The sequence below is a fragment of the Gemella cuniculi DSM 15828 genome, assembly GCF_000425665.1.
In the GTDB taxonomy this organism is placed as follows: Bacteria; Bacillota; Bacilli; order Staphylococcales; family Gemellaceae; genus Gemella; species Gemella cuniculi.
This window is the reverse complement of sequence record NZ_AUDW01000027.1, coordinates 1-42,307: the sequence shown is the minus strand read 5'-3', so window position 1 is coordinate 42,307 and position 42,307 is coordinate 1. Positions and strand designations below refer to the sequence as shown.

Annotated in this window: 32 protein-coding genes; 19 read left to right on the top strand and 13 right to left on the bottom strand. The window is 28.0% G+C overall.

Annotation, left to right across the window (positions count from 1 at the left end):
* The 3 genes from H612_RS10480 to H612_RS10055 form a co-directional block, all read right to left on the bottom strand.
* On the bottom strand, positions 1 to 163 hold a 163-nt coding region (locus tag H612_RS10480), incomplete at its 3' end, for a helix-turn-helix domain-containing protein (protein WP_156882775.1).
* Positions 164 to 278: 115 nt separating this feature from the next.
* The gene (gene serS, locus H612_RS0104005; RefSeq protein ID WP_027130283.1) at positions 279 to 1,559 is read right to left on the bottom strand and encodes a serine--tRNA ligase; all 1,281 of its coding nucleotides are present in this window, start codon (positions 1,557 to 1,559) and stop codon (positions 279 to 281) included.
* 318 nt (positions 1,560 to 1,877) lie between these two features.
* Positions 1,878 to 7,181 carry a pneumococcal-type histidine triad protein gene (locus H612_RS10055; RefSeq protein WP_051210134.1) on the bottom strand — a complete coding sequence of 1,768 codons (5,304 nt, stop codon included), beginning with the start codon at positions 7,179 to 7,181 and terminating at the stop codon, positions 1,878 to 1,880.
* Between the two features lie 250 nt (positions 7,182 to 7,431).
* On the opposite strand from H612_RS10055, the gene H612_RS0103995 reads away from it, so the two are divergent.
* The 6 genes from H612_RS0103995 (at position 7,432) to H612_RS10170 (ending at position 14,205) form a co-directional block, all read left to right on the top strand.
* Positions 7,432 to 8,271, top strand: coding sequence for a sulfurtransferase (locus tag H612_RS0103995; RefSeq protein WP_027130282.1), 840 nt, complete (start codon positions 7,432 to 7,434; stop codon positions 8,269 to 8,271).
* A gap of 131 nt (positions 8,272 to 8,402) precedes the next feature.
* Complete coding sequence (locus H612_RS0103990; protein WP_027130281.1) at positions 8,403 to 9,773, top strand: sodium:solute symporter family transporter; 1,371 nt, start codon at positions 8,403 to 8,405, stop codon at positions 9,771 to 9,773.
* A gap of 1 nt (position 9,774) precedes the next feature.
* Positions 9,775 to 10,689: a hypothetical protein gene (locus H612_RS0103985; RefSeq protein ID WP_027130280.1), complete on the top strand. Its 915-nt coding sequence runs from the start codon at positions 9,775 to 9,777 to the stop codon at positions 10,687 to 10,689.
* Between the two features lie 45 nt (positions 10,690 to 10,734).
* The gene (locus tag H612_RS0103980) at positions 10,735 to 11,286 is read left to right on the top strand and encodes a GNAT family N-acetyltransferase (RefSeq protein ID WP_027130279.1); all 552 of its coding nucleotides are present in this window, start codon (positions 10,735 to 10,737) and stop codon (positions 11,284 to 11,286) included.
* Between the two features lie 455 nt (positions 11,287 to 11,741).
* Positions 11,742 to 13,550 (top strand): oligoendopeptidase F, encoded by a 1,809-nt coding sequence (gene pepF, locus H612_RS0103975; RefSeq protein WP_027130278.1) that lies wholly within the window; start codon positions 11,742 to 11,744, stop codon positions 13,548 to 13,550.
* A gap of 277 nt (positions 13,551 to 13,827) precedes the next feature.
* Positions 13,828 to 14,205 carry a hypothetical protein gene (locus H612_RS10170; RefSeq protein WP_027130277.1) on the top strand — a complete coding sequence of 126 codons (378 nt, stop codon included), beginning with the start codon at positions 13,828 to 13,830 and terminating at the stop codon, positions 14,203 to 14,205.
* Between the two features lie 193 nt (positions 14,206 to 14,398).
* Here the strand turns inward: H612_RS10170 and H612_RS0103965 are convergent, their stop codons facing one another.
* Positions 14,399 to 15,229 (bottom strand): metallophosphoesterase, encoded by an 831-nt coding sequence (locus H612_RS0103965; protein ID WP_027130276.1) that lies wholly within the window; start codon positions 15,227 to 15,229, stop codon positions 14,399 to 14,401.
* Positions 15,230 to 15,467: 238 nt separating this feature from the next.
* Between H612_RS0103965 and H612_RS0103960 the strand changes: the two genes are divergently transcribed.
* The 9 genes from H612_RS0103960 (at position 15,468) to H612_RS10370 (ending at position 31,262) form a co-directional block, all read left to right on the top strand.
* Entirely contained in the window at positions 15,468 to 19,133 is a 3,666-nt protein-coding gene (locus H612_RS0103960; RefSeq protein WP_027130275.1) for a UvrD-helicase domain-containing protein, read from the top strand.
* A gap of 160 nt (positions 19,134 to 19,293) precedes the next feature.
* Positions 19,294 to 20,109, top strand: a complete 816-nt coding sequence (locus tag H612_RS0103955) for a 6-phosphogluconolactonase (RefSeq protein ID WP_027130274.1) — start codon at positions 19,294 to 19,296, stop codon at positions 20,107 to 20,109.
* Positions 20,110 to 20,113: 4 nt separating this feature from the next.
* The gene (locus tag H612_RS0103950) at positions 20,114 to 21,442 is read left to right on the top strand and encodes a hypothetical protein (RefSeq protein WP_027130273.1); all 1,329 of its coding nucleotides are present in this window, start codon (positions 20,114 to 20,116) and stop codon (positions 21,440 to 21,442) included.
* 23 nt (positions 21,443 to 21,465) lie between these two features.
* Complete coding sequence (locus H612_RS0103945; protein WP_245570449.1) at positions 21,466 to 22,338, top strand: DMT family transporter; 873 nt, start codon at positions 21,466 to 21,468, stop codon at positions 22,336 to 22,338.
* A gap of 87 nt (positions 22,339 to 22,425) precedes the next feature.
* Positions 22,426 to 23,694: a transcription termination factor Rho gene (gene rho / locus H612_RS0103940; protein ID WP_035500290.1), complete on the top strand. Its 1,269-nt coding sequence runs from the start codon at positions 22,426 to 22,428 to the stop codon at positions 23,692 to 23,694.
* 68 nt (positions 23,695 to 23,762) lie between these two features.
* Positions 23,763 to 24,407, top strand: a complete 645-nt coding sequence (locus H612_RS0103935) for a VTT domain-containing protein (RefSeq protein ID WP_027130270.1) — start codon at positions 23,763 to 23,765, stop codon at positions 24,405 to 24,407.
* A gap of 102 nt (positions 24,408 to 24,509) precedes the next feature.
* Positions 24,510 to 29,666, top strand: coding sequence for a DUF4011 domain-containing protein (locus H612_RS0103930; protein ID WP_027130269.1), 5,157 nt, complete (start codon positions 24,510 to 24,512; stop codon positions 29,664 to 29,666).
* A 236-nt stretch (positions 29,667 to 29,902) separates the two neighbouring features.
* Positions 29,903 to 30,862: a Gfo/Idh/MocA family protein gene (locus tag H612_RS0103925; RefSeq protein ID WP_027130268.1), complete on the top strand. Its 960-nt coding sequence runs from the start codon at positions 29,903 to 29,905 to the stop codon at positions 30,860 to 30,862.
* Positions 30,863 to 31,139: 277 nt separating this feature from the next.
* Entirely contained in the window at positions 31,140 to 31,262 is a 123-nt protein-coding gene (locus tag H612_RS10370; RefSeq protein ID WP_281170289.1) for a hypothetical protein, read from the top strand.
* 267 nt (positions 31,263 to 31,529) lie between these two features.
* Here H612_RS10370 and H612_RS0103905 read toward each other — a convergent pair whose 3' ends face one another.
* From H612_RS0103905 to H612_RS0103880, 6 genes are all read right to left on the bottom strand, one after another.
* Positions 31,530 to 31,919 carry a hypothetical protein gene (locus tag H612_RS0103905; RefSeq protein WP_027130267.1) on the bottom strand — a complete coding sequence of 130 codons (390 nt, stop codon included), beginning with the start codon at positions 31,917 to 31,919 and terminating at the stop codon, positions 31,530 to 31,532.
* A 2-nt stretch (positions 31,920 to 31,921) separates the two neighbouring features.
* A complete protein-coding gene (locus tag H612_RS0103900) occupies positions 31,922 to 32,521 on the bottom strand; it encodes a response regulator transcription factor (RefSeq protein ID WP_027130266.1) in 600 nt (199 codons plus the stop codon).
* A gap of 12 nt (positions 32,522 to 32,533) precedes the next feature.
* Positions 32,534 to 33,625 carry a sensor histidine kinase gene (locus H612_RS0103895; protein WP_027130265.1) on the bottom strand — a complete coding sequence of 364 codons (1,092 nt, stop codon included), beginning with the start codon at positions 33,623 to 33,625 and terminating at the stop codon, positions 32,534 to 32,536.
* A 75-nt stretch (positions 33,626 to 33,700) separates the two neighbouring features.
* Positions 33,701 to 34,441, bottom strand: a complete 741-nt coding sequence (locus H612_RS0103890) for an ABC transporter permease (RefSeq protein ID WP_027130264.1) — start codon at positions 34,439 to 34,441, stop codon at positions 33,701 to 33,703.
* A gap of 15 nt (positions 34,442 to 34,456) precedes the next feature.
* Positions 34,457 to 35,344 carry an ABC transporter ATP-binding protein gene (locus tag H612_RS0103885; protein ID WP_027130263.1) on the bottom strand — a complete coding sequence of 296 codons (888 nt, stop codon included), beginning with the start codon at positions 35,342 to 35,344 and terminating at the stop codon, positions 34,457 to 34,459.
* 375 nt (positions 35,345 to 35,719) lie between these two features.
* Positions 35,720 to 36,319, bottom strand: a complete 600-nt coding sequence (locus H612_RS0103880; RefSeq protein WP_027130262.1) for an NAD(P)H-binding protein — start codon at positions 36,317 to 36,319, stop codon at positions 35,720 to 35,722.
* A 142-nt stretch (positions 36,320 to 36,461) separates the two neighbouring features.
* On the opposite strand from H612_RS0103880, the gene H612_RS0103875 reads away from it, so the two are divergent.
* The 4 genes from H612_RS0103875 to pflA all read left to right on the top strand — a co-directional run bounded on the left by H612_RS0103875 (position 36,462) and on the right by pflA (position 41,415).
* On the top strand, positions 36,462 to 37,310 hold the full coding sequence (locus tag H612_RS0103875) for a patatin-like phospholipase family protein (RefSeq protein ID WP_027130261.1): 849 nt from the start codon (positions 36,462 to 36,464) through the stop codon (positions 37,308 to 37,310).
* A 26-nt stretch (positions 37,311 to 37,336) separates the two neighbouring features.
* A complete protein-coding gene (gene msrB / locus H612_RS0103870) occupies positions 37,337 to 37,819 on the top strand; it encodes a peptide-methionine (R)-S-oxide reductase MsrB (protein ID WP_027130260.1) in 483 nt (160 codons plus the stop codon).
* A gap of 435 nt (positions 37,820 to 38,254) precedes the next feature.
* The gene (pflB, locus tag H612_RS0103865; RefSeq protein ID WP_027130259.1) at positions 38,255 to 40,495 is read left to right on the top strand and encodes a formate C-acetyltransferase; all 2,241 of its coding nucleotides are present in this window, start codon (positions 38,255 to 38,257) and stop codon (positions 40,493 to 40,495) included.
* A 122-nt stretch (positions 40,496 to 40,617) separates the two neighbouring features.
* Positions 40,618 to 41,415, top strand: coding sequence for a pyruvate formate-lyase-activating protein (gene pflA / locus H612_RS0103860; protein ID WP_051210133.1), 798 nt, complete (start codon positions 40,618 to 40,620; stop codon positions 41,413 to 41,415).
* 68 nt (positions 41,416 to 41,483) lie between these two features.
* Here pflA and H612_RS09905 read toward each other — a convergent pair whose 3' ends face one another.
* The 3 genes from H612_RS09905 to H612_RS10365 all read right to left on the bottom strand — a co-directional run bounded on the left by H612_RS09905 (position 41,484) and on the right by H612_RS10365 (position 42,305).
* The gene (locus H612_RS09905) at positions 41,484 to 41,657 is read right to left on the bottom strand and encodes a transposase (protein ID WP_245570448.1); all 174 of its coding nucleotides are present in this window, start codon (positions 41,655 to 41,657) and stop codon (positions 41,484 to 41,486) included.
* Between the two features lie 37 nt (positions 41,658 to 41,694).
* The gene (locus H612_RS09900) at positions 41,695 to 41,841 is read right to left on the bottom strand and encodes a hypothetical protein (protein ID WP_156882787.1); all 147 of its coding nucleotides are present in this window, start codon (positions 41,839 to 41,841) and stop codon (positions 41,695 to 41,697) included.
* Positions 41,842 to 42,164: 323 nt separating this feature from the next.
* Positions 42,165 to 42,305: a TipC family immunity protein gene (locus tag H612_RS10365; protein ID WP_281170290.1), complete on the bottom strand. Its 141-nt coding sequence runs from the start codon at positions 42,303 to 42,305 to the stop codon at positions 42,165 to 42,167.
* Positions 42,306 to 42,307 lie beyond the last annotated feature (2 nt).

Below are 42,307 nucleotides of genomic sequence, written 5' to 3'. Positions count from 1 at the left end.
CTTCTTCTGAAGTATAAGTTCCATCTTTACATCTCTTTATTTCTCGTGATATTGTTGATACATTTACTCCTATTTTCTTAGCTATTTTTCTCATAGAATAGCCTTCTTCAAGTAATATTTCTATATTATTTCTTTGTTTTATGGTAAGATATTTATAACTCATATATGAACCTCCGTGATGTTTTTGTCGTTATTAACATTTTACACGATTGTTCTTTATGAGTCTTTTTTTATGTCTTACTGTTGCACTTTATTTTACAACTTATCATTATTAAACTTTAATATCTTTCTATTCTTTCAATATTTCTCATATATGGACGAAGTACTTCAGGAACAGTAATAGATCCGTCTTCGTTTTGATAATTTTCTATAATTGCTGCAAGACAACGCCCAACCGCAAGTCCAGAACCATTTAAAGTATGGATAAATTCAATTTTTCCAGTATCCTCACGTTTGAAGCGCATATTAGCACGTCTAGCTTGGAAGTCTGTACAGTTAGAGCAAGAGCTGATTTCTTTATAAGCATTATAACTTGGTAACCAAACTTCAATATCATAAGTTTTAGCACTAGAGAATCCAGTATCACCTGAACACAAAGTAATGACACGATAAGGTAAATTCAATTTTTTAAGAATACTTTCGGCGTGCCCAGTCATAATCTCAAGTTGCTCATAAGAATTTTCAGGTTTAGCAAAACGAACCATTTCTACTTTATTGAATTGGTGTAGTCTGATTAAACCACGCGTATCACGCCCAGCACTTCCTGCTTCGGATCTAAAGCAAATACTAAATGCAGTAACGCCTTTTGGAAGCATGTCTTCGCTCAAAATTTCATTGTTATAGTAATTAGTTAATGGTACTTCAGCAGTAGGAATAAGTGTTAATCCTTCAGATTCTACAGTGTACACATCTTCAACAAATTTTGGGAATTGACCTGTACCAAATAGTGCAGTTCTATTAACAAGCTGAGGAACCATAAATTCTTCATAACCATGTTCAACGACATGTGTATCAATCATAAAATTAATTAATGCACGTTCCAACATAGCACCAGCTTTTTTGTAAAAAACAAATCTGCTGCCAGATATTTTAGCAGCACGTTCAAAGTCAGCAATATCTAATTCTTCAACTAAATCCCAATGTGCCTTAGGCTCGAAATTAAACTCTCTGATTTGTCCAATACGGCGGACTTCAATGTTTTCATCTTCATCCTCTCCAATAGGAGTTTCATCAGAAATTAAGTTAGGGATGCGAATAATTTTTTCATGAATTTCTTCTGAAATTTGTTTGACTTCAATATCAAGACTGGTAATTTCATCAGACACTTTTTTCATCTCAGTGATAACATCTGTTGCATCTTCACGTTTTCTTTTTAATATAGCTATTTCTTCACTTTTTTTATTACGAAGTGCTTTTAAATCTTCTACTTTAACTAGTAATGAACGACGTTTTTTATCAAGATCAATAAGTAAATCGACAACATCAGTTTCTAAATTTCGTGCTGCTAATTTTTGTTTTACCATTTCTGGATTTGCTCTAAATAATTTAATATCTAACATATAAATTCTCCTTATTTATAAAATTTATTAAACTCAATTATGTAAAAACTTTAATTGAGTTTTAAAATAAAAATCCCTTACGTTCACAAAACGTAAGGGACGACTAGTATCGTGGTTCCACCCAAATTCAATCCACCGGATTCTTTAAAAATAAATTTGATTTAACTTTATAGTAGAATTTTAAAATGAACTTTAGGTGTTTTCACCAACCACACCTTCTCTGAAAAACTCTTAGATTAAAATATGTCTATAATCAAATTTTAATATTTATTTAAGATAATTTTACTTTATTTATAAGTGTTTTGTCAAGTGAATTTTCTATTTTAATTGAGTTTTTTCAAAAGTTTCTAATGCTTTAAAATAACCTTCAGTGGCGGTTAAGTGCCAAGGTAAATTAAATTCTCTAAAATGTTTTAACCAAGCAAGAGTGCGACGAAGTTTTCCAGGTTTATTTTGAAAAATAGAACGAGCTTTATTTTCAAGTTCTGTTATTTTATTGTTAACTATGGCTTCATCTACTTCACCGGAAATCTTCGGAATTTCTATGTATGGAATTTTGTTTTGTAGATACAATCTCCAACCTGGACTTTTGATTGGATAGTAGTGATTGTGATCACCATGATTTACAATCATTTGTCCATCTTGAATTTGTATGTTATCCGCTGATAATCCCATACTTTTTGCTAATGTTTCTAATTCACTTTCGAAATCTTCCTCTAAATCATTTGACATGTTTGGAACAACAATTTCGTTTAAAGCTAATTTTTTTTCTGTACCATTATATTTGAATACTAAGTAGTTATTTTCAACTTTTATATCATTAGTTTGTAGTCCGTAGAATAGAGCGATATAATTTTTTTTGTTGTTGATTTCTGCTTTGGTAAGATTATTGGAATTATTTTCTTGTTCTTTTTGTTTTAAAAATTGTTTAGCTTTTTCTAACTGTTCTTTAGTTAAACTATCTTTTCTAACATAATGATTGTGGTCACCATGCTTAACTACATATCCATTTTCATCTTCAGAAATAATGTTTTCTACATTAAATTCAAAATTATCTTCTGTTTTATTAGAGTTATTTTCTTCAACATTGTTATCTGAATTGCTAGGATTGTTTTCTTGTTCTTTAAGTGCAGTTTCTAGTTTTTCTTTTATGGCGTTTAGTTCTCTATTTGCAGTAATTAATTTGTTTTTAGATTTATCAACGCTGTATTCGATATCAAGGGAAACAACCCTTGCTTCTTGTTTTAATTTAGCTGCAACATTAGAATTTAGTTTCTTTTCATTTTTAAGTTTTTCTATTTGATCCTGAAGTTTTTGTGCTTCATCAGTAAGATATTTTTGTGTTAATTCATAATTGTCTTTTATAGAACCACCATCTACTTTTTCAAAGTTTTTGGATATACCATCAGGGATATTTTTTCCATTAGGAATATTTAGTTCTGTAGAAGAAAGATTATTCCTACTAATATCTAAATATTCAAGAGTTTTATTTTTTTCATTAAGTTTTAGGCTTGAGATATAGTTATTAGCTATGCTTAAATACTTAAGGGTGCTAAAATTATTAATTCCATCTAATGAGGTTATTTTATTATCACTTAAGTTAAGGTTTATTAATGAATTTTGTTTTGCTTTAGGTAGATTAGAAATATTATTTTTACTAGCATCAAGATTTTCTAATTGACTTATTTTGTCTATACCTTCAAGATTTTCTAGTTTATTATTTTTTATTTCTAAAGATTTAAGAGAATTATTTTCAATATTAAGATTTTCAATTAAGTTATTATTAACTTGTAATGTTTCTAATTTATTAGTATCATTTAAATGTTTTAGTGTATTAATTTTATTGTCATTAGCTACGAGAGTTTTAAGATTCGGTAAATTTTTGATTACTGATAAATCTCTAATATTACTATTGTTCACAGTAAGTTCTTCTAAAGATTCCACATTTAGTGTAGATAATTCAAGATTAGAATTGTTTGATAAAAATAGGCGTGTTAAATCTTTTTTACCATTGAGTGCATCTAATTTTGTTAATTTATTATTTTCTAAACTTACAGCTTTGAGTTTTGATAGATTTTTTAGTGCTGAAATATCACTGATATTATTGTTATCTAAGTTAAGAGATTCTAAGTTAGATAAATTTTTTAATGATTCGATATTTTCAATATTATTACCAGCAGCTGCAACAACTTTTAAATTTGGATAGTCTTTTAAGAATGTAATATCATTAACATCATTTTGTGAAAAATCTATACCTTCTAAAGTAGGGATATTTTTTAAGAATGAGTAGTCTTTTATACCAGTTTTAGTTAAATATAATTGTTTTAATTTTTTAAATTTATAAACTGGAGTAATATCATCAATAGGAGTAAAACCTACACCTAAAATTTCAATATTTGGCATAAGTTCAAGACCTTTACGTTTAAGTGGATCTTTATTTTGCCCAATATTCAAATATTTAACAGTTGCTAACCATTGTTTCATTTTTTCTGTATCAGTTTCATTTTCAGGAAAGCTTGTATCAGCTGTTGCATGCTGAATATCGTGGATAATATCATCATCAAAACCTAATTTTTTAAGAGTTTCAGCACCACTATTAGCATGTGGATCTTCTATAGGTTTATTTAAATCTATATCATCAAGTAAAATACTATGTGTATGATCACCATGTGGATATAAAAGGGCTTTTCCTTTTTCGGTATCAATGACTTGAATAGTGTTTTTATCAATGCCTAAACTTTTAGCTAGATATTCTATTTTTTTCTGAATAATGTCTTCTTCGGTATTAGAATTATTATTTGTTAAATCAAAATTATCAGGATATTTTGCTGTAGAAAATTCTAAGTTGGGAAGGAAATCTTTTACTTCATTAACGAAACTTTCAGCAGCCAAACGAATAGATTTTCCGTTTTCATCTTTATTGTTTAACTTGTTGTAATTTTCTCCAAATGTTGCTTTTCTTTCTTTTCCATGAAGTAGGGAATAGTGGAGAATATTTTTCGCATTTATAAGTCTACCAACTAATTCTTCTACTTTTGATTCGGAAATTTGTGCTTCACTTTCATAGATAGTTTTAATAAGATAAGCTAATTCTTCTCTTAGGTTGTTATCAATTTTATCACTGTCAATATTTTCTAAGAAGTAATTAATATAACTTAATGCGGTTGGCCCAGCTTGAGAATCAAATTTTGAAATTTCATTGAAAAGATGCTCAATTTTTGTAAATGTATTTGTATCATGATTTGAGCTTGCGTTATTTAATTCATCAATTAAATTAGATTTTGATAATCCAAAACGTTCAATATTGTTATTTTTCACCTTAGTAAGCAGTTCATTATATTTTTTTATAAATTCTTCATCGGTAGAGTTGTTGTTAGTATTATCGATGTGAATATATTTTTTATCAAAATTTTCTAGCATAGTAAGGTAACCTTTTGTTGAGTTAGTTGGTAATTCATCAACACTAGCTTTTAATTGTTTTAAAGCACGATTAATACGATTTATTTGTTTTTTATTATCTTTATTAATAGTCTCATTATCAGAAATTAATTTATCGATTTTATCAAACACTGTCTGTTTATCAAAATCTCCGTTAACGAATGGTCCGATAATATTAGGAATCTTATTTTTAAAATAAGCCTCAGCACCGCCAGATTTTATTTTAACGTAATGATTATGCGAACCATGTGGAATGACAAATTTATTATCTTCTACTTTTATTTTATCAGGATCTATTCCTGTACGTTCAGAAAGAGCAAGTAATTCTTGTTCGAAGTCAACTTCTGGATCTCCTGTAACTTCTGGAATTTTGAATTTATTTCTAGGAATTAAATAAGGATGAATGTGAGTAGGGTCATATTCATGTGATGGTTCGTTAAAGATAAAGAAGTCTCTAGTAACCTTGACTGCCTCTTTTGGGACACCATAAACATCAGCAATATAATCTATTTGTTTTTGAATTTCTTCATTTAGAATATTACTATCATCTCCAGGATGAATTTCACTTAGTAGTATAGTGTGAGTATGATCACCATGTGGATATACTAGTGCTTTACCATCTTTTGTTTCGATAATTTTAATTAATTTTTTATCGATATTAAGTAGTTTGGCTAAGTAATTTATTTTTTCTTGTATTTCATTATCAATATTATTTTCAGACGGTGTTTCTTTGTTAATATTTTTTAGTAAAACAATAGTGTCATTATATTTAATAGCACTACCATCATTGGTAATAACAAAACTAAATTTATCTTTTGGTAGATTTAATTTTTTAGAAAGATAATCAATTTTAGAAAGAACTTCGTTTTCTAATTTAGAATATTCTTCTTTTGCTGCAGCTAAATGTTGAAATGGGATAAGATTTTCAAACTTGCTATTAACTAGTTGATAGTAAAATATAAAGTGTGTATGTCCATTGTGTGTAACTAATAATCCAGAAGAAGTAGTGGAAGTTATACTATTTGAATCAAGAATAAAATCGTCACTAGTCTTATAGTGAACACCAGAAAACTTCAAGATACCTGAATATTTATTAGCAGATGAATTATTATTGTTATTTTCTTTTTCAGGTATAGAAGGTTTTAAATCTGGGACACTTGGAATAGGATTATTATTATTTTGTTGTTGTCTAGAGTTATTATTTTTTGTTTTCGGAATGTAGTGATAATGATCGCCATGACGAACTGTATATCCATTTTCATCTTCAGCAACTATATCTTTTGGATCAAAAACATACCCATCATTATCAGAAGAGTGACTGTTATTTTGATTGTTTACAAGTGGTTTGCTTTGATAACTATTATTTTGGCTGTTGTTAGAAAGTAAATACTCCCATTTTGTACCACGAAGAGCACTAAATGGAATAATATGATTATGACTGCCATGTTTAACAATAAAACCAAAGCTATTTCTACCAATAATGTCACTTTCTCCTTTGAAAATATAGCCATCACTAGTAGGATGAGTTATACCTGCAGTAGAGCTTGATAAAACATTATTTACACCATTAGCACGAGCTTGTGCAAGTTCTGCAGCACTTAAGTCACTTTTTTTAATATAATGGTAGTGATCACCATGACGAACTACATAACCATCCGCAGTTTCACTTACGATATCTTTTGGATTGAATTTATAGTTATCTTCTTTTTCACTGGAAGAGTGCGAATGATGATGAGATGAAGAAGAAATATTTTTTGCAGTTTCTTCATCAACAATATTTGTTTGCTCAATCCCTTCTTTAGGATAGTAGTAGAATTTTCCATTTATTTTTATAACATAACCTTGTGCAAGTTCATATTGGATATCTTCATCTTTCAATTTATAATTTTTATCTTTATAAACAAGTTTATCTAAAATTTTTGCATTGTAAGGAACCAAACCTTTTTCAAAATGACTGTGATCGCCATGCATAGCAACATAGCCATCTTCAGTAATTTCTGTAACTACAGTATCATTAATTTTATCCGCATAAGCTATTTTTTTCACTTGCGAAATATTTTGAAGAGTGGGTGTAACATTATTATTTGTTGAATATTTTCCGTATTGATAACCGCCATAACATGCAAGAGTAACTGCCAAGGTACCACAAGTTCCCAAAACTAAGTTTTTTTTATTTTTGTTCATATATTTCTCCTTAATTTTTTATTTCAAAAGCATTCCGATTTATTTTAACACATTATTTATTTTTTGTAAATAGTATTTATTACGATTTGATGATTGATCAATAATTTGATGAAATAAATTTATTTTGAGAAGTGTTTTACTACAAAATATATGTTATTTAAATAGAAATTATATATTAAAAATATGATTTTTATTTTTAAATATGTTATAATAATCCTTATGATTAAAACTTAAGAAAGGAGGAAAATTTATGACGAATTTTAATTTTGAAAAACTAGTGGATGTAGAATATTTATTGGAGAATAGAGATAACAAAAATATTGTTGTGATTGACGCACGTGGAGGAATGTTAGAAGAAAATTCTTTAATGTATGATAGAGCGATAGTTGTTGATTGGACAGATATAAGTTTATTAGGGGAATTCGGTGGTGAAGAATTGGGTAAACTTCTTAGTAGAAAAAACTACAGAGAAATTTTTAAAATTTTAGGTATAGAAAGTAATTCTGAAGTTTTAGTTTATGGTTTTACTATGCCAGATCGTGGCTTTGGTGATGAAGGACGTTTGATCTATACTTTTGACTATGTGGGATTTGATAATATAAAAATTATTGATGGTGGTTTTGAAAAAATAGAAAAACTAGGATTCAATAAAAATTATAATCCTTCAATTGATAGAGTAAATGTTTCTTCTGTAGAAAGAGAAGCGGCAACTGATAATTCTAAGTCTATATTTACAGAAGAATTGCTGACATTATTAGATGATGATAATGTTCAAATCTTAGATACTAGATTAGAAGTCGAATATAATGGGCGAGTTATCTACGGAGAAAATAAGGCAGGGCATATCCCAAACGCTATATCTTTACCATTTAATTCACTAGTAAATCAAGACGGTTTTATAAAATCAAGGCCAGAATTAGAAAATTATTTTAAAGAAAAGGGTCTTAATAAAGAAAAAATACAAATTACGTATTGTACAACTGGGGTTCGTGCATCTTATGTAGCGGTAATATTGGAAGAATTAGGATATAAAGTAAGGAATTATGAACCATCATTTGCAAGATATGCTAGTTTTGGTGAAGTGGAATAAAGAAAATAAAGTAATAGCAATATTTATAGAAGAAAAAATTTTTTCTTCTATAAATATTTGTAATCAATTAGTTTGTATAATATCAGATGTATTAATAAAAATAAAAAAATTAAATAAAAGGAGATCAATTAATGGAAGGAATAACAGGGTATTTATTTTGGGGATTTTTAGTAGTTTATGGATTTATTATGTTTATGTTGTCCCCAAAGAAAGTTAATGAAGCAGGATTTTTTAAAGGTGATAGTAATAAAGGAGAAAAGCCAACTGAAATGATGTTGATGCTGAGTATTTTTATAAGTTGGATTTTTGCGAAATCTGTTACTAATGCTGCAAATCTTGGGGCACAATATGGATTTGTTGGAGGATTAGCATATGCTACATATTGGTTATGTATTCCAATTTGTGGACTTGCTATTTATCGCTTAAGAAGAAAGTATCAAGCTAAAGGATTAGTTAGTTTTTTAAATTCTAATTATGGAAAAGCTGCTTCAGTTGCTTTTTCTGCAGCAATTTTAATTCGTCTTTTTAACGAAGTTTGGAGTAATACATCAGTAGTTGGTGGGTATTATGGAAAATCAGGAAGTAAAGAATTTATTATTTCAGCAATTTTATTTACAGCTATTACGTTAGGTTACACTGTATTAGGTGGACTTAGAAGTTCCATTGTTACTGATGTCATACAAGCGATAATTTTTATTTTCTTCGTAGGTTGGGTAGTGACTTTAATCTTACCACAACATAGTATTTCTGATTTTGTAACATCAGGTTCTTGGGCTATGAATGCAGGTGTTGATATGTTATTAGTTACTATTTTACAATTATTTAGTTACCCATTTCACGATCCAGTATTAACAGATAGAGGATTTATTGCGAATGAAAAAACTATGTTACGTGCATTTTTTGTTTCAGGAATTTTAGGATTTATTTCTATTCTAGTGTTTAGTTTTATTGGTATTCACGCAAAATTAATTGGAATGGAAGTAAGCAGTAATGTTCCTGCTGCACTTGGAAAAACTTTAGGTATTGCAGGATATTTTGCAATGATAGTGGTTATGGTTTCAGCTGCTGGTTCTACACTTGATTCAACATTTGCAAGTTTAGGTAAATTGACTGCTAAAGATTTACCCGAAATGGCAGGAAAACCTTTGAAAAATCCAAAACTAATTGCGATTGTATTTATGATTGTGTTCGCTATTGTAGGTAATCTTCCTATGATTATGGGAACCGATATTTTAAAAGCAACAACTATTAGTGGTACAATGGTAATTGGATTAGCACCAATATTTTTACTTCATGGTTTTGTTAAACCGACTAAACTAGGTTTTCACTTAAGTTTTTGGATTGGGATTGTTTTAGGGGTTTTATTAACAATTAATTTAATTCCAGCTAGTTGGGCAATAGGTAATGGTAAGAGTGCTTTACTTCTAGGTGTAAACTTATACGGATTAATTTTATGTACACTAGGATATGTTATTCCAGGAGTATTTGCTAAAGGAAAATAGTATGGAAGAAAAAGGTAGAAATTGTTCAATAGATTATATTTTGAAAAAAGACTGGTTAGAAAAAGTAAAAAAAATTGATAAAGAAGTTGTGTACATAGTTGGCGGACTTTATGGAAATAGATTTGCTCTTGATATAATTAATAATTTTTCTAAAAAAGAAAATGCACAGATCATTTTTAATGGGGATATGCATTGGTTTGATGTTCAGAAAGATGACTTTTTAAAAATAGAGAATTTATCAAAAAATTCGATAAAATTATTAGGAAATGTTGAGTATGAATTAATTAGTAAAAATAATTTTTTAGGTTGTGGTTGTAATTATCCTAAAAATGTAGATAGTGGAGTAGTAGAGCGTTCAAATATTATTCATAATATGATGAAAAATAATCTGACAGAAGATAGTGTTTTGAAAGAAATAAAAAAACGTTCAAAAACTATGGTTATAGATTTATTTGGCAAAAAGGTTGCCATAACTCATGGCGATGAAAAGAGTATGTCAGGTTGGGAATGTTCACATGATAATTTAAAAAATAAAACTCGACAAAATGAATTAGATAGTTGGTTTGTTAAAAATAATGTGGATATACTAGCTACAACACATACATGTTTGCCTGCACTCTATAATAATGGAAAAAATATAGTTGTCAATAATGGAGCGGCAGGAATGGCAAATCTTAAAGGTACTACTTATGGATTGATAACTAGAATTGCAAAATCACAGCATAAAGAAGCAATTATTTCCGAAAAGATAGCAGATATTTATGTAGAACTTGTTAAAATTGATTTTTCTATTGATGATTTTTTAGAGTGGTTTGAAATTTGTTGGGACGAAAATTCACCAGCAAGCATATCTTATAAAAATAGAATTTTAAATGGAACTACTTTAGAACGAGATGAAATAAAAGTATCAATTTAGAAACTTAAAACAAAATTAATATTTATTAAAGTTACGAGAGGCATTATGATTAGAAAAGCAACAATAAATGACAAGAAAATTCTAGAAGGTCTAGGAGAATTTATAGAATCATTGGAACTAGATATATTGAAAGAAGTATCTAAAGATGAATTCTATAAAATTTTAACTTATGTTTTTGAATCAACTGAAGATAGATTTAGTTATAAATATTGTACAGTTTATGAAGAAAATAATAATATACTAGGATTTTCTTTTGGCTATCATTATGACAAATTAGATGAAATGCAAAGTTTTTGGTTTGAAAATGTAATAAGGAAATTTGGTTTAAAACCCGATACAATAATTTTTGATTATGATGAAATGTTAGAAAATGAATATTATTTAGACACATTGTATGTTTTTTCAGAAAATCGAGGAAAAGGAATAGGAAATAAACTTTTAACTGAATTTGTAGATTTAGAGTATAAGTTAAAAAGTTTAAATGTTGCTCAATCTAATCATGGTGCAAGAAAACTTTATGAGAACTATGGCTTTAAAAAAGATTGTGAAATATATATTGGACATGAAAACTACGACCATATGATTTTAAAAAAATAAAATATAACAATTTTATCAAGAATATGTTAAAAGAACTAACCACTAAGAGCGTAAATAAGTTTTTAATGGTTAGTTTTTTTATGTTGTTTTTGTTCTAAATAAAGTTAAATAATAATATTACTATTTAACCAAGGACTTATATTTTATTTATAATAGATTCTTTTGCTTAAAGATAGTCCAGCTAATTTAGCTAAGGAAAATTCGGAAATATAAAATTAGAGAAAAAAGTTATGCCTTGTTATTATTAATTTTTACATTCTACAAATTATTTATAAATGTAGTTATAGAGGAAATATAGTCAGAATTTTCATGGGATTTCATACAAAATTCTTTAAACATATGCTATAATTATAAATAAGTAATTAGGAATTTTCTGATTATAAACTCTTAAAGTTTTAACAAAGGAGAATTTTCTAAATTACTTTGAAATTTTGATTTATATAAGGAGAAATAGTATGGCAGAATTATTAAGGAAAGATCAAAAACTAGAGAATACCTGGGATTTAGAATCTATCTTTCCCACTAGCGAAGATTTTTGGAAACAGTTTAGAGAAGTAGAAAATTTTATTCCTGAAATTAAAAATTATCAAGGGAAAGTAAAAGAAGGAGCAGCTGCACTATTGGAGATTTTTAAAACATCTGAAAAGTGGATGTTAAAAATTGAAGAGTTATTGATTTACGCTCATTTAAAAAAAGATCAAGATAGTACAGATGCAACCAGTGTGGAATTGTATGCAAAAACTATGGGCTTATATTCTAAATACGGAGCAGAGTGGGCATTTTTAACTCCAGAGCTTCTTTCAGTTGACGAAAAGATCATTGATGGATATTTAGAAGAATTGGAAGAACTTAAACTTTATAAATTTGAAATGGAGAAATTAAATAAAAAACGTCCACACACACTAGCTCCTGAACAAGAAAAATTAATAGCGATGGCTGGTGATGCACTTCGTTCAAGTGACGAAACTTTTGCTGCATTGAATAATACAGATGTGATATTTAATGATGTTTATGATAAAGATGGCAATAAACATACTTTAACACATGGAACTTATGGAACATATATGGAGAGTACGGATAGAATTCTTAGAAAAAATACTTTCTTTTCTTTGTATGAATATTTTGAAAAACATATTAATACTTTAGCATCTACTTTAGCAGGTAATTTAGAAGTTAAAAAGTATTATGCGGATACTCACAAATATTCTTCAACAAGAAACCACGCCTTATCTTCAAATTTAATACCAGAAGAAGTTTATGATAATTTAGTAGAGGTAGTAAATAAAAAAATTCCAGCTTTGCATAAATATTATGAACTACATAAAAAAGCAAAAGGTTTCGAAGAGTTTAGATTATATGATAGAGCGGTATCTATGGTTGATGGAGAACCCATTAAATTTACTTTTGAGGAAGCACGTGATATAGTTTTGGAAGCTGTAAAACCAATGGGTGAAGATTATGTGAATAATATGAAAAAGGCATTTGAAGAACGTTGGATTGATATTTATCCAAATAAAGGTAAGCGTTCAGGAGCTTATTCATGGGGAGGATATACAACAAAACCATTTATTTTACTAAATTTTGATGGTACTTTAAACGATGTGTATACTCTAATTCATGAATTAGGGCATTCAATGCATTCATATTATACACGTAAAAATCAACCAGAAGTTTATGGGAATTATTCGATTTTTGTTGCAGAGGTTGCATCAACTTGTAATGAGGCTTTGTTGACAGAATATTTATACAATAAATTTGAAAAAGAAGGTAATAAGGAAGGAATGCTAAGAGTTCTTAATGAAGCACTACATGGTTTTGTTGGAACAGTTTACCGACAAACTCAATTTGCAGAATTTGAACATTTGATTAATGTACATTTGCAAAATGGAGGAGCAATTACAGCAGATTTCTTAAATACAGAATACTTAAATCTTGTTAAAAAATATTATGGAGATGTATTTACTTATGATGAAGAAATTAAATATGAATGGTCAAGAGTACCACATTTCTATTATAATTATTATGTGTATCAGTATGCAACCGGATATTCAGCAGCACAAGCATTATCAAGATTAATATTAGAAAATAGCCAAAATGCAAAAATATATATTGATGAATTTTTATCGAAAGGAAATTCAGATTATCCAATTAATGTCCTAAAAAATGCTGGAGTCGATATGTCAAAACCAGAAGCTGTAGAATTAGCATTAAAAGGTTTTGAGGAAAAAATAGAAAAATTTGAAAAATTGTATTTTGAAAAATAGTTGGTATGAATAATTTATAATTGCTTAAAAAATAAATGAAAAACTTCAAACGAGAACTAAGTGATAAATTTTTACTTAGTTCTCGTTTTGTAATAAAAAAAATAAATGTTAACGCTTAAAAATATCCCCCTTAATATTTGATAAAAAAATAAAGAATAATCTTTAAAGAAATAAAAAAATATTATAAAAAATATCTTTATTTTTTTGTTTTTTCTCTTGACATTATTAGCATATCTATATATAATGTAATTATATTACAGGGAAGGAGGCGAATATGATGAAAAAATTATTAACAGTTTTAGCAGCAGCAGGTATTGTCGCTACATTAGCAACTCCAGTAGCTAGCGCGTTCAAAGATGTACCAAACGATATGTACACTCAAACAGATGCTAACGGAAAAGCAACAGATGCTCCAAATGGTGCAGATTTATACTACAACCAACAAGGTTTAGCTAATAAAGATGAAAATCCAAAAGCTGATCCTAAAAAATTCCCGTTATACGAACAACGTGATATCAATGGAAATCTTGTTTCACCAGCTGAAGCTACAAAACCAGCAGCTAAACCAGCTGAAGCTACAAAACCAGCGGCTAAACCAGCAGCAACTCAAAAAGCTGTGAAAAAAGCATTACCAAAAACAAGTGCAGTAAAATAATACTGATAACAACGTTTAAGACCATGAAGAACCTTATGTTTTTGTGGTCTTTTTTATTTATTGTTAAAAATAATTTTGGTTGTATAGTAAATTTAGGTACATAGGAAAAATTTATGCACCTAAACTTTATTGTAGAATTAAAATTTAAAAAATAATTATATAAGTAATGGAGATAAAAAGTTAAAAAAACATTTTATTTTTTATTCAAAGTTACTAAAACTAACTCTATTTGATTGTTAAACCTTATAGGAAAAGAACTATTACCAAGGCCTTGAGAAACAACGAGAGTGGTTTTATTTTGTATATAAGTTCCTTTTATATATTTCGGAAAGAAGCCTTGACTTGGGGAAAATATTCCTCCAATAAAAGGAAGCTGCCATTGTCCTCCGTGTGCATGTCCAGAAAAAACTAAGTTATAATTTGTTTTTGCATAAAGATCAATTTTTTCAGGACGATGAGAAAGAAGGATATTAAATTCATTTTTAGAGTACAAACTAGAAAGCATATTTTTAAAATTTTCTCTATGATTAAGTTCATCTTCTTTGAAAAAATTATAATCTTCGATTCCCACTAAACAGATTTTTTCATCTCCTTTTGTTAAATAAGTTTTTGTATTATTTAGGTTAGTAATATTTAGTCTCTTTAATATTTTTTTTAGCTCATCGTATTCTTTTAAAAGTCTTAATTCATGATTACCTGATACAAAATAACAAGGAGTGATGCTTGATAATTGAGAAAGAATATTATAAACAATATCCATATCATTATTATAATTATCAAGGATATCCCCAGTTATAACAATAATATCTGGGGAAAATTTTCGAAGTTTTTCTAAGAAAAATAAATCGCTAATTCCAATCTTTGCACAATGAATGTCACTAACATGTGCTATTCTGAAATTTTTGAAATTTTTTGGTAGATTATTGAAAGTTAAATCTAAGTGAGTTGTTTTTAATTTTTTATTTTGTTTTATTAAAGTACCAGCAGCTATGATAGGTGCTAGTGTTAAAAGTTTGTATTTCATTTGGTTCACCTTTGCTTGATTTAATATAATTTTATTTAAATATCCTTACTCTCATATTGTACAGTAGAGAATAAGGAAAAATTTAAAGATTCAGACTTTTTAAAATTAAAATAATAATACTAATAAAAAAGTATTGTAGATATCATTTTAACTTTATCGTAATAAAAATATTATACCATAGTGCCCACTTTATGTTAAAATAAAAGATGGTTAATTTTATTTATGAGGATAAAAATTTATGATTAAAATAGAAAAAATGGATGATTTTACATTAAATAGGAAATATCCACCAACTCCACCACAATGGCAGGCAATATCTTTAACAGGAACTGATGTATTAGTGGCAGCGGCAGCGGGAAGTGGGAAAACGGAAGTCCTATCTGAAAGGATAGCTCGGAAAATTGCATTAGAAAGATGGGATATTGATAAAGTTTTAGTTTTAACGTTTACGACAGCTGCAGCTAAAAATATGTTGGTGAGGATTGAGAATAAAATAAGTGAAAGACTTTTATATACAAATTCAGAAGAAGATAGAAGATATTTAAGAAAACAACGTATGCTTATGAACGATGCTTATGTCAGTACAATAGATAGTTTTTGTTTAAGCATTTTAAAGAAGTTTTATTATCTTGTTGAAGAGGAGATAGATGGAGAAAAAATTTATTTATCACCTAATTTTAGTGTTCTACCAAATAGTAAGAATCTTTTGATAGAGTCAATAGGGCAAGTATTGGAATATTATGCTAATCAAAATACAAATTTCACGGATTCTTTATTCACAATATTAGGCGATAGAAAAAATATAATATTTTCTATTCAAGAGACTTATCAAAAACTTTTAACAATACCTAATTTTGAAAATTATATGGAAAATAATTTTTTATTAAATACAAAAAAAGTATTATCACTTTTTAACTTTGATGATTTTTATGATTTGCTAGAAAAGTTTAATAGTTTAGAAAATCTAACTACAAAAAATTCATTGCAGATAGCTAAAGATTTTTCTGAATTTTTAAGGGGATTTATTAAAAATTACAATGTAGAAGGTATAATAGAAAAAATTTTTGAAGAGAGTAATTTAGATAGTGTTAGAAAGAAAAAGGTGAAAAGTTTTTTAGTAGGTTATGAAGAAAATTCTATTTTTGGTAGTTCATTGGAAAAAATCTCACAGTTGGATAATATAATTTTAAAATTGAATGAGGTGATTGGGAGTGAGAAAAATATTTTTGATACAAAAGTATTAAATGATATTTTTAGTGAGTTGACTTCTTATGCTGAAATATTTAGTATTGTTTTTAATTTGAATAATTTTATTGAGGCTTATAAAGAGGTTTTGAAAAAATCTCACTTTGAATTTTTAAAGAAAAAACGTCAAAATAATTTTTTAGATTTTTCTGATTTAAATCATCTTGCAATAAAGGCTCTAACAAAATTTGAAGATGGAGAAATAGTGTTAACAGAGGCTGCAGAATATTATAGGAATTATTTTTTAGAAATTTATGTTGATGAATACCAAGATAATAACAATCTTCAAGAGTATATTCTAAATTTAATAAAAGGTGAAGAGGTTCATTTCTTTAGAGTTGGGGATGTTAAGCAGGCTATTTATGGCTTTAGGGGGTCAAATCCGGATTTATTTGAAAAAAAATATAATAGTTACGAAAATTTAGGAATAGAAAATTATAACCCGTTAGAAAATTATAACTTTGAAGTAAAAAGCAAAGGGATTTGTATTGTTCTAAAAGAAAATTTTCGAAGTGAGGAAAATATTTTAAAGAGTAGTAATTACATATTTAATAGATTGATGAATAACAAAAATGCAGGGGTAAGTTATAGTGAAGAAAGTGCACTTTATTACCCAAGTGTTAAGAAAAAAAATACTAAAATTAGACCTACTCAATTTATAAGTGGAGAAATAAATTATTTTACAAATGAGAAGATTTTGAATACGAAGGATTATAGAGTACAGTCTATTGAAAATATTGTTTATGAAATTCTTAGAGGTGTTGGAGAAGGAAGAAACTACAGTGATTATGCAATTTTGGTACGAAATAGTACAAAGATGCAAGATTTTAAAAAGGTATTTTCAAAGTATAATATTCCTTTATTTTTTAAAGAAAAAATAGGTTTTACTAACTCAATGTGTTTTAATATATTGTATAATCTTTTTAGGTTTTTAGATAATACAAATAGAGATAGTAGTTTACTTGCACTGTTACATAGTGAAATTTTTGATTATAGTAACGATGAATTGTTGAAACTTTCATTATGTACTGGAGAAAACTTGTTGGAAAAATTAAAGAATAGTGAAGATGGGAAAGACTTGGCGACGGTTAATATTTTAAATAAATGGTTGAATTTTAGTTTAAATAATTCATTAAGAGATTTGTTAGGAAAGATCGTTGATGATACAGATTTTGTTAATTATTTATCTACAATAGATATTAGTGATGAAGAAGTTGATTATTATGAAAATTTTGTTGATATAGTAGAAGAATATCAAAATATTGATAATAAACTAAGCAATTTTGTTGAATATTTAAAAGATATTAAAAATGAGGAAATTTTTGAAACTAAAAAGCGTATACCTAATAATAGTGTAACCTTGTCAACTATTCATATTTCAAAAGGATTAGAGTATAAATTTGTTTTTGTGGCAGATCTTGATACAAAATTTAGTAGTCGTGGTTATAGTGGAGAAATTTTGTTTACAGAAGAATTTGGATTTAGTGTAAATGTTGAAAATTTATGTGAAAAATATAATATTTCGATGATTAATTCAAATTATCTCTCTAAACTTTACAACTTAAATTCCATTCTAATAAAACTTAAGGAACGTGAAGAAGAAATTCGTAATTTGTATGTAGCACTAACTCGTGCAGAAAAGGGACTTTATTTAGTTAGCCCTAAGGGAATAAATTTAAATAATGAAAAAAGTAGAGAAGAATCATTACAAAAAACTATTTTAGAAGCTAGAAATTTTGAAGAGATTCTAAATGTAGTTTTGTGTTTCTATAGTGATGGAGCAGAGCATGAGAATGAACATAATGCTGAGTTTGAAATTTATGAAGTTTTACATGAAGAAGTAAAATTATTAAAGGATAAAAATAATTTTAATTTAGAAAATTTTTGTAAAGAATTTAATAAAAAAGAGAAAAGAGAAACTGGGGATAAAGAAAGAATAGTTCTTAAGAAAAATAAAATTTTTCCAGCAAAAACCTCTTATAGTGCCTTGAAAAAAATAAATGAGGAACTACTAATTAAAGAAAAACAGGGTGCAGATAAAAAAAATTATCTTGAATTATCAAATTTAAATAAGGTTACTAGTACGAGTAAAGCAATTATGAAGGGGAACATAATTCATAAACTTTTTGAACGAATAGTTTTTGACGTAAAACAAGGCGTTGAAATAAGTGATATGGATAGTTACCTTTCTAACTTGGAAAAAACTCAGAGCACTACAAAAAATATAGGAGAACAACGAATTCTAACTAATGAAGAGTATCAGCTTATAAATAATGAAGATGATAAAGAAAAAATTAATAATTTTTTGAGAAGTGATGTATTAAAAATGATAAAATCTTCGAAAAATTGTCAAACAGAAATTGCATTCACTACTTCAAAAAAAGCGTATGAACTTTATAAACAAAGTGATAGTGATGTGGAAGTCATTCTGCAAGGAGTGGTTGATTTATTGATTAGTGTTAGCGATAAAGAATATGTAATAGTAGATTATAAAACAGATAATGTGCCCAAAAATAGTGGAGAAAAAATATTAAAAGAAAAACATAGTGAACAATTAAGAATATATAAGGAAGCTGTAGAGAAATATTATGGGTTAAATAATGTAAAAACATATATTTATTCATATACACTTTCGAAGTTAATTGAGATAAAGCATTAAAGGTATGATGAAACACTTTTCTAATAATAAAAAATACAGTGTGAAGTAATTTAATTATTAAAAAGAAGAAATATTCTAAAATTTCTAGTCATTGTTAGTAGGCTTCAAATATGATATAATGTAAGTTAAAACAAATAGAATTTGGTATGGAGGTGAAAGTATGAAATATATAGTTTGTAATAGTGAGACAGCGGTTTTAAATAGAATGTATGATGAATTTGAAAAGCATTTAGAAGATGGTGCGGTAATATCTTTACCTGAACAAATAATAAATACCCAGTTTACTAATAGAATGGTAGATGATAATAAAATGGGGAAATATCGTTATAAACATGTGATTTTAGTGGGGCAAAGAGAATTTTCTGATATAGATATAGAAGAAAATTTTGGATTATATAGATACTTTAGAAGAGAGTTATTAAGAAAATTAGATGTTGATTTTAAAAATGTTTATTATCCAGAGTGTATAAATAGTGAAGATAATCAAGAAGAATTGAACAATTATAAAGCAATATTGAAAGAAAATGAGATAGATGTAGCTATTATAGTATTAGGTTCTGATGGAGAAATATTAGATTACAAATATGCAAATGAACAGAATAAGGACGTTCATTTAGTCGAGTTTTCGAAAGGAGAAAAGCAACAACTCCAAGATTCGGGAATGGAAATTCGAAGTAACAAACTAATTAGTATAGGATATGAAAATCTTTTAGCTGCAAAAAATTTATTTATAATTGTAACAGGAGCAGATAAAAGAAAATACATAGCAGAGCTATTTGAACAAGAAGATACAGAAGAAAAAACAATTTTATCAATATTGAATGAACATAAAAATTTAATTATTTTCACAGACAAGGAAGCAAGTTATAAATCTGAAGAAGAAGTTAATAGACTAATAAAACAAAAGCAAAGGCAGCTAGAAGTGAAAAAACGTGAAGAAGAGTTGAACTGTAATGAAGAAGTAAAGGATAGGTAATATTATGAATGATTATCAGAGGATTATAGATTATGATTTTAGTGATGTAGTTCTTGATGATAAACTTGTAGTAAAATTTAAAATAAAAAAAACATTCAGCGAATCATTTTTTATAAGTTTGTTTTCCAATAAACGGGGAGAAAGATTTATATTGAGAACACCAGATACTAAGAGTGCAATAATTGGAATTGGTTATGAAGCGACTTGGCTTTTGGATTCTAATGATTTTCTAACAAGTTTCGATAATAATAGTATTCTTTCAGGTTTTGAAGAATTGAAAACTCAAACTACATTTTTAGATATTGATGAACACGATGATGAGTATTTTGGCATATATGGTGGAATTTCTGATGGGAACAATAAAAACAGTCAAGAATGGGTAGAATTTAGTGATACAACATTTGTTGTTCCAGGGATACTTGCAGTTTTCAAGGAGGAATATATTTATTTCACCTTATTTTTCAACATGAAAGAGGAGAAAGATTTTTCTACATTATGGAATCAAAGAATCGCATTTTTGGAAAAACTAGAAGATTATGAAGAACAATCTAATGAACCACAAATATCTGTAGTAAGAGATATTTATCCTGAACTTTGGCAAGAAAATATAAGAGCTGCACTTCTTCAAATTGAAAGAAAAGAGTTAAAAAGAATAGTACTTTCTAGAAAAAATTTAGTCTTATTGGAAAATAATACGTCATTAGGAGCAATAACAAAATATTTAATGAATAAAAATAGATATTTTATCGCTTTTGAATCCAAAAAAAGTTTATTTATAACAACAAATCCGTTGATATCATTAGACGTTAATAATATTGATTTCAAAGCATATTTATATTTAAAACAAGAAAACTTGTTTAATGATGATTGTGCTATTATGTTTGATGAAGAGGATATAATCGGACAATATAAAAATAATTTAGAAAAAAGTTTTGAGACTGAGTTTGAAATTATTGATGATAAATTACGTATGGGCAAAAAACTGGATGTCTATTCTGTTTTTAAATCTAAGATAACGGACAAACAAAAAGCAATTAAAGCACTGAGTATTTTGTATCCTATTCCTCTTATAAAAGGTTATCCAGAAAATATGGTACAAGAATTTTTTAAAGAAAACAATAATTCTGGTTATGGATTTTGGTATTCACCATTTGGTTATATCGATAGCAACTTGAATGCAAAATTTTATACTTGTGGAAATATGATGATTGCACAAATGAATATGATAACTTTATTTACAAGTATTTTATTATCCAAAGATGAAAATTATAATGAAGTAGTTGAAAAATCGAATCAAACCGTAAGTTCAAGCCTAAAATTATTTAATCACTAGGAGGAAATATGTAGTTGAGTACAATGAAAAAAGGAGCATTTTTGACAATTTTGGGAGCAACATGCTGGGGTCTGTCTGGTGTGTTAGGTGAGTATTTGCTTAACGTTTCTAAAATAGATTCGAAATGGGTGATATCGACAAGGTTGTTTTATGCTGGATTAGTATTATTAATAATCTTGTTTGTGAAAGATAAAGCTGCAGTATTTGAAGTATTCAAGAGTAAAAAAGATACTTTAAGACTTATAAATTTCTCATTTTTCGGTTTATTAATTTGTCAAGGGACATATTTTTTAGCTATTAAGCACACGAATGCGGGGATGGCGACAGTGATTCAGTTTACTGGACCAGTTATGATAATGATATACTACTGCGTTATAAATAAGAGATTTCCAATGTTACGTGAAGTGATTGCAATAATTGCTTCGCTATGTGGTGTAATTTTAATGGCGACACATTTAGACTTTAGTACACTTACTATTTCTACTTTAGGTCTATTTTGGGGAGTTTTATCTGCAATTGGATTGGCAAGTTACAATATTTCGTCCATACGATTGACAAAAAAATATGGTGTAATACCTATTATAGCTTGGGGGTTGTTTATTTCTGGAACCGTGATTTATTTTGGAACAGGTAGCTTTTATATTCCAGATAATTTTGGAATAATAGATTTTTTGTGTATGAGCGGTGTTGTTTTAATAGGAACTATTATATCATTTAGTGTATATTTAGAGGGAATAAAGTTAATAGGTGCGGTAACAGGAAGTATTATTGGTTGTTTTGAACCAATAGCTGCTATTATATTTTCATTTCTACTTTTGGGAACAACATTTAGTTTGTTAGATTTAGTCGGAGCTGCATTTATTTTATCAGCTGTAGTTATTTTAAGTAGGAGATAAATTTAAAAATGTATGATGAGAATATTGGTTTGACTAATATTCTCATTAGTATTGTTTAAGATTATAAAAAAGAAATGAGTGAAAAAGATGAGTAATCAAAGTTTTGATGATATGTATAAAAGTAAGACTACTAAAGAATTAACAGTTCTTGCTAAAGAATTAGGAGTACCACGTTACTACACTCTTAATAAAAAAGAGTTGGTACTTGCAATTTTGGAAAAACAAACAGAAAGTGAAGACCATTATTATGCAACTGGGATATTAGATGATATTCATCCTGATAATGGTTTTGGTTTTTTAAGGACGGTAGACTACAAAAAAGGAGAAACTGATATTTATATTTCTGCATCACAGATTCGTAGATTCGAATTGAAAAAAGGTGATGAGGTAACTGGAAAAGTTCGTAAACCACGTGAAAATGAGAGATATGCAGGATTACTTCAAGTCGATTTTGTGAATGGAGTAGATGCAGAAGTTGCCAAAGGACGATCACATTTTCAAGCACTGACTCCAATATATCCGGAAGAAAAAATAATGTTGGAAACTACGAAAGAAAAATTGTCAACAAGATTTGTTGATTTAGTAGCTCCTATAGGATTTGGACAACGTGGTTTAATAGTTGCACCACCTAAGGTAGGTAAAACAACATTACTAAAAGATATAGCTAACGCTATTAGAAAAAACTATCCTGAGAAAAAACTTATTATTCTTTTAATTGATGAAAGACCAGAAGAAGTTACAGATATGGAACGTTCAGTAAAAGGGGCGGATGTTGTTAGTTCTACTTTTGATGAAACTTCTGAAAATCATGTAAAAGTTGCTGAATTAGTAATTGAGCATGCTAAAAGACGTGTAGAATTAGGGCAAGATGTTATAATTTTGATGGATAGTATTACTCGTTTGGCTCGTGCATATAATATTGTAGAACCAACTAGTGGGAAAGTACTGAGTGGTGGAGTTGATCCATCAAGTCTTCACAAGCCAAAGGCGTTTTTTGGGGCTGCGAGAAATGTAGAAGCTGGGGGAAGTTTAACTATTATTGCTACTGCTTTAATAAATACTGGTTCGCGTATGGATGATTTAATCTTTGAAGAATTTAAAGGAACTGGTAATATGGAAATTGTGTTATCTCCTGAATTAGCAACAAGAAGAGTTTATCCTGCAATAGATTTCTTGCGAAGTTCTACAAGAAAAGAAGAGTTACTTCTTTCGGAAGATGAAGTAAGAATCTTGTGGCAAACAAGAAGAAAATTAGAAGATGTAAGTGAACCGACAATAGGGGTTTTAAATCATTTAAGAAAACATAATAATAATCAAGAATATATAGCAGAGATGAAAAAATTTATAAAAGAATAGAAGATTATTAGACACAATATAGTTGCTGTGTTATAATCTAATTTATATTTGATTACAGGAGGAATAATGTGGATACGATTAAATTTTTAATTGATTTTGTATTGCATATTGACAAACATCTAGGAGAACTTATGAATCAACATGGACCTTGGTGGATGTATGGAATAATATTTTTAATAATATTTATAGAAACAGGTGTGGTATTTATGCCGTTTTTACCTGGAGATTCGTTACTATTTGCAAGTGGTGCATTATGGGCAGCAACAGGAAACAACATATTTTTATTATTGCTGTTATGTATAACTGCAGCTGTTGTAGGAGATAATTGCAACTACTTTATAGGTAGAAATTTTTCGGATTATTTAAAGAGCAGAGCATGGTTTAAAAAATTTGTATCAGATGAAAATATAAAAGATGCAGAAAACTTTGTAGCAAAACATGGAGGAAAGTCTATTTTCTTAGCAAGGTTTTTTCCTATTATTCGTACGATAGTTCCCTTTATAGTTGGTGCAGGGAAAATGGAATATAAAAAATTTAGGACTATAGACTTTTTTGGTGGATTGTGTTGGTGTACGTTATTTATTTCGGTAGGTTATTTCTTTGGAAATTTTGAAATAGTTAAAAATAATTTTTCACTTGTAGTAGTGGCTATAATTATCATAAGCTTAGTTCCATTAATCATTGGGGCTATTAAATCTAGAAAAAAAGCATAGATAAATAAAAACTTTATTAAACAATTATTGTTTAATAAAGTTTTTTAATATTTAGACATAATATGATATAATCAACATAAATATAACTAAAGGAGAAATGTGATGAAGGAGAATAATAATCTTGTTTATCCTGAATTAAAAAAGAAATTTGTTATAGAAAATGAGAGTATAGGCGTAGTCAGTTACTCTTTTATAAAGAGTAACTTTCCTTTAATAAGAAGTATAAGGTTAATAAACAACAGTAAAGAAAAAATTGAAAATTTGAAACTGGATATAAGTTTTGATTTTGAGTATATTTCTAATTATACAAAGATAATAGATAGCTTAGATTCTGGAGAGATATTAGAAGTAGAACCGGAATTAGAAATAAGTTATAGGGAATTATTTGATTTAACAGAGACAATAACTGATAGGATGATAATAGAAGTTAAATCAGAAAATGAAGAATTAAATGTAAGAGAGATTAGCGACTTGCCAATTTTGCCTACGAATTATTGGGTAGGTAGAATATATCCCGAGAGTATAGCTAGTTTCGTACTTCCTAATATACCAAAAGTTGTAGAATTACTACCACGTGTATCACAAATATTAAAAGAAAATACTGGGAATAATTCTATAACTGGATATCAAACAGGAGATAAAAATAGGGTACGTGAACAGATGGCTGCTATATATTCTGCAATATATGAACAGAATATTTTTTATGCAGAAATTCCAGCAGGATTTGATACTATCGGACAGAGAGTGAGAACTCCAGAAGAGGTTTTATCAGCAAAAATGGGAAATTGTATAGAGATGTCTACTCTATATGCATCAGTTGCAGAAGCATGTGGATTAAATCCGATTATTCTTGTAGTAGATGGTCATGCATTTGTCGGAGTTTGGTTAGAAGAAAATACTTTTGATATAAATCGCATTGAACAAAAATCGGAAATAGAAAAAAGAATAGCGACAGGTATTAATGATATTGAGATACTTGAATCAACTTATCTTAACAGTAATTCTGATAAAACATTTGAGCAAGCCGTAAGAAAAGGTCTGGGGAACCTAGAAGATTTGAAATTTTCTTATGCAATAGATATAAAAAGAACACACTTTTTTGGTATACGACCTATGCCAATTAAAGTTTTTGATAATGGAGAAATCAAGCTAAAAGATTATGGTTTAGCAGAAGATAGTGAAGAAAAAGGTGTTTTGTTAAAGACAATAGAAGAATACTACTTAGATACTACAGCAAAAAAAGATGTTGATAAAAAAGAAATTTGGATGAAAAATATGTTGGATTTAACTAAAAGAAATTCACTTATTTCTTTCAGACCTAGTTTAAAGAGTATACAAATATTTAATTCAGATATTTCAAAATTAGAAGATGCATTAGCAGATGGAGAAATATTTGATATAAAAGAAGTAGTAAATGATTGGATGTTAAAGAAACAAAAGAACGATATAATTGATATAGAATCGTACAAAGAATTTATTGATAAGATTAGCCAAAATGAATTTAAATCAAAAAGAATAAGAACATTTTTAGAAAAAGATGAATTGGAAAAAACGTTGAAATTTATATATAGAGAAACACAGAGATCAATTGAAGAAACTGGAGCGAGTTCTCTATTTTTGGCTATGGGATTTTTAAAATGGATTGATGATAAAGATTCAAGGGATAATAATGGAGATGTTGTAACTCGTTTAGCCCCACTAGTATTGGTTCCGGTTGAATTAATTAGAAAATCTAATAATAATTATCAATTATCTATAAGAGATGAAGATGCACAAATGAATATTACATTACTTGAATTTCTTAGACAACGATTTAATTTGGTAATATCTGGTTTAAATCCACTGCCAGAAGATGATTCTGGTGTTAATTTACCTTTGATATTTAATTCTATACGAAAAAGGATAATGAACTATAAAGGGTGGACTGTTAATGAAATTGCAGTGTTAGGAAATTTTTCGTTCAGTCAATTTGTCATGTGGAATGATTTGAACTCTAGATTTGAGAAGTTAACAGAAAATAAGGTAGTTAATGCACTAGTTAATGGCCGATATAGAAATTATTCGGAAAAAGAAATAGAGGAAAAAGAATTAGATAATATAAATGTTTCTAATTTAACAATACCATCAAGTATAGATTCTAGTCAGTTGCTTTCAATAATAGAGGCAGCCGGTGGAGAAAGTTTTGTTTTACATGGACCTCCCGGAACAGGGAAATCTCAAACTATTACTAACATGATTGCTAATGCACTTGCTCAGGGACAATCTGTTCTTTTTGTTGCAGAGAAAATGGCAGCATTAAATGTTGTGTATGATAGACTTAGTAAGATAAAACTAAATGATTTTTGTTTGGAGTTGCATTCTAACAAAACACAAAAAAGGGTAGTATTAGAAAAATTAGAAAATAATTTAAATTTACAAAACATTATTGAGACAAAAGAATATGATAGAACTACTAATAAAATTCAAAGTATAAAAGTAGGATTAAATACTATCATAGATGAATTGCATAAAGTGAGAAAAAATGGTTTTTCTATTTATGATATGGTACTTTTATATGAACAGATGAGTGATGTTAGTGCAGTATTTAGTTTTACAGATAATCAATTAAGAGAATTTGATTTAGATAAATGGGAAAATTCACTGGAGATGGTTCGCTATTTGATTGCAGCAGGGGAAAATTTAGGTTATGGTATTGGAGAACATCCGTTAAGGGATTTTAAAAAATCAGGATATGAAATTCATAAAAAAGATGAATTAATAAATTTAATATCAAATTTGGAATTGGATTTATCAAAATTTTTAAAAGAAATTGAACAAAATAGAGAACTGTATCAATTATTAGGTACAAAAAAAGAAAAACTTTATAATAAGTTATCCATGCTAGAAATTAATTATTTGAAAAATCTTGACAGAGATATACTAAAAAAAATAACTGACAAAAAGATACAAGATGTAGTAAAAAGCTATGTTAGCAAAGAAAAAGAATACAATAAAAATAGAATAGAATTATTGCAACGTTATGTAAATAATATTGAAAATATTGAACTAAGAGAAATAAAACAGGCATTCTTGGAAGCTAAAGAAAAATTTTTATTTAAAAATAGAAAGATAAATAAAGCGTTACGCCCATTAAACAGTTATACAAGAAATGATTTTATTGTGACTGGGGAAGTAGCAAATGAAGAGATGGAAAAAATAAATAAATTACAAGAATATTCTATAGAGTGTAAAGATATACTAGAAGATATTATAGGTTTAGACTTGAAAGTTACTGATTCGAAATCCATTTATGAACTATATGAAATTGTAGATATTCTAAATGATAATGAGGATTTGAGTATAGATGATATTTTAGAGTGTATAAAATTACTAAAAGAGTATAAATTAGAAAAATTTAAAGAGATTAAAATTAATCGGGATAAAGTAAATAGCCAAATAGATTTATTGACAAAATTAGTAGGATTGGAAAAAAAAGAATTAAAAGAAGATTATTATAGAAACTTGTTAGATATGTGTTCTATCTGGAAAACTAATATAGATGAGTGGAGAAATTGGTCGAAATTTTGTGAGATTGTGGAAAATCTTGAAAAGGATAATTTAGAAAATATTTCTTCAAATCTGTTTAATAGATTAGAAAATTCTAAATTAGATGAGAAATACGATATAAAATTATTAGAAAAAGAATATTTAAAAAGTATAGCCAAAAGTTTTATAATGTATTTTACAAAAGAAGTATCGGCACTATCAAAATTTAGTGGACTATCAACAAATAAAAAAATCGAGGAGTATAATAGACTCGTAGATAAGTATGAACAATTGAGTCAAGAACAAGTTTTAAGAAAATTACAAGAGCAAATTCCAAATTCAAAATATTGCAGTGATGAAGAGGCAAAACAGTTAGCTAATATAAATAGAATAATTCAAAGTAAGGGAAGAGGAACTTCTATACGAACATTGTTTAAAGAAAATGGTACAGTAATAAAAAAATTAGCACCATGCATGCTTATGAGTCCTTTATCTGTTGCTCAATATATAGATTTAGATTTTCCTAAATTTGACTTGGTTATATTCGATGAAGCCTCACAGATTAAAACTAGTATAGCAGTGGGAGCTATGTCAAGAGCAGAAAACTGTGTTATTGTAGGAGATCCAAAGCAAATGCCACCAACCTCTTTCTTCTCTACTAATAAGGAGGATGAGGATAATCTTCATGTGGAAGATTTAGAAAGTTTGTTGGAAGATTGTTTAGCTGTTAATATGCCACAAAAATATTTGAAATGTCATTACCGTTCACAAAGTGAAAGTTTAATAGCATTTTCAAATCAAATGTATTACAAAAACAAGATGATAACATTCCCGTCTCCAAATGACACAAAATCAAAAGTTAAATTTAACTATGTAAATGATGGGATTTATGATAGAGGAAAAACTAGAACTAATCTGAAAGAGGCAGAAGAAATTGTAAATGAAATAGTGAGAAGATTAACTAGTGAAGATGAGAATAAAAATAGTATAGGGGTGGTTACCTTTAACCTTCCACAACAAATATTAATTGATGATTTACTCCAGGAAAGATTTTCTAAAAATTTAGAATTAGAAAAGATTGCTAATAAGATGCATGAACCGATTTTTATAAAAAATTTAGAAAATGTTCAAGGTGATGAGAGAGATGTTATATTATTTTCTGTTACTTATGGGAAGGATGAAAATGAAAAATTCTATCAGAATTTTGGACCATTAGCTAAAAAAGGAGGATGGCGACGCTTGAATGTTGCAGTTTCACGTGCAAGAAAAGAGATGGTACTATTTTCATCTATAATGTACGATGATATTAAAATAACTGCAAGAACTCAAGAGGGAGTTATAGGATTAAGAAAATTTATCGAATTTGCAAATAAAGGTATGATATCTTTGCCAAATGTAAAAGAGAGTATGGTTAACAAAGGTGATGCTTTGGAAAGACAATTAGCGGAATTTTTAAATAAAAATGGTTATGCTACAAAGCTAAATTTAGGGGCTTCAGATTTTAATATTCCATTAGCAGTGGTTGATCTTAAGAACAATGATAAATATTTATGTGCTATATTGTTAGATAATAATCATTTAAAAAAATTAAGCACTACGAGGGATAAATATAGATTAATTCCTAACGTTTTACAAAGAATGGGATGGAATGTATACAGGATATGGGGCTTAGATTGGTATGAAAATAAAAAACAAGAACAACAAAAATTACTTAAATATTTAAATAGTTTATAAAAAAGAAATTTTTATTTGATTTCATACGAAGATCTTTGTTGATTAATAGATTTTCTTTAAAATAGATAAAAGAATAAAAAATGTTTAATGTTTATTTAACTAACGTTTTTAGTATGTAGATTAGCTAAAATTATATTTTAGCTAATCTATTTTTACGACATTATTATTTGCAGATAATGTTCTTAAAAGCTATAATTATTATAGTATAAAATTTTTTATAATAAAGGAGAATTATAATGAAATTAGGTATTATAGGTGCTGGTTTAATTGTAAAAGATTTTTTATCATTTGCACATGAACTTCCAGAAATTAGTCTTTGTGGTATTGTTGCTAGAAATTTGGAAAACTTAAAGCAATTAAGTAATAGATATGGAATAAAAAAAATATACACAGATATAGATACATGTTTGAATAATAAAGAGATTGATACGATTTATGTGGCAGTTCCAAATAATATGCATTACAATGTGGTGAAAAAAGCACTGGAAGCTAATAAGAATGTTATTTGTGAAAAACCATTTACTCTAATATATGAAGAAGCGGTGGAGTTGTTCGAGCTTGCAGAAAGTAAAGATTTAATTTTGATTGAGGCTATAACTAATCAATATTTGGAAAATTATAAAGAAATAAAAAATAATCTTTCTAAAATTGGAAATGTGAGGTTAATAGAATGCAATTATTCACAACTTTCTTCAAGATATGAGGCTTTTAAAGAAGGGATTATTGCACCAGTTTTTGATAAAAATCAGGGTGGTGGGGTTTTGAGAGATTTGAACATCTATAATATTCATTTTGTAGTAGGGCTTTTTGGGAAACCAGATAATATTAGTTATTATCCAAACATAGTTAAAGATATTGATACCTCAGGTATTTTAGTTTTACAATATAGAGATTTTAAAGCAGTGTGTATTGCAGCAAAAGATACTTTTAATAACAGTTACGTAAATATTCAAGGGGATGGGGGAATAATCAAAGTAATAGGTCCAACAAACGAAGTTCCTAATTATAGTATTCAAACGAAGGATAGTACAATAGAGGATAATAAAAATTCACATGCTCACAGAATGTACGCTGAGTTTAAAAAGTTTGTAGAAATTTTCAGAAATAAAGATTATGAATTTGTTAAAAAACAAAAAGAACATAGTTTAATAGTTATGAGTGTATTAGATAAAGCAATGAAATATCAAATAGTATAAGAAATTAGAAGGTATGGGTAAAAATTATCCATACCTTTTATTTGTGTACGGCAGGCATTTTATGAAAATACTTCAAGTAAAAAGATATAAATTATTATCTGAGAAATTACTTAGTATTGGCTTTGAAATGGCAGAAGAGGGATTAGTTTACTTTGAATAATAATTTTAAAGCAATAATAAAATATAGTGAGGATAGTTTTGAAATAAAAATTTATGATTGCAATTTTAAAGAACTGGAAACTAGCTAATGATACAGGCGAATTAGTAGCTAGTTTACATGAAAGTAGATGAAATTGTTGAACGAATAATAGAAGTTGATTGTGATAATATTTTAAATTATGCAGTAGAAAAATATAAAAGAAAGATAAATAAACTTAAAAAAAGATCAAACCATATGTAGGAGATATGATAAATTGAACAGGAATAGAACTACAAAAGAAAAGATGAAATCGTTAATTTAAAACGTCCAACAGAAGAAATATTATAAATAAATTTAATAAAAATATTTTTCCAGCATATCATATGAATAGAAACATTTGATAAGCATAATTTTAGATGATAATATTTGAAATGAATTTTTTTAAAAGTTATTTGAATTAGTGTGTAAAAAATAATAAATACTCTCCCTTACATCATAATAAATTTTGGGAGAGTATAATAATATATTTTATGAATTTTTAATAGCTTTTGAATAGGCTACAATTAATAAAATTATCTGTGTAGTTACTGTAAGGAATGCATATTTTATAAAAATAGTTGCTAATATTCCTGATATAACGTATAAAATAATAGTTATTATAATTAATACCTTACTGTTTATACTGTTAAATGAAATTATAAAATTAAATATAGTAGAAATAATAATTCCTAAAATATGAAAACTCATAAATGCAATTAACAAACCTATACCTGCACCAGCACTAGGATCACTAGAATGCTGAGCTTTATAAATAGCAGAGAAAATAATACAACAAATAAATATTATGTACACAATAGAGATTGCAAGGGATATTTTAATAAAAATTTTTCCGTTGTTTTTGTTTTGATTTAAATCCATTTTTATATCCAGCCCTCCTCATTTGCTTTTTTAACTGCTTCTGTACGATTTTTGCAATTTAATTTAGTAAGTATATTTGAAATGTAATTCCTTGTAGTACCTTCTGATAAAAATAATTCAGAAGCAATATCTTTATTAGACAAACCACCTTTAATTTTTGTTAATAAAATTATTTCTTGGTTAGATAAAGGGTTAGGATTTGAAAATACACTTTCCATTAATTCTGGAGAGTATTCTTTACGATTAGAAAGAACATTTTCGATGGTTTTCGTAAGTTCTTCAGTAGTTCGATCTTTGAGAACATAAGCATCTACATTATTTTTTACAGCACGTTCAAAATATCCAGTTCTTCTAAATGTCGTAACTATAATTATTTTTGTAGAAATATTTTCTTTTCTAACCCATGCTAATACATCAAGTCCAGTTGCCTCAGGCATTTCTATATCCAAAATAGCAACATCAATATTTTCATTAGCAAGTATATTCATAGCTTCTTTTCCATTTTGTGCTTGCATTACTGTATCTACTTCATCTTCCATAAGAAGAAGTTTTGCCATTGCATCTCTAAGCATACTTTGATCTTCAGCAATAAGTAATTTCATAAAGTGCCTCCTTTACAAGCTTTTTAATATAGTAGCTTGAACGGTTGTAGGCGATTTTTTTGAGATAATTTCGACTTTACCATTCAGTACTTTTATTCTTTCACGAATAGATTTAAGTTCATTACCAGTTAAATTTTCAAAACCTACTCCATTATCAACAGATATAATCTCATATTTATGAGTATCTTCATTTAAAATAATACTGCACTGCGTTGATTTACTATGTTTAATAATATTATTAGCAAATTCTTTTAGTAACATAGTAATTGACCATTCATTAAGTTGAGTGACGGAAGTATCAATATTATTTTTTATTTTACAGTCTATGTTTGCCATAGCCATAATATCTTTTATAATATTTAACTCTTCCTTTATAGTTCTATGTTTCAATTTATTAATTATAGCTCGAGTGTCATCCATAGACTTTTTACTAATTGCACTAATTTCAAGTAATTCTTTTTTTGCAGCATCAATATTGTTTTTCTCTAAAAATTTTTCCGCAAGTTCAGCTTTAAGTTTTAACATCACAAAAACATGCCCAATGCTATCATGGAGGTCACGACTAATTCTATTACGTTCATTTTCGGCTAAGAGTATATTAATATGTTCATTGTGTTTATTACGTTCTTCTTTTAATATACTTTTTTCATATCCTCGTTTTTGGAAAAGATATGTAGCAAGGCAAATAAAATAAAAACAAAACATAATAAGTTTATCACCTATAGAAATACCAAGAATTGCGATGTAAATCATCATATAATTAATAGCGATGAAAAAGCTAATAGTTCTATAGCTGTTATACTTATCATGAAATCTCCATACTAAAAGGTTGCTAAGATAAAAACTAAATAACATATTCATCGGGAACAGTGTAGTAGTCATATAGACAATGTAAAATACTAAATAAAACCATTGAATAAAAATGAGGTATTTATTATTAGTATGTAAGATAGCTAAGTATGAAATTATAGCAAGTATAGTTAGTAGTAATATGTATTTTGGATAATCACCTTGTATCGTATAAACAAAGGGGAAAACAAAAAATACTAGTGAAAGATAAAAAGGATAGTTTTTTTTAAAATCTATACGCAATAAGTTAATCATATAAACCTCCTTAGTACTATATTATATATAATATCATAAAAATATAAGCGTGTGAAGAATATCACACGCTCCAGATTATTTCACTTCGATTTTTCTTTTTATTAGTAGCGTAAGAATAGTGCAGCCGATTCCATATGTAAGAAGAATACTTAGGCTATGGAATGAAAAAATACCTTCTTTTAGATATTTATTTATAAATTCTAATAAATGATATGTTGGAGTTACTTTAGAAATATTCTGTAACCACTCTGGGAAAAGGTAAGTAGGCCACCACAAACCTCCTAGCATTGCTAGTCCTAAATATAGAATATTAGAAAGTAAACTTAATTTTTCGACAGATTTTATTAAGCTAAGCAGTAGACCGATTCCCAAGAAAGTAGTACTCCCAATAATCATTAATATACCGGACATAAACCACTCTTTTGTACTCATATTAACATCACGTAAGAAATGTCCAACAGCAAAAACTACTATTGTTGCCATAACAAATGTTAATAAAATACGAATAAAACGTGCAATGTAATATTCAATTAATTTTATTGGTGAATTATTAATAATGTTTAGATAATTATTTTCCTCATCTTCTCGAATTGACAATGGAAGGGAAAACAGTGCAAAACTAATGCTACTGAATGCAGTCATTGAAATAACCATATCTTTTATAACTTTAGCTTGAAGTTCTGGATTGTCGAATTGTTGCATTCCAGAAAACAATATGAAGAAAATTACAGGGAATCCTAATCCCATAGTGAAATTAGCCAAATTTCTTTTAGTAAAAATAAACTCCATTTTTAATAACATAACGAGATTTTTCATAATAAATGCCCCTCCTTAATTCTCTTTTGTCGTAGTAAAAATACTATCTAACAATGTTCTATTCTGAACTTCTAATTCTTTAAATGTACAACCATTTTGTTTCAATACTTCCCAAATTATATCAGCATCTGTTGTCAGAAAACTAAAACTATCTTTTTTAATTTCTAAGTCATAGATATTTGTAGAATTCTCTAATAATTTCAAATATTTAACAGGGAGAGTAAAATATTTCTCTACTTCTTCTGCACGCATAGCATGAGGAGTGGTGTCACGGATGAGCTCACCTTTGTGAAGAACAAGGATTCTATCAGCTGTATGCTCCACTTCTTCAATGTAATGTGAGGAATAGATTATAGTTATTCCTTGTCGTTTTAAATTACTAATAATTTCCCAAAAACGAATACGGGTAGAAGTATCCATTCCAGCTGTTGGTTCATCCAAAAAAATAATTTTAGGCTTACCTATTAGTGTTAGAATAAAAGATAATAGCCTTCTTTGTCCACCTGATAATTTAGATGCAAAATTATCTTTTTGATTATTATCAAATTGTAGAATTTCGTCTATTTCTTCATTAGTAAGATGATTAGAATAAATATTTTGAATAAAATTAATTAACTCTTTAACTTTTAGTTTTTTCGGGATTTGATTTTCTTGACCAAGTACATTAACATAGTTTTTTAATTCTAAATTAGTAGGATCAAGACCATTAATTGATACATTTCCAGAAGTGGTAAATTTATTACCAAGAAGACAACTCATAAGAGTTGTTTTTCCGGCGCCGTTAGGTCCTATAAGGGCAACGCAATCACCTTCATAAATATCAAAAGAAATATTTTTTAAAATAGCTTTAGATTTTATAGTTTTATTTATCTTACTTACTGAAACGATTTTTTTGTTTGTCATTATTATTACCTCTTAACTTTCTATAATTAAATTATATCAATTTTTATAATAAGATTTCAGTAAATATTGTTATATGAGGATATGACAAATGTCATAAAAAGGGGTAAATGAAAAATCTTAATTTCTCAGAATAAGACTTTTTGTTCACTCCTGCAAACATATATTTATCATATTTTAAGAGGATGAAAAAATATATTATTCTTGAAAAAAATTTCTCAAGAAAACATCAAATTTAAGGAATGCAAGAGTAGATATAAGATTAGTGTAGTTTGAAAATCTTAGTTATTTAATACATGCTCTACTTTTATTATGGAAATTAATATCAAATTATGTAAGATTTTCTCTTTCGATATAACCTACCAAATATTATTAAAATTACTTCATATCATCTAAATTCAAGTATTTAGCATTTGGATTAAATATAATAGTAGAAAAAATTTTTTTAGCAACATGGTCGACAGGTAGAGGATAGACATTTTTGAAAAATTTTATTCCCAAAGATGATAACATTTTAATAGGAAAAATATTAAAGTAAGAAGATATCTTATTTTTTCCGTACATAAGACCAGGCTTAACGATAAGATAATCTAAATTAGAATTTATAATTAGTTTTTCTGCTTCTTTTTTGCTGTTAAGATAATTTTTAAAACCACCTTTTGCAGATAAAAATACTATTTTTTTAATTTTAAATTTATTACATAGAGAAATAGTTTGTTCAACACTTTTAGTGTTAAGTTTTTTTAATAAAGTTTTATCTCTTATAGTACCTATTAGGTGAATAGCAATATCAAACTTTTCTTTTATGTGAATTTTATCTAAAGAAAAAATATCACCCTCAATCCAATTCACATGTGGAGAATAGTCAGATTTAATTTTATTTCTAGAAAGATAGCTAACACTATAATTGCTAAGAATAGCTTCATTAATGAGGCTTTTACCAACAAAACCATTACCACCAATTAAAAGAATATTCATCAAAACCTCCGAGTTTAACTATATTTGAACTAAGTCGTTTAGAATAGTAACATAAATGATGTGGAAAGTAAATTTATTTAATCTCTTTATAAAAGATGGTATAATATAAAAAATTTATTATATTTGGAAGGAGAGAGATTTTATGAGAATAGGATTAGTCTTAGAAGGTGGAGCGATGAGAGGCCTATATACAGCAGGAGTGCTAGATATATTTTTGGAAAATAATATAAAAGTAACGGATGTAGTAGGTGTATCAGCTGGAACTCTATTTGGAGTAAATTATGTATCAAATCAACCTAAACGTGCGTTAAGATATAATTTGAAATATATAAATGATAAAAGATATATGAGTGTAGGCAGCTGGTTGAAAACAGGAAATTTAATAAATAAAGATTTTACGTATTACCGAGTTCCGTTTCAGTTAGATGTCTTTGATAATAAAACATTTAAAAAATCTAAAATCAATTTCTTTGCAACAGTTACTAATATAGAAACCGGAGAAGCAGAATTTATAAAAATAGAAGATGCATTCAAACAGATGGAAACATTACGGGCAACTTCAGCATTGCCATTTATTTCAAAAATAATAGAGGTTAATGGGAAAAAGTATCTTGATGGGGGCATAGCTAATAGTATACCAGTAGATTTTTTTGAAAAACAAAACTTTGACAAAATAATTGTGATATTAACACGACCGATAAGTTATAGAAAGAAGAAAACTTCAAGATTGCAATACAAATTATTTTATAAAAAATATCCACGTTTAGTAGAAAAACTAGAAAATAGATATCAAGATTACAACAGTACAGTAGAAAAAATAATAGAATTAGAAAAGCAAAAAAAATTTTTTGTAATAAGACCTAGTCAAAAAATAATGATAAAACGACTAGAGAAAGATGAAAAAAAATTACAAGAAGTTTATGATTTAGGAACAAAAGATGCAAAAATGATAATGCAAGATTTAAAAGAATATTTAGAAGATGAAATATAAAATTAGAGGGAAAAGGTGATAAAAATATGAATAATAAGGAGATAAAAATAAATAAAAATAACTATAAAAAAAAGACGTTGGAAAAATTAAAAGGAGAACTTACTCCAATAGAATATGCTGTAACAATGGAGAGTGCGACTGAAAGACCATACAGCGGAAAATATTTGAACAGTTTTGAAGAAGGAATATATGTTGATATTACTACAGGAGAACCATTATTTTCTTCAAAAGATAAATTTGAATCACATTGTGGATGGCCAAGTTTTTCGAAACCTATTGAAAAAGAAGTAACTTCATATTATAAGGATAATTCTCATTTAATGGAAAGAATAGAAGTAAGAAGTCGTGTGGGTGATGCACATTTGGGACATGTATTCAATGATGGACCACAAGAATTTGGAGGACTAAGATATTGTATTAATAGTGCAGCACTTAAATTTATAAAGAAAGCAGATATGGAAAAAGAGGGATACGGTTACTTATTATCAATTTTCAATAATAAAAAGTAAGTATTTTTGGGGTATTAAATGATAATATTTATCATTTAGATTTGAAAATATAGTTCTAAAAATTGATAACAAATAAAATAATTTGTAGTATTTTTCTCTAGATAATATACTAACAGTATGATAACAGTTGTATTATTTTTAGAAATAGAGATACGTAAATTAAAAAATTAATATTCTTTGTTTTCTTTGTTTTTTCAATTTATTTACAGAATTATTTCAATAATTTCAATTAATATTTTACTATATATTAATAATATTTAATATTATTTATTGATTTTGTATTAGAACTATAGTTCACAAATTGTACACAATTAGAGTATAAATCATATTGTGTTATATAGCTATTTTGCGGTACACTAAAGATGTAACAAATAGTTTAATTTTTAAATTTATTTATCACAAATATTAATTATAAATTTTTAAGGAGTGAAATATATGACAACAGTTGCAGAAAAAAAAGCATTCGTTGGTGGTAAATGGCAAACAGAAGTAGATTTGGTAGATTTTATTAAATCTAACTACACAGAGTATAGAGGTGATGCTTCTTTCTTGGCTGGGCCTACAGAAAACACTAAAGTGTTAGTAGAAAAATTCAATGACTTAATGCGTCAAGAACGCTTAGCTGGTGGAACATTAGATATGGATACTAGTATTCCTTCAACTATCCTTTCACATGGTCCTGGATATATTGATAAGGATCGTGAGCAAATAGTTGGTTTACAAACTGATAAACCACTTAAACGTGCTTTAATGACTTTTGGTGGTATTAACATGGCTGTAAACAGCTGTAAGGCGTATGGATACGAAGTTGATGAAGAAGTTATTAAAATCTTCACTGATTATCGTAAAACTCACAACCAAGGTGTATTTGATGCATATACTCCAGAAATGCGTTTAGTAAGAAAATCTGGTGTTATTACTGGACTTCCTGATGCGTATGGACGTGGACGTATCATCGGTGACTACCGTCGTGTTGCTTTATATGGTGTTGATAAACTTATTGAGTGGAAAAAAGGTGACTTAGAAAAAATAGGTGCTGATGGTGTTATGACTGAACACGTTATTCGTGATCGTGAAGAAGTTAATGAGCAAATTCGTGCACTAGGTGAGTTAAAAGAAATGGCTAAAATTTATGGTTTTGATATTTCTGAGCCAGCTACTAATGCCAAAGAAGCAGTACAATGGTTGTACTTCGGATACTTAGCAGCAATCAAACAACAAAATGGTGCAGCTATGAGTATTGGTAACATTGCTACATTCTTAGATATTTACATTGAAAGAGATTTACAAGACGGAACAATAAATGAATCAGAAGCACAAGAATTAATTGACCACTTAGTATTAAAATTACGTTGTGTTAAATTTGCTCGTACTCCAGAATACAATCAATTATTCTCAGGAGACCCAATTTGGGCTACGCTTATCGTTGGTGAAATGTTAGATAGCGAAAAATCATTAGTTACAAAAACAGATTTCCGTTTCATTCACACATTGGACAACATGGGTAATTCACCAGAACCTAACTTAACTATTCTTTGGTCAACTAAGTTACCAACTGGATTTAAAGAATTCTGTGCTGAATCTTCAATCAACCACAGTGCAATTCAATACGAAAGTGATGAATTATTGGCAGATTTCTTAGGTACTTGTGATAAATCAATCGCATGTTGCGTAAGTGGTATGACTACTGGTAAAGATATGCAATTCTTTGGGGCACGTGCTAATTTAGCAAAAGCATTATTATACACAATTAATGGTGGACGTGACGAAAAATCTGGTGATCAAGTAGGACCAAAAACTGAACCAATGCGTGGTGTATTAAATTATGATGAGGTTTGGGCTAAATTTGATGTATTCATGGATTGGTTATGTAAATTATACATCAATACATTAAATGTTATTCACTACATGCATGATAAATATTCTTACGAAAGTTTAGAAATGGCATTACATGATACTAACGTAAGAAGATTCATGGCGACTGGTATCGCAGGGTTCTCAGTAGCGGTAGATAGCTTGTCAGCTATTAAATATGCGAAAGTTACTCCAATTGAAGATGAAACTGGATTAGCAGTTGATTACAAAATAGAAGGTGAATTCCCAACATTTGGTAACAATGATGATCGTGCAGATGAAATTGCAGTTGAATTACTAAAAACATTTATGAATAAATTGAAACAACATCCAACTTACCGTGCAGATGAAACAACAACATCTATCTTAACTATTACTTCTAACGTAGTTTATGGTAAGAAAACTGGTAACACTCCAGATGGACGTCGTGCAGGTGAACCATTCTCTCCAGGGGCAAACCCAATGAATGGACGTGACCAAAGTGGTGCTTTAGCTTGCTTAAGTTCAGTAGCAAAATTACCATATGAATACAGTCGTGACGGAATCAGTTTAACAGCTGCATTTACACCAAGTTCATTAGGCAAAACAAAACAAGATCAAATTAAAAACTTGACAGCAATGATGGATGGATACTTCAAACAAGGTGGATACCACTTAAATACTAACGTATTTAATAAAGAAACATTACTTAAAGTAATAGAATCACCAGAAGATTATCCAAACTTCACTATCCGTGTATCAGGATACGCAGTACGTCTAATTAGTTTAACTCCAGAACAACAACGAGATGTATTAAGTCGTACAATGCATCAATTTATGTAATTAAATAGTTAGATAGTATAAAAGGAGGGGGCTTTTTAGCCCCCGCTTTTTAATTAAAAATATTTTATTATTTTCAAAAAATGTTATATAATGTATATATATGGTAAAGGAGGGAGTCGTGTATGGAAATTACAAAAGAAAAATTTATAACTACAGAAGAAAATTCGGTATTGACAGCTAATGTTCATTCTATAGAGACATTTGGAAATGTAGATGGGCCTGGTATAAGATATGTAGTGTTTTTTCAAGGATGTATGCTAAGATGTAAATATTGTCATAATCCTGATACATGGAGAATGCACAATCCTGATGCCAAAGTTATGACTGTTGAGCAACTTACAAAAGAAATAGTAAAATATAGAAATTTCTTCGAAGCAAGTGAAGGTGGGGGAGTAACCGTAAGTGGTGGTGAGTCATTACTTCAAATAGATTTTATTTTAGAGCTATTTAGAAAGTTAAAAGAGATAGGAATAAATACTTGTGTTGATACTTGTGGTGGATTTTATGTAAATACTCCTACTATGAATAAAAAAATATTAGAATTGATTTCTTTGACAGATTTATTTTTAGTAGATATTAAACATATTGATGATGTGCACCATATCAAATTGACGAAGAGAACAAATAAAAATATAATTCAATTCACAAAGTTTTTAAGTGAACATGGTGCAAAAATGTGGATAAGACATGTATTAGTTCCAAAATGGACAGACGATGATTATTACCTGCAAAAGTTAAGGGAGTTTATTGATACATTAGATGGGGTTGAAAGGGTAGAAGTTTTACCTTATCATGATATGGCAAAATTTAAGTATAAAGAATTAGGAATAGAATACGAGATAGATGATATAAAACCACCAACTAAAGATAGAATAAAAAATGCTATTGACATTTTAGGGGCAAGAGATGATTTAAGTTGATAAATCAAAATTCCCAAAAACTGGCTCTTTAACGAATGAGAGGGATAGGGAAAATTTTAAAAAATGTGTTAGGCGAGTTTAAAACGCTTAGCACGTTTTTCTTTTCTCTTAATATTCTTATTTTTATTATAGTTGACAAACAATCTCGACATAACTAAAATACGTAATCTAAAATGATAAAAGCTAAAGTAACCATAAGAAATACGTTTAAGCAGCTTAATCTTATTGTTAAAGCTGATCATTAGAAAATACATATCTAACCCTATTAAACAATATACCTTATGTTTTTTTCATAGTTTTAACAGCCTTAGCGACACCACTAGATACCCTTGTAGTATCTTCATCAATTAATTTTTCAAGTTCAGTTACATTTCTATCTTTTATAGCCTTTCTAATCTCTTGAGTATGTTCAAACTGTAACTGCATTTGAACTCCTCATCAACAGCCAATATAGTCTAACTTCAGTTTTAGAGTTAGGTTTCCTTTATGTTCTTTCTTTGATTTCATATGTATTATTGTTAAAGTTTTTTTAAAAAAATCAATATCAGAAGTATAAAGTTTGACACGAATACCAATTATGTAGTAAGTCAAAAGTTATCACAATTTGAAATGGCTGTAGTTTTTAGACATGTATAACAGTCAGTTTTTTTGGTGGTTTTACAGAATTTGATTTTGTTCGTTAAGAAATAGTCAATTTGGGAGAAAAAATAATCGTAACCTTGTGTTTAAGGTTACGACTAATTAATGTATTATTTTAAAAATTCATCTTTCTCGATAGTGAATTTTCCCATATTATCTTTAGAATATGAACTACCACTATAGTTTTTCCAATCAGTCAAGACGGTGTCCAATAATTCATCTGATTTTTTCTGTAAGTATTCTTTTGAGATAT

Bases quoted from the DNA above. Each gene is read 5' to 3' on its own strand.
- serS (WP_027130283.1), bottom strand. From the start codon at position 1,559: ATGTTAGATATTAAATTATTTAGAGCAAATCCAGAAATGGTAAAACAA.
- H612_RS10055 (WP_051210134.1), bottom strand. From the start codon at position 7,181: ATGAACAAAAATAAAAAAAACTTAGTTTTGGGAACTTGTGGTACCTTG.
- H612_RS0103995 (WP_027130282.1), top strand. From the start codon at position 7,432: ATGACGAATTTTAATTTTGAAAAACTAGTGGATGTAGAATATTTATTG.
- H612_RS0103990 (WP_027130281.1), top strand. From the start codon at position 8,403: ATGGAAGGAATAACAGGGTATTTATTTTGGGGATTTTTAGTAGTTTAT.
- H612_RS0103985 (WP_027130280.1), top strand. From the start codon at position 9,775: ATGGAAGAAAAAGGTAGAAATTGTTCAATAGATTATATTTTGAAAAAA.
- H612_RS0103980 (WP_027130279.1), top strand. From the start codon at position 10,735: ATGATTAGAAAAGCAACAATAAATGACAAGAAAATTCTAGAAGGTCTA.
- pepF (WP_027130278.1), top strand. From the start codon at position 11,742: ATGGCAGAATTATTAAGGAAAGATCAAAAACTAGAGAATACCTGGGAT.
- H612_RS10170 (WP_027130277.1), top strand. From the start codon at position 13,828: ATGAAAAAATTATTAACAGTTTTAGCAGCAGCAGGTATTGTCGCTACA.
- H612_RS0103965 (WP_027130276.1), bottom strand. From the start codon at position 15,229: ATGAAATACAAACTTTTAACACTAGCACCTATCATAGCTGCTGGTACT.
- H612_RS0103960 (WP_027130275.1), top strand. From the start codon at position 15,468: ATGATTAAAATAGAAAAAATGGATGATTTTACATTAAATAGGAAATAT.
- H612_RS0103955 (WP_027130274.1), top strand. From the start codon at position 19,294: ATGAAATATATAGTTTGTAATAGTGAGACAGCGGTTTTAAATAGAATG.
- H612_RS0103950 (WP_027130273.1), top strand. From the start codon at position 20,114: ATGAATGATTATCAGAGGATTATAGATTATGATTTTAGTGATGTAGTT.
- H612_RS0103945 (WP_245570449.1), top strand. From the start codon at position 21,466: ATGAAAAAAGGAGCATTTTTGACAATTTTGGGAGCAACATGCTGGGGT.
- rho (WP_035500290.1), top strand. From the start codon at position 22,426: ATGAGTAATCAAAGTTTTGATGATATGTATAAAAGTAAGACTACTAAA.
- H612_RS0103930 (WP_027130269.1), top strand. From the start codon at position 24,510: ATGAAGGAGAATAATAATCTTGTTTATCCTGAATTAAAAAAGAAATTT.
- H612_RS0103925 (WP_027130268.1), top strand. From the start codon at position 29,903: ATGAAATTAGGTATTATAGGTGCTGGTTTAATTGTAAAAGATTTTTTA.
- H612_RS10370 (WP_281170289.1), top strand. From the start codon at position 31,140: ATGAAAGTAGATGAAATTGTTGAACGAATAATAGAAGTTGATTGTGAT.
- H612_RS0103905 (WP_027130267.1), bottom strand. From the start codon at position 31,919: ATGGATTTAAATCAAAACAAAAACAACGGAAAAATTTTTATTAAAATA.
- H612_RS0103900 (WP_027130266.1), bottom strand. From the start codon at position 32,521: ATGAAATTACTTATTGCTGAAGATCAAAGTATGCTTAGAGATGCAATG.
- H612_RS0103895 (WP_027130265.1), bottom strand. From the start codon at position 33,625: ATGATTAACTTATTGCGTATAGATTTTAAAAAAAACTATCCTTTTTAT.
- H612_RS0103890 (WP_027130264.1), bottom strand. From the start codon at position 34,441: ATGAAAAATCTCGTTATGTTATTAAAAATGGAGTTTATTTTTACTAAA.
- H612_RS0103885 (WP_027130263.1), bottom strand. From the start codon at position 35,344: ATGACAAACAAAAAAATCGTTTCAGTAAGTAAGATAAATAAAACTATA.
- H612_RS0103880 (WP_027130262.1), bottom strand. From the start codon at position 36,319: ATGAATATTCTTTTAATTGGTGGTAATGGTTTTGTTGGTAAAAGCCTC.
- H612_RS0103875 (WP_027130261.1), top strand. From the start codon at position 36,462: ATGAGAATAGGATTAGTCTTAGAAGGTGGAGCGATGAGAGGCCTATAT.
- msrB (WP_027130260.1), top strand. From the start codon at position 37,337: ATGAATAATAAGGAGATAAAAATAAATAAAAATAACTATAAAAAAAAG.
- pflB (WP_027130259.1), top strand. From the start codon at position 38,255: ATGACAACAGTTGCAGAAAAAAAAGCATTCGTTGGTGGTAAATGGCAA.
- pflA (WP_051210133.1), top strand. From the start codon at position 40,618: ATGGAAATTACAAAAGAAAAATTTATAACTACAGAAGAAAATTCGGTA.
- H612_RS09905 (WP_245570448.1), bottom strand. From the start codon at position 41,657: ATGATCAGCTTTAACAATAAGATTAAGCTGCTTAAACGTATTTCTTAT.
- H612_RS09900 (WP_156882787.1), bottom strand. From the start codon at position 41,841: ATGCAGTTACAGTTTGAACATACTCAAGAGATTAGAAAGGCTATAAAA.